General features: G+C 65.0%; 76 protein-coding genes and 1 tRNA gene (2 of these 77 cut by a window edge). 15 read left to right on the plus strand and 62 right to left on the minus strand.

From position 1 onward, the window contains the following. The 7 genes from EV641_RS16245 to EV641_RS16275 all read right to left on the minus strand — a co-directional run. Positions 1–3,582, minus strand: the 5' portion of a protein-coding gene (locus EV641_RS16245; protein ID WP_132473032.1) for a hypothetical protein. 2,121 nt of this gene lie to the left of the window's left edge; the window shows 3,582 of its 5,703 coding nt (coding positions 1–3,582); its start codon is at positions 3,580–3,582; the stop codon falls past the left edge of the window. A 30-nt stretch (positions 3,583–3,612) separates the two neighbouring features. Next, on the minus strand, positions 3,613–3,819 hold the full coding sequence (locus EV641_RS16250; protein ID WP_132473034.1) for a hypothetical protein: 207 nt from the start codon (positions 3,817–3,819) through the stop codon (positions 3,613–3,615). Then, the gene (locus EV641_RS16255; protein WP_132473036.1) at positions 3,816–4,283 is read right to left on the minus strand and encodes a hypothetical protein; all 468 of its coding nucleotides are present in this window, start codon (positions 4,281–4,283) and stop codon (positions 3,816–3,818) included. The genes EV641_RS16250 and EV641_RS16255 overlap by 4 nt, the downstream gene beginning before the upstream one ends. Positions 4,284–4,346: 63 nt before the next feature. After that, the gene (locus EV641_RS16260; RefSeq protein WP_241997273.1) at positions 4,347–4,760 is read right to left on the minus strand and encodes a hypothetical protein; all 414 of its coding nucleotides are present in this window, start codon (positions 4,758–4,760) and stop codon (positions 4,347–4,349) included. Then, entirely contained in the window at positions 4,753–5,079 is a 327-nt protein-coding gene (locus EV641_RS16265) for a hypothetical protein (protein WP_132473038.1), read from the minus strand. Before EV641_RS16265 ends, EV641_RS16260 begins: the two co-directional genes overlap by 8 nt. 1 nt (position 5,080) lies before the next feature. Next, the gene (locus tag EV641_RS16270) at positions 5,081–5,611 is read right to left on the minus strand and encodes a hypothetical protein (RefSeq protein ID WP_132473040.1); all 531 of its coding nucleotides are present in this window, start codon (positions 5,609–5,611) and stop codon (positions 5,081–5,083) included. Beyond that, positions 5,608–6,324, minus strand: a complete 717-nt coding sequence (locus tag EV641_RS16275) for a hypothetical protein (protein WP_132473166.1) — start codon at positions 6,322–6,324, stop codon at positions 5,608–5,610. Before EV641_RS16275 ends, EV641_RS16270 begins: the two co-directional genes overlap by 4 nt. Positions 6,325–6,417: 93 nt before the next feature. Between EV641_RS16275 and EV641_RS29855 the strand changes: the two genes are divergently transcribed. The 3 genes from EV641_RS29855 to EV641_RS16285 all read left to right on the plus strand — a co-directional run bounded on the left by EV641_RS29855 (position 6,418) and on the right by EV641_RS16285 (position 8,915). Beyond that, positions 6,418–7,059, plus strand: coding sequence for a DUF2510 domain-containing protein (locus EV641_RS29855; RefSeq protein WP_241997275.1), 642 nt, complete (start codon positions 6,418–6,420; stop codon positions 7,057–7,059). 372 nt (positions 7,060–7,431) lie between these two features. Beyond that, complete coding sequence (locus tag EV641_RS29260) at positions 7,432–7,572, plus strand: hypothetical protein (protein WP_158289182.1); 141 nt, start codon at positions 7,432–7,434, stop codon at positions 7,570–7,572. Positions 7,573–8,189: 617 nt separating this feature from the next. Beyond that, complete coding sequence (locus EV641_RS16285) at positions 8,190–8,915, plus strand: GTP pyrophosphokinase family protein (protein ID WP_132473042.1); 726 nt, start codon at positions 8,190–8,192, stop codon at positions 8,913–8,915. A 288-nt stretch (positions 8,916–9,203) separates the two neighbouring features. Here the strand turns inward: EV641_RS16285 and EV641_RS16295 are convergent, their stop codons facing one another. The 25 genes from EV641_RS16295 to EV641_RS16420 all read right to left on the minus strand — a co-directional run bounded on the left by EV641_RS16295 (position 9,204) and on the right by EV641_RS16420 (position 27,339). Continuing rightward, entirely contained in the window at positions 9,204–9,401 is a 198-nt protein-coding gene (locus tag EV641_RS16295; RefSeq protein ID WP_132473046.1) for a hypothetical protein, read from the minus strand. A 73-nt stretch (positions 9,402–9,474) separates the two neighbouring features. Next, positions 9,475–11,190 (minus strand): hypothetical protein, encoded by a 1,716-nt coding sequence (locus tag EV641_RS16300; RefSeq protein WP_132473048.1) that lies wholly within the window; start codon positions 11,188–11,190, stop codon positions 9,475–9,477. Next, positions 11,190–11,537 carry a hypothetical protein gene (locus EV641_RS16305; protein ID WP_132473050.1) on the minus strand — a complete coding sequence of 116 codons (348 nt, stop codon included), beginning with the start codon at positions 11,535–11,537 and terminating at the stop codon, positions 11,190–11,192. The genes EV641_RS16300 and EV641_RS16305 overlap by 1 nt, the downstream gene beginning before the upstream one ends. A 66-nt stretch (positions 11,538–11,603) precedes the next feature. Continuing rightward, a complete protein-coding gene (locus tag EV641_RS16310; RefSeq protein ID WP_132473052.1) occupies positions 11,604–12,137 on the minus strand; it encodes a hypothetical protein in 534 nt (177 codons plus the stop codon). 61 nt (positions 12,138–12,198) lie between these two features. After that, the gene (locus EV641_RS16315) at positions 12,199–13,014 is read right to left on the minus strand and encodes a hypothetical protein (RefSeq protein WP_132473054.1); all 816 of its coding nucleotides are present in this window, start codon (positions 13,012–13,014) and stop codon (positions 12,199–12,201) included. Between the two features lie 74 nt (positions 13,015–13,088). Continuing rightward, on the minus strand, positions 13,089–13,463 hold the full coding sequence (locus EV641_RS16320) for a hypothetical protein (RefSeq protein ID WP_132473056.1): 375 nt from the start codon (positions 13,461–13,463) through the stop codon (positions 13,089–13,091). Continuing rightward, positions 13,450–13,644, minus strand: a complete 195-nt coding sequence (locus tag EV641_RS16325) for a hypothetical protein (RefSeq protein ID WP_132473058.1) — start codon at positions 13,642–13,644, stop codon at positions 13,450–13,452. Before EV641_RS16325 ends, EV641_RS16320 begins: the two co-directional genes overlap by 14 nt. Continuing rightward, on the minus strand, positions 13,637–13,912 hold the full coding sequence (locus EV641_RS16330; RefSeq protein WP_132473060.1) for a hypothetical protein: 276 nt from the start codon (positions 13,910–13,912) through the stop codon (positions 13,637–13,639). Before EV641_RS16330 ends, EV641_RS16325 begins: the two co-directional genes overlap by 8 nt. A gap of 3 nt (positions 13,913–13,915) precedes the next feature. Beyond that, entirely contained in the window at positions 13,916–14,221 is a 306-nt protein-coding gene (locus EV641_RS16335) for a hypothetical protein (protein WP_132473062.1), read from the minus strand. Between the two features lie 5 nt (positions 14,222–14,226). Further along, a complete protein-coding gene (locus tag EV641_RS16340) occupies positions 14,227–15,075 on the minus strand; it encodes a hypothetical protein (protein WP_241997277.1) in 849 nt (282 codons plus the stop codon). Between the two features lie 118 nt (positions 15,076–15,193). After that, positions 15,194–16,912 carry a major capsid protein gene (locus EV641_RS16345; protein ID WP_132473064.1) on the minus strand — a complete coding sequence of 573 codons (1,719 nt, stop codon included), beginning with the start codon at positions 16,910–16,912 and terminating at the stop codon, positions 15,194–15,196. 376 nt (positions 16,913–17,288) lie between these two features. Then, the gene (locus EV641_RS16355) at positions 17,289–19,754 is read right to left on the minus strand and encodes a phage minor head protein (RefSeq protein ID WP_132473068.1); all 2,466 of its coding nucleotides are present in this window, start codon (positions 19,752–19,754) and stop codon (positions 17,289–17,291) included. A 3-nt stretch (positions 19,755–19,757) separates the two neighbouring features. Continuing rightward, a complete protein-coding gene (locus EV641_RS16360) occupies positions 19,758–21,635 on the minus strand; it encodes a hypothetical protein (RefSeq protein WP_241997278.1) in 1,878 nt (625 codons plus the stop codon). A 65-nt stretch (positions 21,636–21,700) separates the two neighbouring features. Then, entirely contained in the window at positions 21,701–21,940 is a 240-nt protein-coding gene (locus tag EV641_RS16365; protein ID WP_132473070.1) for a hypothetical protein, read from the minus strand. Further along, positions 21,937–22,494 carry a 3'-5' exoribonuclease gene (locus EV641_RS16370; RefSeq protein ID WP_132473072.1) on the minus strand — a complete coding sequence of 186 codons (558 nt, stop codon included), beginning with the start codon at positions 22,492–22,494 and terminating at the stop codon, positions 21,937–21,939. Before EV641_RS16370 ends, EV641_RS16365 begins: the two co-directional genes overlap by 4 nt. Continuing rightward, the gene (locus EV641_RS16375) at positions 22,494–22,820 is read right to left on the minus strand and encodes a hypothetical protein (protein WP_132473074.1); all 327 of its coding nucleotides are present in this window, start codon (positions 22,818–22,820) and stop codon (positions 22,494–22,496) included. The genes EV641_RS16370 and EV641_RS16375 overlap by 1 nt, the downstream gene beginning before the upstream one ends. A 38-nt stretch (positions 22,821–22,858) precedes the next feature. Then, entirely contained in the window at positions 22,859–24,499 is a 1,641-nt protein-coding gene (locus tag EV641_RS16380) for a terminase family protein (RefSeq protein WP_241997280.1), read from the minus strand. A gap of 2 nt (positions 24,500–24,501) precedes the next feature. Beyond that, positions 24,502–24,810, minus strand: a complete 309-nt coding sequence (locus tag EV641_RS16385) for a hypothetical protein (protein WP_132473076.1) — start codon at positions 24,808–24,810, stop codon at positions 24,502–24,504. Then, positions 24,797–25,060 carry a hypothetical protein gene (locus EV641_RS16390; RefSeq protein WP_132473078.1) on the minus strand — a complete coding sequence of 88 codons (264 nt, stop codon included), beginning with the start codon at positions 25,058–25,060 and terminating at the stop codon, positions 24,797–24,799. The genes EV641_RS16385 and EV641_RS16390 overlap by 14 nt, the downstream gene beginning before the upstream one ends. Then, positions 25,057–25,539: a hypothetical protein gene (locus EV641_RS16395; RefSeq protein ID WP_132473080.1), complete on the minus strand. Its 483-nt coding sequence runs from the start codon at positions 25,537–25,539 to the stop codon at positions 25,057–25,059. The genes EV641_RS16390 and EV641_RS16395 overlap by 4 nt, the downstream gene beginning before the upstream one ends. Before the next feature lie 32 nt (positions 25,540–25,571). After that, positions 25,572–25,943 (minus strand): hypothetical protein, encoded by a 372-nt coding sequence (locus tag EV641_RS16400; RefSeq protein WP_132473082.1) that lies wholly within the window; start codon positions 25,941–25,943, stop codon positions 25,572–25,574. Then, complete coding sequence (locus tag EV641_RS16405) at positions 25,940–26,125, minus strand: hypothetical protein (RefSeq protein ID WP_132473084.1); 186 nt, start codon at positions 26,123–26,125, stop codon at positions 25,940–25,942. Before EV641_RS16405 ends, EV641_RS16400 begins: the two co-directional genes overlap by 4 nt. Then, positions 26,118–26,309, minus strand: a complete 192-nt coding sequence (locus EV641_RS16410; RefSeq protein ID WP_132473086.1) for a hypothetical protein — start codon at positions 26,307–26,309, stop codon at positions 26,118–26,120. The genes EV641_RS16405 and EV641_RS16410 overlap by 8 nt, the downstream gene beginning before the upstream one ends. After that, entirely contained in the window at positions 26,306–26,803 is a 498-nt protein-coding gene (locus EV641_RS16415; RefSeq protein WP_241997282.1) for a hypothetical protein, read from the minus strand. The genes EV641_RS16410 and EV641_RS16415 overlap by 4 nt, the downstream gene beginning before the upstream one ends. Before the next feature lie 83 nt (positions 26,804–26,886). After that, a complete protein-coding gene (locus tag EV641_RS16420) occupies positions 26,887–27,339 on the minus strand; it encodes a hypothetical protein (RefSeq protein WP_132473088.1) in 453 nt (150 codons plus the stop codon). Positions 27,340–27,468: 129 nt separating this feature from the next. Here EV641_RS16420 and EV641_RS16425 point away from each other — a divergent pair, with 129 nt between their 5' ends. Continuing rightward, entirely contained in the window at positions 27,469–27,801 is a 333-nt protein-coding gene (locus EV641_RS16425) for a hypothetical protein (RefSeq protein ID WP_132473090.1), read from the plus strand. A gap of 62 nt (positions 27,802–27,863) precedes the next feature. Here EV641_RS16425 and EV641_RS16430 read toward each other — a convergent pair whose 3' ends face one another. The 23 genes from EV641_RS16430 to EV641_RS16525 all read right to left on the minus strand — a co-directional run bounded on the left by EV641_RS16430 (position 27,864) and on the right by EV641_RS16525 (position 36,682). Then, positions 27,864–28,058 carry a hypothetical protein gene (locus EV641_RS16430; RefSeq protein ID WP_132473092.1) on the minus strand — a complete coding sequence of 65 codons (195 nt, stop codon included), beginning with the start codon at positions 28,056–28,058 and terminating at the stop codon, positions 27,864–27,866. Further along, a complete protein-coding gene (locus tag EV641_RS16435) occupies positions 28,055–28,921 on the minus strand; it encodes a phage antirepressor KilAC domain-containing protein (RefSeq protein WP_132473094.1) in 867 nt (288 codons plus the stop codon). Before EV641_RS16435 ends, EV641_RS16430 begins: the two co-directional genes overlap by 4 nt. 99 nt (positions 28,922–29,020) lie before the next feature. Further along, positions 29,021–29,782, minus strand: a complete 762-nt coding sequence (locus tag EV641_RS16440; RefSeq protein ID WP_132473096.1) for a hypothetical protein — start codon at positions 29,780–29,782, stop codon at positions 29,021–29,023. 151 nt (positions 29,783–29,933) lie between these two features. Further along, a complete protein-coding gene (locus EV641_RS16445) occupies positions 29,934–30,167 on the minus strand; it encodes a hypothetical protein (RefSeq protein WP_132473098.1) in 234 nt (77 codons plus the stop codon). After that, positions 30,164–30,334, minus strand: coding sequence for a hypothetical protein (locus EV641_RS29265; RefSeq protein ID WP_158289183.1), 171 nt, complete (start codon positions 30,332–30,334; stop codon positions 30,164–30,166). Before EV641_RS29265 ends, EV641_RS16445 begins: the two co-directional genes overlap by 4 nt. Next, positions 30,331–30,507, minus strand: coding sequence for a hypothetical protein (locus EV641_RS29270; RefSeq protein WP_158289184.1), 177 nt, complete (start codon positions 30,505–30,507; stop codon positions 30,331–30,333). The genes EV641_RS29265 and EV641_RS29270 overlap by 4 nt, the downstream gene beginning before the upstream one ends. Positions 30,508–30,759: 252 nt before the next feature. Then, positions 30,760–30,972 carry a hypothetical protein gene (locus EV641_RS16455; protein WP_132473102.1) on the minus strand — a complete coding sequence of 71 codons (213 nt, stop codon included), beginning with the start codon at positions 30,970–30,972 and terminating at the stop codon, positions 30,760–30,762. After that, on the minus strand, positions 30,969–31,349 hold the full coding sequence (locus EV641_RS16460) for a hypothetical protein (RefSeq protein ID WP_132473104.1): 381 nt from the start codon (positions 31,347–31,349) through the stop codon (positions 30,969–30,971). The genes EV641_RS16455 and EV641_RS16460 overlap by 4 nt, the downstream gene beginning before the upstream one ends. After that, entirely contained in the window at positions 31,346–31,717 is a 372-nt protein-coding gene (locus EV641_RS16465) for a hypothetical protein (RefSeq protein WP_132473106.1), read from the minus strand. Before EV641_RS16465 ends, EV641_RS16460 begins: the two co-directional genes overlap by 4 nt. Next, positions 31,714–31,836, minus strand: a complete 123-nt coding sequence (locus EV641_RS30185; protein ID WP_277874508.1) for a hypothetical protein — start codon at positions 31,834–31,836, stop codon at positions 31,714–31,716. The genes EV641_RS16465 and EV641_RS30185 overlap by 4 nt, the downstream gene beginning before the upstream one ends. Beyond that, entirely contained in the window at positions 31,833–32,057 is a 225-nt protein-coding gene (locus EV641_RS16470; RefSeq protein ID WP_132473108.1) for a hypothetical protein, read from the minus strand. The genes EV641_RS30185 and EV641_RS16470 overlap by 4 nt, the downstream gene beginning before the upstream one ends. Further along, complete coding sequence (locus tag EV641_RS16475; RefSeq protein ID WP_132473110.1) at positions 32,054–32,446, minus strand: hypothetical protein; 393 nt, start codon at positions 32,444–32,446, stop codon at positions 32,054–32,056. The genes EV641_RS16470 and EV641_RS16475 overlap by 4 nt, the downstream gene beginning before the upstream one ends. Continuing rightward, positions 32,443–32,754: a hypothetical protein gene (locus tag EV641_RS16480; protein ID WP_132473112.1), complete on the minus strand. Its 312-nt coding sequence runs from the start codon at positions 32,752–32,754 to the stop codon at positions 32,443–32,445. The genes EV641_RS16475 and EV641_RS16480 overlap by 4 nt, the downstream gene beginning before the upstream one ends. Beyond that, entirely contained in the window at positions 32,751–32,984 is a 234-nt protein-coding gene (locus EV641_RS16485) for a hypothetical protein (RefSeq protein WP_132473114.1), read from the minus strand. Before EV641_RS16485 ends, EV641_RS16480 begins: the two co-directional genes overlap by 4 nt. A gap of 100 nt (positions 32,985–33,084) precedes the next feature. After that, positions 33,085–34,023, minus strand: a complete 939-nt coding sequence (locus tag EV641_RS16490; protein WP_132473116.1) for an ATP-binding protein — start codon at positions 34,021–34,023, stop codon at positions 33,085–33,087. Then, entirely contained in the window at positions 34,023–34,532 is a 510-nt protein-coding gene (locus EV641_RS16495; RefSeq protein ID WP_132473118.1) for a hypothetical protein, read from the minus strand. Before EV641_RS16495 ends, EV641_RS16490 begins: the two co-directional genes overlap by 1 nt. Further along, positions 34,529–34,660: a hypothetical protein gene (locus EV641_RS30190; RefSeq protein WP_277874509.1), complete on the minus strand. Its 132-nt coding sequence runs from the start codon at positions 34,658–34,660 to the stop codon at positions 34,529–34,531. Before EV641_RS30190 ends, EV641_RS16495 begins: the two co-directional genes overlap by 4 nt. A 106-nt stretch (positions 34,661–34,766) precedes the next feature. Next, positions 34,767–35,276 (minus strand): DUF732 domain-containing protein, encoded by a 510-nt coding sequence (locus EV641_RS16500; protein ID WP_132473120.1) that lies wholly within the window; start codon positions 35,274–35,276, stop codon positions 34,767–34,769. Further along, a complete protein-coding gene (locus EV641_RS16505; RefSeq protein WP_132473122.1) occupies positions 35,273–35,470 on the minus strand; it encodes a hypothetical protein in 198 nt (65 codons plus the stop codon). Before EV641_RS16505 ends, EV641_RS16500 begins: the two co-directional genes overlap by 4 nt. Beyond that, positions 35,467–35,718 carry a hypothetical protein gene (locus EV641_RS16510; protein WP_132473124.1) on the minus strand — a complete coding sequence of 84 codons (252 nt, stop codon included), beginning with the start codon at positions 35,716–35,718 and terminating at the stop codon, positions 35,467–35,469. Before EV641_RS16510 ends, EV641_RS16505 begins: the two co-directional genes overlap by 4 nt. 1 nt (position 35,719) lies before the next feature. Next, positions 35,720–36,007: a hypothetical protein gene (locus EV641_RS16515; protein ID WP_132473126.1), complete on the minus strand. Its 288-nt coding sequence runs from the start codon at positions 36,005–36,007 to the stop codon at positions 35,720–35,722. 83 nt (positions 36,008–36,090) lie between these two features. Continuing rightward, a complete protein-coding gene (locus tag EV641_RS16520; RefSeq protein WP_132473128.1) occupies positions 36,091–36,342 on the minus strand; it encodes a hypothetical protein in 252 nt (83 codons plus the stop codon). 28 nt (positions 36,343–36,370) lie between these two features. Next, on the minus strand, positions 36,371–36,682 hold the full coding sequence (locus EV641_RS16525; RefSeq protein WP_241997283.1) for a helix-turn-helix transcriptional regulator: 312 nt from the start codon (positions 36,680–36,682) through the stop codon (positions 36,371–36,373). 172 nt (positions 36,683–36,854) lie between these two features. Between EV641_RS16525 and EV641_RS16530 the strand changes: the two genes are divergently transcribed. From EV641_RS16530 to EV641_RS16540, 3 genes are all read left to right on the plus strand, one after another. Next, the gene (locus EV641_RS16530; RefSeq protein ID WP_132473130.1) at positions 36,855–37,415 is read left to right on the plus strand and encodes a hypothetical protein; all 561 of its coding nucleotides are present in this window, start codon (positions 36,855–36,857) and stop codon (positions 37,413–37,415) included. Positions 37,416–37,477: 62 nt separating this feature from the next. Then, positions 37,478–37,918, plus strand: a complete 441-nt coding sequence (locus EV641_RS16535; protein ID WP_132473132.1) for a hypothetical protein — start codon at positions 37,478–37,480, stop codon at positions 37,916–37,918. A 72-nt stretch (positions 37,919–37,990) separates the two neighbouring features. Next, the gene (locus EV641_RS16540) at positions 37,991–39,115 is read left to right on the plus strand and encodes a site-specific integrase (RefSeq protein ID WP_132473134.1); all 1,125 of its coding nucleotides are present in this window, start codon (positions 37,991–37,993) and stop codon (positions 39,113–39,115) included. A 91-nt stretch (positions 39,116–39,206) separates the two neighbouring features. Here EV641_RS16540 and EV641_RS16545 read toward each other — a convergent pair. From EV641_RS16545 to EV641_RS16555, 3 genes are all read right to left on the minus strand, one after another. Then, positions 39,207–39,278 (minus strand) — tRNA-Val (locus EV641_RS16545). A 34-nt stretch (positions 39,279–39,312) separates the two neighbouring features. After that, complete coding sequence (locus tag EV641_RS16550) at positions 39,313–39,777, minus strand: peroxiredoxin (protein WP_054715167.1); 465 nt, start codon at positions 39,775–39,777, stop codon at positions 39,313–39,315. A gap of 36 nt (positions 39,778–39,813) precedes the next feature. Next, entirely contained in the window at positions 39,814–40,236 is a 423-nt protein-coding gene (locus tag EV641_RS16555; protein WP_054715169.1) for a DUF3052 domain-containing protein, read from the minus strand. 356 nt (positions 40,237–40,592) lie between these two features. Here EV641_RS16555 and aceE point away from each other — a divergent pair, with 356 nt between their 5' ends. The 6 genes from aceE (at position 40,593) to EV641_RS16585 (ending at position 49,088) form a co-directional block, all read left to right on the plus strand. After that, positions 40,593–43,463 (plus strand): pyruvate dehydrogenase (acetyl-transferring), homodimeric type, encoded by a 2,871-nt coding sequence (gene aceE / locus EV641_RS16560; RefSeq protein WP_132473136.1) that lies wholly within the window; start codon positions 40,593–40,595, stop codon positions 43,461–43,463. 100 nt (positions 43,464–43,563) lie between these two features. Beyond that, a complete protein-coding gene (locus EV641_RS16565; protein WP_132473171.1) occupies positions 43,564–44,847 on the plus strand; it encodes a helix-turn-helix domain-containing protein in 1,284 nt (427 codons plus the stop codon). Positions 44,848–44,975: 128 nt separating this feature from the next. Continuing rightward, entirely contained in the window at positions 44,976–45,893 is a 918-nt protein-coding gene (locus EV641_RS16570; RefSeq protein ID WP_132473138.1) for an ACP S-malonyltransferase, read from the plus strand. Between the two features lie 142 nt (positions 45,894–46,035). Beyond that, entirely contained in the window at positions 46,036–46,314 is a 279-nt protein-coding gene (acpM, locus tag EV641_RS16575; protein ID WP_054718931.1) for a meromycolate extension acyl carrier protein AcpM, read from the plus strand. Then, a complete protein-coding gene (locus EV641_RS16580) occupies positions 46,311–47,564 on the plus strand; it encodes a KasA/KasB family beta-ketoacyl-ACP synthase (RefSeq protein ID WP_199233279.1) in 1,254 nt (417 codons plus the stop codon). The genes acpM and EV641_RS16580 overlap by 4 nt, the downstream gene beginning before the upstream one ends. A 90-nt stretch (positions 47,565–47,654) precedes the next feature. After that, entirely contained in the window at positions 47,655–49,088 is a 1,434-nt protein-coding gene (locus EV641_RS16585; protein ID WP_132473142.1) for a carboxyl transferase domain-containing protein, read from the plus strand. 76 nt (positions 49,089–49,164) lie between these two features. Here the strand turns inward: EV641_RS16585 and EV641_RS16590 are convergent, their stop codons facing one another. The 4 genes from EV641_RS16590 to EV641_RS16605 all read right to left on the minus strand — a co-directional run bounded on the left by EV641_RS16590 (position 49,165) and on the right by EV641_RS16605 (position 52,375). Beyond that, positions 49,165–49,671 (minus strand): DUF3145 domain-containing protein, encoded by a 507-nt coding sequence (locus tag EV641_RS16590; RefSeq protein ID WP_054717764.1) that lies wholly within the window; start codon positions 49,669–49,671, stop codon positions 49,165–49,167. A gap of 102 nt (positions 49,672–49,773) precedes the next feature. Beyond that, positions 49,774–50,604: a serine hydrolase domain-containing protein gene (locus EV641_RS16595; RefSeq protein ID WP_132473144.1), complete on the minus strand. Its 831-nt coding sequence runs from the start codon at positions 50,602–50,604 to the stop codon at positions 49,774–49,776. A 37-nt stretch (positions 50,605–50,641) separates the two neighbouring features. Beyond that, on the minus strand, positions 50,642–51,769 hold the full coding sequence (locus tag EV641_RS16600; RefSeq protein ID WP_054717761.1) for an NDMA-dependent alcohol dehydrogenase: 1,128 nt from the start codon (positions 51,767–51,769) through the stop codon (positions 50,642–50,644). A 90-nt stretch (positions 51,770–51,859) separates the two neighbouring features. After that, positions 51,860–52,375 carry a DinB family protein gene (locus EV641_RS16605; RefSeq protein WP_132473146.1) on the minus strand — a complete coding sequence of 172 codons (516 nt, stop codon included), beginning with the start codon at positions 52,373–52,375 and terminating at the stop codon, positions 51,860–51,862. A gap of 130 nt (positions 52,376–52,505) precedes the next feature. On the opposite strand from EV641_RS16605, the gene EV641_RS16610 reads away from it, so the two are divergent. After that, the gene (locus EV641_RS16610) at positions 52,506–52,925 is read left to right on the plus strand and encodes an OB-fold domain-containing protein (RefSeq protein WP_054717758.1); all 420 of its coding nucleotides are present in this window, start codon (positions 52,506–52,508) and stop codon (positions 52,923–52,925) included. Between the two features lie 34 nt (positions 52,926–52,959). Further along, positions 52,960–53,749: the 5' portion of a thiolase family protein gene (locus EV641_RS16615; protein ID WP_054717755.1), read on the plus strand. It continues 359 nt past the right edge of the window; the window shows 790 of its 1,149 coding nt (coding positions 1–790); it begins with the start codon at positions 52,960–52,962; its stop codon lies beyond the right edge, outside the window.

The following is a 53,749-nucleotide window of genomic DNA, read 5'->3' on the forward strand; positions in this document are numbered from 1 at the left end:
GATCGGGAGGTGGTACTGGCCGAGGAACGACATCACGTCCGGGCCGGCGCCGTACTGCACACCGCCACTGCCCGAGGATTCGACACGGGTCACGGGGAACATGCCGGGCACTGCGCCGAGCACACCGGCGGTGTGGCCACCACCCGGTCCGCCCGGGTCGTCGGTGACGCCGATGGAGAATCCCGCATCGACGCCGGGGACGAAGCCCTGCGGACCGCCCGGCCCCTGACCACGTCCGAACGATCCGGTGTACCAGTACCTCTGCCACACGTTGCCACCGAGGATTGCTGCGGCGATGGAGGCCATGTACCCGGAGCAGTCGAACGAGCTTCCGAGGCCGGACGGTCCCGCCCACTGGTAGGGCTTGCCGGATTGGGATTGCGCGAACTTGTGGCCTTCGGCGAGCTGCAGCATCCACGGCTCGAGGACGATCGCACCGCCATCCTTGTAGCCGGGCAGGAGTGCGTCGAACAGTCCTTCGGGGTTCACGTTGCCGAACCCCTGACGTTGCACCGCTGCGCCGTAGCGGGACATGTTGTTCTCGCCGACCTTGGAGACGACCCGACCGCCGTCCCACTCGAAGGGGATACCGCGGGCGATCATGTCGCGGATCGCGTACAGGACGTTGTGGCCGCCGGCGCGCATGACTTCCTTGGCGGTGACCATGTGCTCGCCGTTGGAGCCCCACATCAGCACGTCGTCGGACGTACCGGTGCCGGGACCGCGGATCGGGCCACCGGTCGCGTGCTCTGGGATCGGCGCGATGTCCGGGGCGGGTTCTAGGTTCGGGATGAAACCGGCGATCGCGTTCCATGCCTTCTGGATGCCGTCCCGGTACACGGTGTTGATCATGAAGTTGATCGGCTTCGCGAGGATGCTCCGAAGCCCATCCCAGACTGTCCTGATTCCACCGACTACGGTCCCGAAGAAGTCTCCGACCGACTGCAGCGCAGACTTCATCCCATCCCACGCCGGTTTGATGACGTTGTCGATCACCCACCGGATCGCGTCCCCGATCCCGGTCCAGACCGGGGTGATGACGTTGTGCCACAACCACGTCGCGGCATCACCGATCGCGAACATCCCAGCCTTGATGCCGTCGAACACCGGCATGATCAGGTTGGTCCAGACGAACGAGATCGTGGAGGCGATGCCGTTCCACACCGGCATGATGACGTTGTTCCACAGCCAGTTCGCCGCCACGCCGATGGCGTCCATCCCGGCACGGAACGCCGTGAAGATGACGTTGATGACCGTGTTCCACACGGTGGAGATGATCGACCCGATCCCGTTGAACGCGGGAGCGATCACCGAGTTCCACAGGAACATGATGATCGGGATCAAGACTCCGGTGATCATCGTGTGCCAGAAGTTGAAGATCGGCGATATGACGTTGTTCCACACCGCCGAGATGACCGCGCCGATGGTGTCGAACACCGTGGTCACGACCCCGACAAGCGCGTTGAACGCTCCGACCAGGAACGTGGAGACGAAGTCCCAGATGCTCTGCAGGATCGGGGAGATGAAGTCCCACGCCGCCTGGAACGCGCCCTTGATCGTCTCCCACGAGGAGGACAGGAAGTCGACGAAGCCCTGCCATATCTGCTGGCCCAGCTCCGTCTTGGTGAAGAACAGGACGAGGCCGGCCACCAGCGCGGCGATCGCGATGACGATCAGGGTGATCGGGTTGGCGGAGATCGCGGCATTGAACGCCCACTGCGCGGCTGTGGCGATCCCGGTCGCGGCGGCACCAGCGAGCTGCGCGCCACGCATCACACCGGACGCGATCGCAGCCGCACCCATGGCGAGACGGTTGGCTGCGATAGACGCTGTGCTCGCCCCGGTCGCCGCGGTCTGGATACCGAGGGCGATGGAGTTGAGCGCGGATGCTGTCCGGACGGCAGCGTAGGCACCGACAAGTCCGAGGAGGGCACCGCCGAGAATCTTGGCGACGTCCTGGTTCTCCTGGAAGTACCCGACCACCGCCAACAGGGCGTCCGTCAGTTCCCCCTTGATCTGACGGGTGAGCTTCTCCAGTGCCACACCGGGCCCGGACTGGAGGGTGTCCCCCATCTCCTGCGCACGCCCGGACACATCACCGAGAGCAGAGTCCGCGTTGGACAGGCCCGCGAGGAAGTTGGGAATCTTCGTCTTGTCGAGGTCCTCCAGCGGCGTACCGAACAACGCGGTCGCCGCTGCTGCCTGCGCCGCCGGGTCCTCGATCCCCTGCAGACCACCGACGATCTTCTGGAAGGCTTCCTGCGCGGTGTCTCCACCTGCCAGCAGAGCGTTAGCCATGTCGGAGGCGACGAAGCCCATACCCTCCAGCGCTTCCATGGCCCCGGTGTCCCCGAGGTCGGTAGCGCGGATGCCGAACTCCTTGAGCGCGTCCCCGGCCTTGTCCATGCCGATGGCGCCGTTCTGCGACGCATTGACGATCATGCCCATGGCCTCGGTGCCGTCGAACCCGAGGGACTGGAAGTACGTGGCGTACTCGTCCATGACCGGGAAGATCTCGTCCCGCGCCATCGCCGGAACGCCCTGCATCGCGGCAGTGATCAGATCGAAAGCCTCGGCCCCGTCCTTCGCCAGGCCGTTGCGAATCATCATGTTCGCCGTCTGCGCGGACTGCCCGACGTCGACCTCGAATGCCTTCGACAGACCGAGCGCGGACTCCGTGAGACCAGCGATCTCCTGCTCGGACATGTCCGTCATGTTTCCGAGGGAGGACACGACGCCACCGATGGCGTCGTTGACGCCTTCCATCGACTCGCCGTACCCGTCACGGAACAGACCACCCGCGATCCGGCCGGCCTTCGCGGCCTCCTCCGGGTCCATGTTGAGCTGGGCGGCGAGCTTGTTGTTCATCTCCTTGCCCTCGATGGCGCCCATCGCGATGTCCATCGCGCCACCGATCGCGACGAGCCCGCCCGCCACCCCGGCGAGTTTGCCGACGAGGCCGTCCCCGGCGGCACCGAACCGGTCGAACGCGGAGGCAGCCTGGTCCGTCTCGTCGTCGATCTCACCGACGCCCTGCTCGACGTCCCGGATCTGCCGGAGCAGACGCTCCAGCGAGGCAGCATCGAGCTGCCCCAGGGAGCGTTCTGCCTGGGAGGCGCCGGCGCCGATCTCGTTGCCGATGTTCTGCCCGGCCCGGTTCACTTCCTGGGTCAGGGCCTGGAGCTGCCAACGGTCCAGCTGCTGGAGGTGATCCATCGCGTCATCGGCCCCGGCGGCGATCCGCTGAATGGCGGTGGCGTCGATCCGGGACATCGCCGTGTTCGCCGATCGTGCTGCCCGGGTAGCGGTGTCGCCGACCTGCTGGGTGGCCTGGTTCATCGAGTTCGTCGACTGCTGCGCTGCTTGCTGGGCCTGTTGCGCGGCCTGTTGCGCTGCTTGTGCGACCTGGTTGAAGCCGGATGTGTCGATTCCGCTGATGGCGCCCTCGACCTGCGTCATGCTGGACCGGACGGTGCTGAGGACCCCGGACATGGCGGACTGCACAGCCTGGGTGATCTCGGTGGAGAGATCCCCGGCATCGATGGTGATGCCGATTCCGATGGAGCCGCTGGGTGCCGTCACACGGTCAGGCTAGAGAGCGGCGGTGCAGCGCTATTTCTTCTGAATACCTGCAGCCGCAACCGTCTTGACGACCTCCAGAGCAGCGCCGGAAGGCATACCGCCCTGAGTCAGGCCACGGTAGACACCGGCGAGCATGGTGCCGAGGGTGATGCCACCGGCCAGCACCGTCGCCCGGTCCGCTGTCTCATCGGAGACGATCGAGGAGATCATCTTGCCGAGGTCGTCCTCGGCGCTCATGACTCCACCGACTTGAGTTCATCACGGCCCAACAGGGCGATCTCGCGCATCATCTCACCGAGAGTAGCCGGGGTGAACGACGCATCGTCAGGGTCCATCAGCCGCTCGTACATGTGCTCGTGAGACTCTTCCGACATGTGGTTGCGAATGAACAACCCCACGAGGTCGTTCTGCAGCTTCTGCGGGACGTACTTGCCGGCGGCCAATGCGAATCCGGCGAGGGCTTGCTCGGTCGGCTTACGGACTTCCCAGTCCTCACCGTAGAAGTCGGTGAGGAGCTCGTGCGCCCACGGTTCCTTCTCCGCGACCGCCACAGCAGAGGCAGCGGGAGCAACCTCCCCGGACTCGTCGAGGTCGATCACCTCAGGAGCGTCGGACTTCTCCAGCCCGAGCTTGCGCTTACGTTCGGCGAGATCCGCCTCGTCGCGGGCGATCTTGGCGGGGTCGTCAGAAAATGCAGTCATGGAGGCCGTCCTTGGTAGTGCCAGCAGGTAACACCGGCAGGCTAGAGACGGACCGTGCACCGATCAGGCGAGTCCATCGGCGCGCAGCACCTGCTCGACCGCGTTACGCAAGAACGGACGCGGCCTAGTCCCCGGATGATTCACCGACCGGACGAACACAGGCTGACCGTTGCTGCCGGGGAACTTCAAGTACTGCCCGTTACGCGCCCGGATCACGTGCGGACGTGTCCCGTCATGCACCGCCGCCGCATAGTCCGCGGTCGCCGTAACACCAGTCGTCACGCGGAAGGGCCCGGAGAACACGATCGGGTCCTCCTGGATGGAGCGGCCCAGGAACCCGGTGCGGACCGGGACGTTCGTCTTGGCCTGCGCCGAGATCCGGCGCGTGAGGGACGCGGCCTTGCGAGCCAGGATCGGCTGGACCTGCTGACCCAGCCGCCCCTGGTCGAGGTGAAGCTCGTAGCGTGCGTCAGCCAACGGTCTGACCGTGGTCGGCGTACCACAATTCGATCAGCTCATCGCGGCTGTGCTCATCGGTGAAGGGCACTTCCTGGAAGGTCAGGAACTTCGCCCAGGTGTCTCGGCTTTCGTTGCGTCCAGGCACGTCGATCTCCTCCACCACGGCAGCTGCCTTCGGGGCTGGCTGCGACTCGACCGCGTCGTCGGCGACCACGCGGATGAACCCCTTGGAGATCAGTTTGTCGACGAACTCGGTCCGGGTGACCGTGCGCCGGGCGCCGGTCCCCAGGAACGTCGACGGGGTGATCGTGCCCTCGACAGTGATGCGCTGTGCCATATCAGACTCCTCCGTTCAATTGGACGTAGCCGGTGCCGATGTACGCCACCACGCCACCTTCTGGCCCGTAGGGCACGATCGAGTCGATCGCAGTGTTCAACCCGCATTCGGACTGCATGATCTTCGACATGGCCCGACACAAGGCGAGGTCGATCCGCCACGAGTCGTCGATGCCGATCTCCGCCTCGGTCGCGTAGTCATCCCACGACGGCTCCAACTCGACCACTGCGCAGCGTCCGACGCCGACCTCGATCGCGACCGCAGACGGCAGCCCGCACGGAGCCGGACCGACGAACGGGGCCGGGAATGCCTGTGTCCGGTATCGGCGGACGAGACGCACCCACAGGAACGGCTCACCGCAGTTGTCGCCACCTTCGGCGTGTGCGTTCCACGCTGAGAGTGGGATCGCGTCCCCGGCGAACACCCGGACGTGCTCGGTACCGCCGCCGAGCGGCGGATACTCCGAGCCCGGGGCGAATGCTTCCCGAAGCGCGGTGATCAGCGCGTTGATGACACAGTCGACGTCGTTCATCGCACCGTCGGCCTTTGCTGTAGCGCGGTCGGATTGACTGCGGCGAGCCACAGGTCGATCTCCGAGAGACCGGTCTTACCGGAGGCGTAAATATCTTGCGGGTCCACCATCTGGTAGCTGACGTTGTTTCGCGTCATCGACTGCACACGCCGCGGCAGCCGGCACTTACCACCGGAACACGCTGCGAGGAACTCCTTCGTCAGCAACCCGACGAGCACCCCCACCCCGGCGGGTACGGGCACGCCACGTGTGTAGGTGACCGACCACGTGCCATCACTCCCTGACGGGGCGCTCAAGTCTTGGTTGGGCCAGTCCGGGCCGTCGACGCGGTACAACCGATCACCCTCGAGCCGGTACGCAGCCTCGTCGAGGGTGACCCCAGCGACCGTGACCGAGAGGATCTCACCGACCGGTCCGGGCAGGTGCACGACCCGCGGTCCGGACGCGGTGCAGGAGCCGGGGCAGTTGCAGGTGATGTTGCGCCACTGCCCGTCGTCGAACACCGGGAACCAGCCAGGACCATAGGTGCCGCTGGTCGTTGAGCATGCCTGCGGGCACGGACGTGCGATCACCGGGCACTGCCCGAACTGTCGGCCGGACAGCGCCCAGAGCACCGACACGGCGAGGTCCTCAGCGAGTCGTTGCTTCACGCGCTCCTCGGGGGTCGCTGCCTCGGGGAGGCAGGACCGGTCGATGGGCCAGGTGCAGGACATGGTGGTCACGGTAGAGATCCGCAGTGCAGACCATCTGGGTGTTACGGCAGGTCACGGAGTAACGGAAGATGCGACGGATGGGATGTTCCGGGCATGACCAATCCTCAGCCTGAATCGGGCAAGAAGAAGCGCTGGCCGCTCGTCCTCGGCGGCGTTGTGGCGGTGTTCGTCGGCCTCATTGTGCTCGGGTTGATCGTCGGCCCTCAAGAGGAGGAAGAGCCGGCACCTGCTGCGGCGGCCACAACGGAGGCCACGACTACGCAGGTGGAGCGCACCACCACGGCGCCGACCAGCACCAGCACATCAACAGCAGCGCCCACAACGACCACCGCAACCACAACCACGACCACCGAGGCTCCCCCGCCCCCCGCTACAACCACCGCGGTGGCAGCACCGGTCGCGCGCTTCACCGATCCACGCTGCGCCCCCGCCGACCCCGGGATGATCGAGTGGATCAAGGCTGGCCTCACCGATTCGACCCTCATCCTCGACAACACGGCCGTGATCGACGACGGCGGACTTCTGTTCATCGGTGCATCCACGGTGCGGCCGGATGGGAAGTTCGAGAACCGGTCGGATGTGTGGATCGTGCAGGACTCGATGCCGTTCTCGTCCACAGGTGGCGCACGCTCCACGACGTCGTGGCCGAAGGCGAGCGACGTTCTGGGGATCTCTCCGGGAGATGAGCGGGTCCAGGCTGTGGATTCGTGTGTCGTAGAGCTCTCTCGCGGTTGATTTTCCAACGCCCAATAGCAAGAGCGCCCCACCTCACGAAGAGGTGGGGCGCTACGCTTGATGCGCCCCAAACCTATTTTAATTAGGTCACAGTTGCAGTATGGTCTGGGATAGTCGCGCGCGCCCCCCTGTTTCGCGCGACCCTGTTCCACCGTTCACCCCCCGAGCGGTGAAACCCAGCCCCGCCGCCCCGTGACTTCATACCGGGACGGCGGGGCTTTCGAAATATCCAGACAGTAGGGGCATTTCATGTGACCATGAGCGTTGTCGGTCTGTGCGCCCGCAGGGGGATGCACAGACCGTCGCCACGAAACGATGATCACCGAAGCAAACCGATCACATCGAAACAGACCAAAGGGTTTGATTGAGATTGTGACCCCAAAGCATTGGCGATGGACACGCGACGAGCCGCTGTTCGACGATTCCAAATCTCCACTCGGTGATGTGGTCATCCTGGTGGCAACAGGCATCACCATCGCATTGATGGTGCTTGCGTATTACCTGGCACGGTAGACCCATTGGCGCCGCAACAGCCATTGGACGGATCGGCCACTGCATCGATGCGGTAAGCGGCCGTCACTCAGACCACTGCACCCCGAACCACCGCGGACCGACGTGCGGCGGCCGTTCAATCACGGCGTCGCACAAGCGGCACTGGTACGTGCGATGCCCCGTCGCGTCCGGCGTGCAGGTGCACGGCACCCATCCAACGAGGACACGGTTCGGCCCGAGCGGGTGCCCGTTCGGACACTCAGTCGGTGCGCGCTCGATCGACAACATTCCGTTATCGTCGCACGCGTGTTCGATTCGAGGTAGCGTTCCATGCGCGGGCCGGTGGGACTCTCCGGAGTCCGGGAAGCACCGGCCCGCACTCTTCAACCCGGCGTGCTCGAGCATCCCCATGAACCGCAGCAATATCTGTACGTCCTCGGCATCCATGTCTGGTTGGACGCAGCGCGCGGACGATCGGTTCCCCCTCTATCCCACACCACCCATCGCCTGGGATATAGGCTGCGTCAGTGCTGCTAACGGACACTCCAGCCTGGTCGAAAAAGAAGCTCGGGAGGCTCGGGCGCGCCTTAGCTGACGGCTCGGTACCACCCGAGAATTGCCCCGCCTACGACGACGTCATGCTGTGGCATCACGAACTTGCCGCCACGATCGCCGACGAGGTCGCCTCCCGCCGTTGGGAATCGTCCGCGGGCATCGAGCTAGAGGTTTCGTCTCGCGGTAAGACAATCGACACCCTGATCCAGAAGCTACGTCGCCCCCCACTCATCCCACTCGACCAGGTTCAGGACCTTGCCGGCGTACGCGTAGACGCGGATATGACGCTCAGTCAGCAGACTGCGTTCGCGCACGAACTCGCAGCGCACTACGAGGTCGAAGAGCGATGTCACCGGGACCTTCGCGCAGACCCACACAGCGGCTACCGCGCCTACCACCTATGGCTACGGGTGCCTGCTGGTCGCGCCGAAATCCAGATCCGCACGGAAGGCCAGAGCGCCTGGGCCAACACCTACGAACGCATGGGAGACACATTCGGTCGGGGGATCCGATACGACGAAGCTCCCAGCAACAGGAATGTCCAGAAACTCGTCGAGATAATGCACTCCATGTCTGAGATGCTCATGCGCATCGAAACGCAGCGGGACGAACTGAGCTATGGCCAGCAGGAGGCAGAGGCGAGGGCCGTACTGGATGAAAGCCCTCACCCAGAACTTCACGTAGGTCTGGCCATCACACTGGAGTCGATCGAGCGGAGGCGTCGCGATTATGACCAGCTCCACGCCGACCACCTGGCTCAGATGGACAAGATCCGTCGTATGATCGAGGACCTGGAGGAGGTGTCCTGAGTGCCTAGTTTCGTCATCGAGTTCAATCGTCGCACTCGCGATCGTCGGGTCACTGAGTTCAACGGCCCCACTTCGAGTCGGGATGCGATGCGCCGTCGCCTCGAACTGGAGCATGCAGGACGCGAGAAGGATGTGGAGATCGTGGCTCTGACCAGTGGATCTCTTAAGATGCTGAAGAAGACACACGCCCGATATTTCACCGGACGTGAGTTGATCAGCCATTGATCCGCTCCCCTGACGACTGAAAGCGCCCCACCTCACGAAGAGGTGGGGCACTTTGTTTGCGTGCTACCAGCTCTCGCGAGCCGTGAACACGTTGCGGCCCGTCGCAGGGCACTGAGTGGTGATGTAGGTGTCGCCACGACGGTCCTGGAAGTTGTGCTCTACGAACACCCACGGGCTGGTTCGCTCGTCGGTGATCTGTTCGGTTCCGTCGTGGCGCATCGCAATGTGTTGCCTGCATCGGGGGCACGTCTGAGTTGTCATGCTCATCACATACTCAATACCTGCCGCGGCGTTACCGGGCCACCTATAGGGATGCGTTACGAGCGGGTGTGGCTCAGGCCCAGCCGCCAGCGACCAGAGCGTCCCGCCACGCCTTCGAGGCGAGCGCGTACGCGTAGTCGTTCATGTGCAGCTGGTCGCCCTTCAATCCGGGGATGCCCTCGTTCGGCTGCACCGGCAGTACACCCAGTGCGGTCCGCAGGTTCGCACCGGGAATCACATCGGGATTGCTCGTGAAGTGATCGAGCGCATCCTGCCAGCCCGGCATCAACTCGCTCTGATACCAGTCCTCGAGACCCGTGGTCGCGCCGTAGCAGGTGAAGCCCAACGCGACCTTAAACCCACGGTCCAGCCAGAACTGGGTGGCGTTGATGAGTGCCTGCGCATACTTGGCGCGGGGGGCGTTCATCGTCTTGTCGCCCTGGCCGATGGAGATGATCGCCCACTTCTCGTCGTAGTCGACCGAGCGTCCCGCGACCTGCGCGGTGGCCGCTGCGAAGTATCCGTTCGGGTCGAACCGACTATCCCCGTCCTTGTAGACGTACCCCTCGACCTCGTGCGCAGCCGGGACTCCGATGTACACCCATGGCACCGAATCCGCACCGGTCACATCTGATGTTCCAGTCGGGGCAACGGTCGAGTTCCCCGCCGTACCGGCCGGGTAGTTGCACTTCCACAGTCCACCACCCGACAGGACATAGGAGCCGCGGCCCACCGCGATACCCGACACCCATGCGCGGATGTGCCCGCACCACGACGATGTCGCCGAGGTGGAGCCGACCGCAGTGTTGACCACGTCCGTCCACACACCGAGCTGCCCGAGCAGATCGGACAGCAGGGGCCACCACGACCGCGATGCGGCCCCATTCGGGGCGACCGGGTCGATCAGCGGATAGCCGTACTCGGTATTGAACGAGCGCCACAGACCAGAGCCGACCTCGTTCGACTGGCCGGGTCCGACCGCGATCAGGACAGACTTGGAGGTGGACAGGAACTCGGCCTGCGAGATCGGCGAGGACGGATTCTCGTACAGCTTGCGGGCCACCTGCCCGATGTTCGAGGGCAATCCGGCATCCTCGAGCACCATCAGATGCAGACCCTTGAGCTTGGACGCCATCGTGGTCGCGGCGTTGATGACGTTTCCGGACGAGCCGAAGTTCCACGTCGATGACGGTGCGGTCGTGCCCGTGTAGTAGTTCGGGTACGACCCCGCCAGGAGCCCGTCGATGAACACGAACACCGAGCGGGTGGGGGCGTCGATCGCAAGGACGACGTGGTGATCGGTACCGTCGAACACGACCGGGGTCGGCATGATCAGGGCCGACACGAGCCCGCTGGAGGTCGTGATCAGGACCCGCACCTGTCCGGTGCTGCGCGCCGAAATGTAGACGCCCTGCCTGGTCGAGGCGTCGGCGTTCCCCATCAGGGGCGGATTGCCGGCGGGCTGCGCAGCGTTGACCGTGAACGCGAGAATCAACGAGTCCGTGGCGAGATCGAACGTGGTCTTGTCTGCGGAGATGCACACGCCCTTGCCGGTGCCGTCTCCGGTGCTGATGTACCCCTTGTTCGCCCACAGTGCGGTGGGGCTGTAGGTGGCGGCAGGAATGATTGCGTCTGCGCCGTTGCCGGATCGGTCGATCACAGACGTTTCGATGGCCTGCGTTCCGGTCAGGAGGAATCGGTACGGGGTCGCGGGAGTGGACATCGACAGCTTGTCGACGTACTTGCGGCGGGCGTCAGCCTTCGCCATGCCGAGGGTCACGGGATCCATCACTGCACCTCGATCTCGGTCAGGTTTCCGGCTGTGTCGTAGGTGTAGGTGCGGGTCACTCCAGCGCGGGTGTCCGTCGCCACCGATCCGTCCGGGTTGTACGTGTAGGTGGTGGTGATGCCGTCTTCAGTCACGGAGGACACGTTCTCGCCGTCGTAGACCACCGCAGTGGAGTCGGGGAATGCCCGCACATAAGTTGCGTTAAGGCTCGATTCCGAGAGCCGGCCGTCGAGCTCCTCATGAGCATCAACGATGCCCTGCTCAATATGCTCGAGATTCTCGGCCATGATCGGGGTCGACCGGTCCGGCAAGTTCTTCCAGTCTGCCCGCGAAGGTATATAAGCCATGATCGGAGTCCTCCTCCACAACGGCCCCGAACCAACAAGGTCCGGGGCCGTCGCAGTGCAATTGATCTACGGGGTTTCGAGTGCGACGACACGCGCAGCGAGCGCTGACAATGCGGCCTGTAGCGTGCCCACCTCGATGCCGTTGGTGGCATCAGCGGCGACATTGACCTGCGCTGCTGTGTGCGTGTGCGAGGCAGGGGCCGCCCCGACCTGTGCGGCGGTGTGCGTGTGGTCGCCCGCCGCCGCCGTGGTGCCCGTGGTGCCCAGCGCCAGATTCGAGTTGCCGGTGCCCGCGCCGATCGCGGTACGTGCAGCGGCGGCGTCCGCCCCAGCAGCGACCACAGCGGGCTTACCGCTGATGTTCGCCCACGTTGCCGCCGCTGGAATTGGGGTGTTGCCAGCGAGCGCTGTGGTGGCGGTGGTGCCGATCACGGGCGGGAACGTCGACGGCTTACCCGACACCGACCCCCACACCGCCGTCGACGCTGCCGCCGTCACAGCGGACTGCGCCGCCACAATCGCAGCGTCCCGCTCGTTCAAACGCTCAGCCGACAGTGGTGTCCCACCAGCCTGACCGTTCTGCCAATCATTGAGAGCCATACTCAGTTACCTCCTGGGTAGAGCGCCGCGCCGGGGAAGGTATCCGGTCCCGGCACGGCCGCTAAGGGGTGGAAACACACACGGCCGGGTCACCGGCAATGTCGGCAGCGGGTTCGGCAGCGGGGCCACCGAAGTAGTAGTCCGGTGCGGTGAACATGGTCGGGATGTCCAGCGGGCAGCATTCCTCGCCCGGGGTCGGCTCCGGAGGAGCGACCGGGGTGCGCTGGATGACCAGATGCTGATCATCCGTGACTGGGGTGAGCAGGCGACCCGGCGTGTTCGCGGCATCGGTGGGGACAACGTTCCACGGGCCACGGCCCCACTGCGGACCGGCGAAGGTGATGCCGGTGAGCGTGAAGTTCGCGACCGACGCCGCGATCTCAATGTCACCGAGCGTGAACTCAGTACCGAACGTCAGGAAGTAGCCGTACGACTTCCCCGTCGACGCCGACGCGAAGATCGAGTCATCCTCCGGGGTCGGGCAGTCGTCCCCGGCCTTACCGCCGGCCCACACCTCGAGCGCGACACCGTAGTCGGACTCGACACGACGCTGGTCACGGACACCAACGGCGTTACCTTCCCAGTCGAGTTCCTGCTCCCAGCCGTTGAACAGCGTGATCAGGCACGTGTTTACCTGGCAGAGGGTCAGGGTGAGGTTGTAGTACTTGCGTTCGGGCGGGGTGCGCTCGGCAACACAGACGCGGCCTTCCGCGTTGCGCTGCTCCAGCTCTTCCGCTTCCTGCATGACGGGGGAGATTGCGAGGGACACCCAGCCGTTCGTCACCGCGTAGTTCGCGGCGCCAGACACTGGGAGACCACACGAGTTGACCTTGGTGGCCCGCAGGCGTGTGCCCTTGACCACTGGGAAAACAGCCACAACGGGCTCCTTTACGGTATGCGTGTAGGAACGGTGAGGCCGTCAGTTCGACACAGTAGGGCGGCGGGGTGCAGTCACTTCCTCAGCAGGAACAGGAAGTTCAAAGCCCCGAGGATGCACACCAAATACAGCAGGCCGCGGATCGGATGGAACCACTCGATTCCGCCGGTCCAGTAATAGACGGCGAGGAAACTGCACAGCGACGCGAGCGCGACCATCGCCGCCATCAGAGCCTTGCCTTCGCTGAATTCGGTCCACTGGATGCGGGAGTACCCGAGGACGAACATCCACAGCGACACGGCGAGCGAGGTGATCAGGATGTTTGCGGCGGTCTCGGCGCCGGCCATCGGAAACAGGAGTAGCCCGATCGCGAATACGGCTGCCGCGGTGAGATAGCGGGGTGTAAGCCACCTATCCAACCCGCGGGTCAGCCACCTATATCGCTCCATCAGCATCTCCTCCGAACAGTTTGGCGAGACGCTCACCGATATGGTTCTTCTGCTTGATCCGCTGATGGCGCACCGTCACCTCGTCGACGAGCGACCAGGCCGACCGCACGTCGTCGAGGATTTCTCGGGCATCGGCCGCGCCGGCCTGCGCGGCGGCGACGGCGAGTTTCGATCTACGCATCGGGCGACCCTCCATCAGCAGGGACTCGAGGTAGTGCTTCCAGAACTCTCGCGCCGCCATCGGCATGCGTGAGAAGGTGCAAGACTTGCTTCTGCGACTCGGACAGCGCTTCACGCAGGTAGAGGTTCTCGTCCTCGCGATACTTGAGCGCCTTGTCCATTCGGGTTCCCGGGACGAGACGGTCGGTGACGACTGCGATGAACACGCCGACGAGGAGCACGGTCGCCCCGGTGTCGACCAGAGGGAAGCCGAGGACAGTGAGGTCCACGGGTTACTCCGTCGGGGGCTGTGTGAGTTCGGGCTGGTCTGCAGTCTTGGCGGGTGCAGCCTTCTTGGCTGGTGGCTTCTTGGTTTGGGCAGACTTCACTGGTACCGGCTTCTCGTCGAGAAGACCAGCCTCACGGGCGTCCTGCTCGAGCACAACGTACGACCGGCGGGTGCCGGATGTGTCGGTGCGGATCAGGCTCGGATGGTCGACAGCGGCGAGCAGCGCTCGGAGCACGTGGCCGCGTTGCGTGCTGTCGGGGGTGACGGTGGCGAAACCGTCCTCGATGACGATCTCCACTCCTGCGGGCATCGGGATCACGCTCCAGTCTCGTCAGGAAATACGTCACCGGCGGGGAACAAGTCGTCACCGGGGAACGGGGCACCGCCGTCATCTCCGCCAGCGGCCACGGTGACGGCTGTGACGAGGCATTCGTAGCCGATGACCAGACCGCGTTCGGCGATCGCAGCCTTGATGTTGTGCCGTTCGTCGAGCGTGGACCGGACCACCAGAGGGTCTCGCCACACGGTGACCGGACCCGTCGCCACCAGTGAGGCTCCGAGGGTGTCCTCGTATCCAGCGCCGAACGCCCACGTGTGACCGAGAGGCGTGCGCAGGATCGGGGATCCGGACGAGCGGATGATCAGGTTGGCTTGCGCGGCGAACGCGGCGAAGCGGGCCGAGGCGTGGATGGTGCCGTAGAAACCGGCTTCACCGAGAGCGACCTCAAGGGCGCCGACGGCGGCGACGATGCCGGCCACCGTGGTCGGGGTCGCATCGGCGGCGAGCCGTGCCCCGAAGTGCGCTTCGGCCAAACCTTGTTCGTGCAAGCGTGCGTTCTGGAGGGCTCGTTCTTCGTAGGCGGTGAAGTCTTCCAGCGGACCACACTCGTCGTAGCCCCAGATGACGAGGGGCTCGAACGGTTCACCGGGCTGGGGGCGGTCGCCGGATTTGAGGGCATCCATTGGAGGGGTGGCACACGGGTCTGCGAGCCAGGTGCCCCAGCCGGTGGCGCAGTTGCGGGGCCGGATCTCGACGCCGCCGGACAGGAACCGGGACGGCCCTGTCTCATCGATGAGGGTGGCCGCCGAGTACAGCCCGACCCCGATCGGATTGACCGGAGGCGCGTCGTAGTCGACGGGGAGGAGAGAGGTCGGTGCAGTCACAGCAGGCTCCTGGGGATGTCGGGAGGGTGGATCCCGGAACGGGTGCGGGACGGCCTCACGTGCCGCACCCGTTCCGAGTCACAGCCCCGGCGACCTTCCGGTCACCGGGGCGGTCCTATCAGGGAGTGACGACCGGCGTGTTGCAGGCAATCGTCTGGCGTTCCCCGATTGCGCCCGACGGGCAGATCGGCACAGTCACGTTCAGCGACTGGTTGCAGCGCTTACCGACGGCGATGGCGTCCTCGGTGAAGAACTGCGTGTAGCGGTTCACCTGGAGCTGTTCCTTCGGGTACATCACACCCAGCTCGATGACGTTGCTCAGCGACCGGAACCAAGTTCCTGCCGGGTAGAGCAGCACGTTCACGGTGCCGGGGTAGATGACCGTCTGAAGGTTGCCGGGCTGGCCCACACCGCGGGTCTGCCAGTCACCGACGAACTGGAGCGCGATGTTCCGCGCTGCCAGCCAGCCGTCGATCTGGGCGTCGGTGACGGCCTTGGTGTCGGTGCCCTGCTGGTTGGCGAGGTCGGCGCGGATGACCTCGTGCAGCCACGACGGTGCGACACCCTCGATGGTGGCTTTACGCCCCAGACCACGGTCCAACCGGAGGTTGGTTGCCATCAGCGCGAGGCTGTTGAGCACCGAACTGCCGGCGGCGATCTGCGCGTCGACCGGGATCGTGATGGCGGTGGAGCCGGTCACCATGTCGTTCACAGTGCGCCGCGACAGGGCACGGAAGTGCTCCTGGGTGAGCGAGCGCATGAACCACTCGATCAGCTCCGGCCACCCCTGGTTCTGCAGGATGCCCGCATTGACGCAGTAGCCCACGGCGTTGAGTCGCAGTTCCTCGAACTCGTCGGGGCACGGGATCTCGACGCATTCCTTGACCGCCGTCGGGTTGCCGTCGACGTCGACTGCTTCGAGCTCCGGTTCGGTGAAGAAGAACTGGAACGAGTTGAAGATCGCCGACAGGTCCGGTTCGACGGGCCAGCGCACACCGCCGCGGCGGATGGCGATCTCCGGCAACGACAGGAGGTCTGTTGCCTGCGGGACCTCGCAGAAGTCGTAGAGCTGTTCGGAGGGGGCGCACCAGCCGCCGGCCGCGATCAAGGATCCGTTGGGGAGGTTCCGTTCGTCGGTGGCCTTCTCGATCGCGGCGACGAGTTCGTGGCTGGTCTCGACCAAGGGCATGTCGCGGTCGAGGCGGCCGAGGGTCTGTCCGGAGAATCCGCCGCGGACCGGTCGGCTGGAACGCACCCGGCTGCCGGGGCGGACTGCCTCTACTGCTTCGGCGAGATCAGCGAACCCGACCTTGCCCGGCTTGAAGCCGAACACGTTGGAGTCCATCCGCCAGCCGAGTTCCTTCTTCGACTGCGTGGCCGGCACCTTGGTCTTGCGTCCGGTGGCGGCTGCCGAGAAGTTGGTCTTCTTGCCGGATGCGGCCACGGAGGCGGCGTCGTTGGCTGCGGCTTCTGCCTCGTCGACGACAGCGGCAGCGTCCTCAGCGGACACGCCCTCGTCTTCGTCGGCTGCGGCAGCCTCGGCACCCTCACCCTCGGCATCAGCCTCAGCGTCGGTGTCTCCGGCGACCTGAGAGATCAGGTCCTGGGCTTCGGTGCGGCGTGCAGCCTCGGCGGTCTCGACCTCGGTGATTGCCGTGTCGATGGACGTGATGCTCGTTGCGACGGAGCGGAGCTGTGCGAGCTGTTCCTCGGTGAGGTCCTCGCCGCCTTCGACGATGGCGCGCAGTTCGTCGAATGCTTCGTTTGCCTTGTCACGCAGTTCGCCCAGTGCGGCCAGGTCGGTCGGCATCTGTTCGGGCAGTTCGAACGGGTCCACGGGGACTCCTCAAGTCGTTTCGGTTAGGTCACGACGCTGGAAGTGCCCGAGGCCCACAGCCGTACCGGGTTCAACCTGCTGTCTGGTTCGAGAGAGTAGAACCGCGGGGTGCAGAGCCCGGGCGGACGAGAATCGTCCCGGCACCGGGGAAAGGGTGCCGGGACGATTCCGTTGTTGTGCTGGTTCAGGTGGGGGTGTCGGCCACCCGGACGATGGTGCCGCCCCCCGCCCGGCGGATCTCCCGCTTCGCTTCGAGTGGGGTGAGGTAGCTGGCCTCTTCACCTGACGGCAAGGTCACCTTGTAGGTGTACGACTTCGCTGTCGTTCCGCCACCGGCCAGTGTGGATCCTGCGCGTTTCCCGCAAGCGCATCCCATTTACTTCGCTCCGATCGTCTTGGTGATGAGGGACCGTGCCTCACGGCGGCGATCCTGTGCCGCGAGTACGGCCTTCGCCTGCTCGTTGCGGCGCTCCTGCGCCCGCATCTGCCGGACCACCGCCTGACCCAACGCCTCCACCTGAGACGGGGACAGCACCGCCTCCGGGCGGCGGTTCTTACGGGGGCCGAGGGAGGCCACCAGCGTGGTCGGGCGGTCCGCTTCGTCGGAGGCTCCGGCAACGAGGACCGGGAACCCGGGTGTATTGACGGCCAGTGCGGCGACGAGCTCCAGGTTTCCGGCGATGGTCCGCCAGTCCCCGGACAGTGGCGCCGACAACCCTGCCCGGACTTGTTCGTCCGACGCTGTGGGGTGTGGGATGCCGGAGAACCAGATGCCGTGCTCATCCTCCCCGACCCGCACGAGTGCGAAGCATGTGCCGGTGTGGTCGTAGTGCTCGGCGGCTGGGCGGGCACCGAGGCGTGGCCCGGCGTGCCCCGTACCTACGGTGAGCCGCCCGACCGGCAACCGACCATCGGTGGTAAGTACCGGCGGAGATGTGTGGAAGTGCGCGTAGTCCGTCTTCGACCGCGGCGCGACGACACACTGATCGGTGATCCCGACGTGGCACTGACCGAAACATGCGAGGTGCCCGTAGATGCGGCCTGTCTTCGCGTCGTACGTGACCGGCGTCGGGCCCTCCAGTTTCGGGTCGGCGAACAGGCTGGCGTCGTAGGTGTCGTCGACGGGCCGTGCCGCTGCCGCGACGAGGGACGCGACGACTGCGACGTCCTTCGATACCCGCTCCGAGTCCAGCTTCAGGGTGGTTTCGCCGAACGCTGGGGTGGAGACGAGGGTGACACCCATCAGCTTCGCGCTGGTGACCGTCTCGAACACCTTGAGTTCCTCACCGGATTCGTACGCTTCGTCCCACATCTCTTCGGTGATCGGTTCCCCGACCTCGTTGGTGTAGATCCAGTCCGCGTCGCCGAGGTCCACCGAGGGGCCGGTGACTCCGTGTGAGAGCTGCCCGGCTGCCTCGTCGGCTTCGTCGGTGTTCAGCAGGTAGCCGGAGGCCAACACTTGGGTGCCGTCGACGCGTGAGGTCTCGATGACTCCGACTGTGTAGGCGTCGAAGTGTCCGCCGGAGGATTGCTTGGTCCACATCAACGGGAGCGGGAATTCGCGGAATCGGAAGTCCATGTCGGCGGCGAGGATGCGCCGGTCGTCGGTGGGTGTGCCGAGTACCGCGACGATCGAGTCGGTGAAGGTGCGGAACGTTTCGCCCGTGTCCTCCACCTCTACCTCGGTGTCGGTGTCCTCGACGTCGACGATGTCGGTGGTTTCTTCGTCTGCCATGTCGTCCTCCGTGTTGATGGATGCCACCCGACCGAGTCCGGCAGGGTCCTCGCGCGCCCGGATGTTTCCTTCCTCGGCGCGACGTTCGATTTCGTCTTCCTGGGATCCGGCGCGGTTGCGGACGGTGGAGTCGCCGGGGCCGCGTTCGGTGTGCCGGTCCTGCTCGCCGGGTAGGGCTTCGTCGGTGGCGAGGACGGCAACCCTGCAACGACAGTTCGCCGACTCCTCCACCGGACCTCGAGGATCCCCAGGGAAACGCATCTGTGATCGGCCGACCGTGAATGTGGACCCGAGGGGCACCCGCTGCCCGTCCGCAGCAAAATGACTTTTGCGTGTTCGGGAATCCAGCGTGCAAATCCAGGTGGATTCGAGCTCCTCCCCCAGGACCTCATTGCGCAGCGTCGCGGCCTCGATCGTGGCGTGGGACATAGCGCCGGCTGATTCGGTGCGGGCCACGGTCATTGCCCGACCCGTCCAATCCCCAGTCGCCGGGGACAGGAACTGCTGAACCCGTGTCCGCTGCTGCGCGGACCCTTCACCGGCGGCGATCGCTTGGTCGAGCTGCACTGTGATGTCCCGGAACACCGCCTCCGGTGTGTTCACCATGCGGTTGCGGACCTGCCCGAGATACTCCGACTGGATCCGCCGCACCGACGGGAGGGAGGCGAGGCGCCGGTCCAGGTCGGTGATGTCGGAGGTGGGGACGCCGAGGGAGGATGCGACGATCTTGCGGGCCTGACGTGCGAGGCTCGTGTTCGGCAGTTCCTCGGTCGGTGCCTGTCGGGTGGGTCGTTCCCGATCCGGCTCTTCCTCGAGGATGTCTTCGAGCACGGCGCCGGATGCGGTGAGGACTGCGAGGAGTTCGTATCCGTAGATCAGGCCGAGGCCGTAGATCACGGCCTGGTCGAGGGCGAGTTCCCACCATCCGGCGGTCGCGGGTACTTGGTCGGGGTCGGGTGGGAGTTCAGCAGCTGCGGTCAGGGATGGGAGGACCGCGGCGCGGACGTGCGGCAGCCACGCTTCGAACGCTGCCATCGTCAACGCTGAGATCGCTGTCTCCGCGTCCAGTTGCGTGGAGAGGGCTCGGGCCAGGTTGTCCGGGTACATCCGTCACGCTCCTGACAGTTCGTCGACTGCGTCCTGCTCTACCCACATCGTGATGGTGCGGCGGTCGAACCCGAGGCGTTCGATCGCGGGCCACGGGACGGAGGTGTCCCAGCCTTCGATGAGTTTGGGGACGTCGGCGACGGGGACTTTGGGGAGGTTGCGGTGGGCGAGGTGCATTTCGATGTCTCGGAAGTGGTCGGCGTTGGCGCGGTTGCGGCGCCGTTTGTTGGCGAGTTCGAGGGCGCGGGCGGTGAAGGTGTCGACGAGGGCGATGACGGTGGCGGAGCTGGTCACTGTGTCGGGTTCGTCGGTGGAGTCCGGTTGTGTGGCTGGTTCGGATTCGGGGAGGGTGTCCGGCTCCTCGGGCGATGTGGGGGTTTCGATCGCTGGGGTCGGCTGTGCTGGGGCTTGGATGTCGTCGACCACGCCACCGAGCAGTGGCGCGAGTGTGGGGATCAGGGAGACGTCCGCGGCTGCCTTGTCCCTCGCCAACTGTTTCCACCCGTCCGGGGTGGTGAGGTCGTAGGCGTCCTCTTCACCGAATCCGGAGTACTCTCGCAACGCTTTGGAGGTGATGGCGCCGACGGAGTGCGCGGACTGCGCTTCGGCCTTCTTGTCCGGGTCCTGCGTCAAGGGTGTGGTGTCGTACCAGACCACGAACTGTGTCGGGTCGATCCCTTCCCGTTCGAGGACCGGTCGCAGGATGAACTGGGTCAGCGACGCGACGATGGTCTTGAGGACCGGCACGACGTGGACCTTGACGTCTTCTTCGGCCAGCAGCCATGCGCTCCAGTGATTCGAGCTGGTTCCCAATCCGAGGAGTTGTTCGGGGGCGACGTCAAGGGACATGGCGAGTCGGCGGATCGCTGCCTCGCGGGTCTTCAGTGAGGTTTCGGCGACCGTGGAGTCGAACTTGACGTGCTTGACCTTGTCGGTCCACTCCCCCGGCACTGAGGCGATGATCGGCATGAACGCGGCCATCGACTCCTGGTCCTTGTAGGCGGTGGTGCCGACTTGGTAGAGGAGGTCCTGGAGTTGTTGTGATGCGGACGGTGTCGCGTAGGGCACTCCGTAGTCCGGGCTGGGGGCGTCGCCTGCCATGGGGGTGGCGCCGGGTGCGTCCTGCCCTGGGAGGGACATTTCCTGTGGGACGAACACGATGCCGTTGCCGACGAGGCGGGATTTGCCGGCGTTGTCGATGGACTTGGTGGTGCGGACGATTTCGAGCAGTGCGTCTTCGGCTGCGCGGACTGGGGAGTCGGCTTCGGAGGCGCGGCGGGGGTGTGGATTCCATACCCGGAACAGCACATCGCGGGTTTCGTCGTACATGTGTTTGGTGTTGTCTTGGAGGGTGAACTCGAGGTCGTCGGATCCGGAGGCTTTGATTTCGTCGCGGGAAAGGACGACCCATTCCTGGAATTCCATCTCGTCGCGGTCAGCGGCGGAGAGCGGCGAGCCGTCCGAATAGGTTTCGACGGATGATCCGTCTCGGATGATCATCGCGACGAATCCTTCACCGGGGACAGTCAATGCTGCGGCGAGCCGTGTGAGCATCAGGGATTGTCCGGAGACACCGCCTGCGATGTCGCGGACGATTCTCTGGACGACGGGGTTGTCGGTGGCGCCGGTGGGGAGTCCAGTTACTGGGTCGATTTCGGAGCCGATGAGGTGGCAGCGGCCTACGGAGGCGGAGCGCCAGCCGACGTAGTAACGCAGTTCGCCGACCTTGTCGAGGAACTCCCAGGCTTGTTCTTGCCAGTTGGAGCCCGATGATCCGATGGAGGATTTGAAGGACTTGGAGGGGTCGGTGATTTTCTGACCGGCAGCGGTCAGCGACTCCCCGTATCGGGAGCGGCGTCGGATCTTCACTCTGCGGGCCACAGCCAGAAGGTAGTGGCCGACGGTGCAACGGTTCGTGCCATCTAGTTACATCCTGTGCCGCCCAGTCACGTCTCTTGATCCGCAGTAGCGCGTCGGCGCTTCGCGATGCCGTACAAGTTCGTGCCGCCGTACGCGAACGCCGACAGCAGGAACCACCACTGCCGGGTGGCGATGGCATAGGCGACCCACGCGACCTGTACGACGATGCCGATGAGCGGGCCGGTCAGTGACTGGGAGCGGTACACGAAGAACAGGCCGGTGACTCCGACTGCGGTGAGAGTGAAGGACCACCAGAGTGTGATCATGCGTCCTCGATTGTGAGCAGGAGGTCGAACGATGCCTTGAGGTGTCGGGCGTCGGCGAGCGCGTCGTGCTGCCCGTCCACCTGATCGGGTAGGTCGGGTGCGCCGCGGTCGCGCCAAGCCTGTTGGAATTCGCGGGTGAACATCGGCAGGCCTTTGGGGAGGCGGATCATGCGTCCCCAAAGTTGGGCGAGTGCGACGTGGTCGTAGGCGCCGTAGTCGGCCCACAACTCGATCTCGCTGTCGGTGTCGGTGTGCGCGAGGAGGAATTCGCGGACCTCGTTGGCGATGACCCACTTCGGCTTCACCAGAGTTGAGGTGGTGTCGAGCGACCAGGACCACCGATGCGACCCGAAGCTCTTGCTGGGTTTGCCGCCTCGGAGGGGCAGGTGCGGGATGACGTTCTGGCAGAGCCAGTCGTACTTCGAGATCCGGTCCACGGGCATGTCGGAGTTGACGGCGTAGTACTCGCGTCCGTCCTCGGCGACGATGCCGATGGAGATCAGCTCGATGGTCGAGCCGTCCTCGAGAAATTCGGTGTCATACCAGTAGCGCATCAGGCGTCCTCGATTTCGATTTCCATGTCGCTGTCGTCGAGCTGCGCGGCCAGTCCGGTCAGGTGCGACGCGGACAATGCGAGGAGCGGCCACACCCACAACGGCAGCCCGACAGCCCACAGCACGAACGGGGCGGTGATGCCGGCGATCCAGATGGACACGCACCAGGGGCAGGAGATGAAGTACGCGAGGGTCGACTCGGGGCCGAACCGGCGCAGCAGGTAGATGCGTGGGGTGTCGAGGATGGTGTCGGCGTTGATGAGTCGGGTAGCTCGCATGACTGCGAGCACGTAGAGGGTGAGGATGAGGAGTGTGAGACCGTCCATGGCGCGCAACGGTAAAGACGCACCGTGCACCCGCTGGGCTATGCGAGTTTGCGGGTCATCCAGTTCGGCGCCGGACTCGTAGGCATGGTGCGGGTCGGGTTGCCGAGGCTGGAGGTGCGGCCTCCGCGGGCGATGAGCCGGTCGTGGGCGATGATGGCGGCTGCGACCCTGTCGGGTTGGTGCTGCCCGGTCTGCCACGTCACAGCCTGCTCGACGAGTGTGGTCATCTCGTCGGTGACGACGCGGCATGTGCCGACCTCCACAGCCTGACGCAACAAGGCGGATCGGGCGACCGCGTCACCCTTCCCCCGCCACGCATGCACCTTCAAGTCCTCGGTACGGCGGAGTGCCTTCGCTGTCTCGACATCCTGGCCGTCGTAGTCCTTGCGGAGCGCGTCCCGGTACGCCTTGATCGCACGCTTCACCACATTCACATACGTGGTCCCGGCGGTATAGGTCTCGATGGCGATCTCGGAGGCGTGGGTTTCCATCGCCAGCTTCACCGCGGCCTGCCCCCACTGGTCGGACGTCATCTGCTCGGACCGGTCATGGGTGAGCGCGACTGTTCCGTCCGGGAGTAGGGCGGCGGCGATGATGCCGGCCTCGTCGCCTTCTCCGGTTTCGGCGGGGTCGACGGCGACGATCCGCATGGTCGAACGCTCGGGATGCTGCTCGAGGCGATGGGTGTCGAACCATGCCCGCGAGAAGAGGCCGCCCTCGGCTGGGGTGGGGTTGCCTTGGTACAAGGCGTACCAGACACGCTCCCCCACCTGACGGCGCCGGGTCGCGAACTGCTCTGCGGTGCGGCCCCGGGCGGAGTCCATGACGACGCCGGGTGCGCGGCCGAGTTCGTCGGTGATGCCTACCTCGGAGATGGCGGGGATGTTGATGTGCCGCCAGGTGCGTTGCTCGGGTGGGAGTTCCTGTTCTCCGGCGAGGATCTCCCCCGATAGGTCCTGTTCGTGCCAGCGTGTTTGGATGACGATCACGGACGCATCCGGGGACAGCCGGGTCAGGGCCACGGACTTGAACCATTCGGACACCTTGCGGCGGTGCGCGACCGAATCGGCTTCCTGCATGTTTTTGTAGGGGTCGTCCACAATGAGCAGGTCGGCGGCCTTGCCGGTCACCGACGAGCCCAATCCGACGGCCTTGTATCCGCCCTTGCCGCCAGCTACCTGCCACGCCGAGACGGACGTCGACGCCGGATTCAAGCGCAGCCCGAGGAGGTCCTCCACCGGCTGTCCGGTGATGGCGTCGACGGCTCCGGTGCCGGCGGTTTCGATCCAGCCTCTGGCTGCGCGTGAGTGGTCTTCGGCGAGGGAGTCTCCGTAGGCGGTGACGATGACGCGGGTATCAGGATTCAGCTGGAGGGCGCGTAATGGTGCCCACACGGCGCACAGGGTCGACTTCCCTTCCTGCGGGGGCATCGTCACCAGCAGGTTGCGTTGTGGCTCTCGGATGACACGCTCGACTGCCCGGGAGATCACGTCCACTGCGGGGGTGATGACGAAGTTGGGGTCGGCGGCGGCGGCCAGCTCAGCAGGGTGTGTGTATCGGCCCTGTATGACTTTCCGGGTGTGCTGCGCCTGGAGGGACAGCATCAGAGCTTCCTTGCGTTCTGGGGGCCAGCCGTGGGTGTGCTCGGTCAGTTTGGCGATGGCGGCCGTCTTGTTCACGGTTACGGGCCGATCGTGATGTGCACACCCAGGACGGCGGCCACGCCGTCGATCAGCTTTCGGAGTCGGGTGTTTTCGGCGCGGAGCTCGTCGATCTCCCGCACAGTCGCAGCGATCCCCGTCTCCAACCGCTCGACGTGACTGCGATCGTCGCCGATAGAGGTCCACGTGATTGGGGGCAGGTCGCCTGAGATGTGGATGCCGGGGTGGCCGGTGGGGCGTTGGCAGTAGACCAGTGTGCCTTCGACTGGGGCTATCCAGCCGCATGGTTCGGCCTGGGGTGTGGTGCGGGGTTCTTCACCGAGATACATCCTGACCGCCTCCCTCATTGAGCCGCTGACGCACAACATCAAGCTGGTTCACCGGGTACTCCTCAAGGGCGTCTCTCGACACATAACGGATAGGGACGGTGCACCCGGTCGGGTCTTCTCCCCCTGCGGAGTACTGGAACTCGGGGGTGGGGGTGACGAGCTCGTTCCGCTCGTATCCGTTCTTGTCCATCCACGCCTGGCCGAACCGTTCGACAGCTCGGTCGTACAGCCATGTCGGAAGGATGGTCATGCGTTCTGCCTCTCCGCTTTGCGGGCCTGCTTCGCCAACTGGTCGATCAGCTTGTCCCGCTGCTGCTTGTACCGTTCCGCGGTCATGCGCAGGTTCTCGAGTTCGTAGGCGTGCGCACGGTTCTTCGTCTTCTCCTTCGACACGGTGGTCTCCACCTCCACGGCGATGGTTTGCGCGTAGTGGGAGACTGCGGTCATCGGATGGGCCCGGATCTGTTTGATCAACCGGAGTGAGCATCGGAGCATGGTGGCGGTGTCTTCGGCTGTTACTCCGCGGGCGGTGAGTCCGGCGACGACCCAGGATCTGTCTTCGGCGGTGAGGTTGCGGATGTGGAGTTGGCCGGCTTGTGCGGCGGTGATGAGGTGATCATCGGGTTGCCAGTTGGTGGTGTGGGTGTCGCGGCGTGGAGATGGGATGCGTCGGGGGGTGCTGCGGTCGCGGTGGTCGTTGGTGTCGAACAGGGTGAGTTCCTGCGACATGGATGTCCTCCCCTTCCTGCGATACCAGGCACTCACAGGTCCTCCCCGTCCTGCGGGTGCCGGTGAAAGCCGTCCTCGAGGATCGCCTCCACAATGTCCGTGATCGTCGAACCCACCACGAACCCGTGCGAGATCAGCGACCGCAGGGTTTCCCGGTCGCGGTCGCGCATCTCCCGGAACATGTGGATGTCGACGAGGGAGTCCACGACCGACGGGAGCGCGAGGAGGTACTTGCGGTGTTCGGGGGTGGGGCGTAGCCAGCCGCGGTTGGTGTTCCATACGGACAGTTCGGTGCAGTTCAGGCAGACGGCGACGGCTCCGTCGGACGGCTTCTCGTCAGCGGTCGTCGCGCCGGGTGGTGCGAATTCGAAGTGGCAGGAGGGGCAGGCCATGTCGAGGGTCACGTGAAGTACGTCCTCTCCGGCTTGTAGTGGGATTTCATGTGGAGGCCGGCGGCGGTCTCCTGATCGGCTTGGGACACCTTCAGGACTTTGTCCGGTGACCCGTCGAACCATTCGGTGATGAGCTGCCAGTCGCAACCCTCCATCGGGCAGGTCTTGTATGCCTTGACGCGCTTCTCAGCCATCTGTGTCCTCCTCGGGGTCGAGTTCGCAGACTCGGAATCGGTCACGGCGGCCCATCTTGCGGGCTTCCTCGACCAGCAGGGCACGCATCTGGCGTGCTTCTTCCTGGTCCCAGTACGGGCCGTGGAGGGTGTCGGGTAGTCCACCTCCCTGTCCGGTCTCGGCGACGCACCACCAGCCATTCATCTCACCCATCCATCGGTGTCGTCGCCCTGGTCCCCCTCGGGCCTGGCTTCGGCTTCTGCTTCCGCGTCGAGGATCTCCGCCATCAGCTGAACGGCGGTCGCAGCGAAGTCCTCCGTACCGGTGACGTTCACGCGGGTGGGGGCATCCAGGCCGAGGAGCTTGGAGCGGCGATCGGAGATCTTCGCCAACGCCGAGACGGCCGGCGGCACGGCCTCGAACTTCCCCATCGACACCAACACCTCCAATGCCCCGAACTGGATGCGGTGGGCTTCGTCCAGGCGGTCTGCTTCGATCGCCCGGTACTCCTCCACCGACTCGAACTCCGTCCGATCCAACAACCGCTTCGCCGCGTTGTAGGCCGACGCCCGATCCGCATACCCGAGCTCTTCAGCGATCTGCGGCCACGTCTTCCCATCCCGACGCAACTCGAGTGCCTGGCGTCCACGCTCCGCCGCGTCCAGGTTGTCGGGGTCCATCGGTGACCGGGATCCCATGGGGGCCTCCTGTTGTTGTGTGGTGGGTTGTCTGTGGGTGTGGGTCCGGCCCCGTGCGCGGTGGATACGCACGGGGCCGGTGTTCATGGGGTGGGGTCGAGTTTTCGGAGGCGGTCGTAGCAGGGTCTGCATTGTCCGCGTCCGCCGTGGGGTACGCCGTTGGGGTTCTTGGCTCCTCGGGCGTGCATTCGGGTTTGGCAGACGACGCAGTGCGTTGGTGGTGCTTGTCGGGCAGACATGGTGCGTCCGGTGAGTTGGCGGCCTTCGCGTTGGGCTTTCCAGCAGGTCATGCAGAGGTTGCCGGTTGCTTTGCTGACGGTGTCGGGGTAGTCGGCTTTGCGGGTGTGTGCGGGCCGGAAGGGTCGGTGGCAGTTGTGGCAGCCGTTTTCGGCGCGGAGTGGTGCGAGGAGTTGGTAGAGGTGGGGGTCGCGTTGTAGTGGGCTGCGGGTGTGTGTGCGTGCCCAGGCGTCGAGTTCGGCGCTGTCGGCGTCGGTCCAGTCGGTGGTGTGTTGGTGGTTGTCGAAGGTGGCGGTCACTGGTCACCACCCACGATCTCGGTCCAGAGGGTTATCAGCGGAGGTCGCGGAGGCAGCCTGAGCGACCTCCGCGACCTGCCTGTCTCCTACGCTGTGTGCGCCAACACCATCAGCAGAAGGAGAAGTTTCATGGGACAGCTCGTTTACGGGGTCGGAGACAGCCGACAGACCTTTGTCATGGACAACGAGACGCTCCTCCACGTCCAGGCAGCGATGCAGCTGCGTTTCAGAAAGGACGGGGCTGGGTTCAGTATTGGAATTGCGCACGAGGAGGCTGGGCCGACGGCGTGGACTTTCATCTGGGTTCATCCGTCTATCCCGATCGCGTTCAAGTACGACAATGTCGATCCGCTTGAGTTGGACCTCGAGAAGGCCAAGGAGTTTGCTGAACACGCGGCTCAGCCGTTTGGTCTCGCTTTCCCTGCCGAGAACCGTCCGCGGCTCGTGAGGGGCGACGAGTAGTTTTTCGAGTTCCTCGCGCATGATGGCTCGGATGTCGTCGTGCGTGATGATCTCGGGGGCGCTCATGGCTGCACCTCCGCGAGCTTCTCCTCGATGGCCTGGGCGATCCCGAGTGCGCCGGCGTCGGCTGTGCGCTCGAACTCCTCGCGCATGATCTTCGCGATGTATGCGGCGGGCTCGTAGTCGGTGTAGATGCGAACGCCCGGATCGAAGTTCGGGTAGTCGACGGTGACGACGAGATCGTCGATGCGATTCATGCTGCACCACCGTCGATCGTGAGCTGGCTGGACAACCCGCACTTCGAGGCGAGGTGCAACGCGAACGCCTGACGCACGTACAACGTCTGCCGCACCTGACCGTTGTGGTGCCGCGGCGCGTTGTGCTGGGGGCGGAGGTCGAACCAGTCGAGGTGCTTGGCGTAGGCGCGGTACTCGTACTCGGTGACCTTGCGCTTCTGCCGATTCGACCAGCGTTCGCCGATCACCGTCTTGTAGCAGACCTTCCGGTCGACGAGCAGCGCGTACGCCGTGGGCTCACTGATGCCGAACTGTGCGCCCCACGCCTTGACGGTGGCGGCGTCGTCGTTGGCGACGTATCGGTCGTGGTAGGCGATGGCGGGGGCTGCGGATTCGAGTGCGGCTGCGATGACCGCCTTCTCCTCCTCGGCTTCAAGGACCATGCGGGCTAGATCGGCGCGGGTGAGGAGCTCGGCGCGGGAGCGACCAATGTCGGCCGGCCTCTCGGCGTCGAGGAGGTAGTCCCGGACTTCGCGTGCCCGCTGCGAGTCGCGGAGGAGCATCCCGACGCGGAGTACGGCCCGGCGCGGGAAGAGCGCGATCGACCGGGCACGGGGGTCGAGATTTGAGAGGTCACCGAATGACCTCTCAAAATCCGTCCGAGAGACGACGCGGTAACCGTCGTCGTCGATCTCCTCGCGATTGAGCTTGACCACGGACCGAACCGTGTCGATCGGGACTTCGTAGTACGTGGCGACCATGTCAGTCGTGACGTGCATGTCGTCCGGGAGTGTGGCGAGGGTGCCGACCTTGTCGAGCACATCCACTCGGGTGGTGAGGGAATCCCGTTGTGCGCGGGCCTCCGGTAAAGTCAGATCCAACATCGAGCTTCCTCTCGGTGTTCACGCCCCGGCTCGTTACAGCGAGCGCGGGGTTTCAATTTGGGCACTGTGACAATTGGAGCTAACGCAACTTTACACCTTCTAGGCGGATTTTTTCTCGGCGTTGGCCTGCTCGACGAGAGCCCGCAAGCTCGGGCGGCCGACCGGCAGCGGAACGTGCGTGCACGGCGCCCGATCCAAGTACCCGTCCTCGTCGCACAGCGAGCACTCCGCGATCGCCCGACGTCGATCCTCAGCCCGCCGGTGGGCCTCCTCCGAACGAGCCTGGGCCGCGGAGGCAGCCTGCCGGGAATCCCACGCCTTGCGGGCAATCCGGGCCTCCCCGCAAGCGCGGCAGTTCGGCGGGTCCGGGTCGTTGATGTGCTTCGAACATTTCGAGGAGGGCTCTTCGCTCGCGCCCACGTTGCTTACGTGAGCTACCTCCTCTACGTAACCTTCTTGTTGTTGTAACTGTCTATGTGGTGACGCGACATCGCGCGACACACTGCGCGACTGTCGCGCGACATCCTCCTCCTTCTCACGCTTCCTCCGGATGCGCTCACGGTCCGCTTTACGCTTCTTGACCTGGCGTTCCAGTGGCTCGTTCCACTTGAACCAGGCGGGGAAGTCATACCCCAAACCGTCGCACGATTCCGTCATAATTCCGTTCCGAATCAGCTCATCAACTCGTCGCGAAAGCGCCCGCAAACCGAGCTTCTTCAGAGCGCTTTTGGCGATGTATCCGGAGTCCTCGTTGTCGGCGATGTAGGCCAGTGCGCGGGTGAGAAGGGTCTGCGCCGACTCGCTGACGCCTTGGTCGTCGAGGTCGAGGTAGTACTTCGACGACAGCGCGAACCACTCCATCAGGCGATCCTCCTTTCGTTTCCGATCCATTCCAGCGGGACGTAACGCCCACTCATCGGGCACTGATTCGATGCCGTGTCCCGATGTTTGGGGACTCGCCCGGTGTCTTCGGAGACCAGTACTGATCGTCGACACACCGGACAGCCAGTGATCACGACATTTCCTTCATTGCAGATCTGCGCATGGCGCACTCGGTCTCGACCTCCCGCAGTCGCTCGATCTCAGCTCGCGCCTGCTCGAGCTCGTCGGCCACGGTCGGGAAGTGCTCGAGCACGAAGTGGTTGCGTGCCCACACGTCCTCGGTGCGGTATCCGTATTCGGTGGCATTGCGGTTGATCTGCGCTGTGAGTTGGCGGTATTCGGCGGCCAAGTCGCGGTCGGTCATGATTCACCTCCGGTCTTGAACAGGATGTCGACGAGCTCGAGGTAGTGCGGATCGTCCTGGCACGCGAGGCAGCCTCGTGGGGCGAATCCGTTGATCTGGTGCCCGTGGGTGAATACGTAGCTCAGCCGGTAGTGCTTCGCGAGGAGGCTGTGCAGATGGTTGCTCATTGTTCGCCTCCGATGATGCGTTCGAGTGCGGCAGCGGTGTTGTCGTACGGCAGGGCGTCGTACGGGCGTCCGATGCGGACCTGCTGCGACCCCAGGTCTCGGAGTTCCTGCGCGTAGTCGCGGATTTGGTCGAGACGCTGTTGTGCGTCGGCGAGATCACGCGGCGGAGTCATGAGGGGACCTCTTTCCAGTCGCGGCAGCTCAACGTCCAGCTACTCTCGCGTTGCTCGACAGGCTCACCTTTGTGCGAGATCCGCTTAGCGAGAACGAGACGGTCACCTAGTGCGGTGATCTCGATGACCGTCACCCCGTAGCCTTCGTCGCCAGCAAGTCGTGTTCCAGGGCGCCATCCGCGTGCTCGGCAGGCATCGGCGTCGTTATCCCAAGGCCGCGTGGTGGTTGTGCGATCTGCAGATGTGGTCGGATCAACGCTCATCGGAAGACTCCTTCGGGTACTTGAATGCGGCGTACGCGCGGTGGAACTTGACGGACGCTTCCTCGCGTCGCTTCTCAATCGGTCGTGTCTCCCATGCGGGGGCACCGAAGGAACGTGCGGATTCGAGCTGCGCATCCAGTTCCTTGCATGTCTCCATGGCGCGGCGGGCGGCCTGGAATGCGGCGTGGCGAGCGGCGCTCACTGCTCGACCTCCCGCCACGGGCCAGTGGTGACCTCACGGGACCTGACGGAGACGTTCGGGCGATGCTTCGCGAACTGTCGCGCCCGCTCCTCCGCCCCGGCGGGGTGACCGATCGGTGAGGTGACCCCATCGACGTGGTCGTGGATGGCCCATTCGGTGTGGGTGTCGGTGTCCGCGCCGACCTTCCGCCAACCCGCAGCGAGAACCGCGTCAGCACGACGTAACCACCACTGGCAGTCCTCGTAGTCGGAAGCCGGATACTCGTCGTCGCTGCGGTCCTCCGCAGGCGTGGTCTCCCACTCATCCACCCGTTCGAAGCATCCGTCGTAGTCGTCACAGATCGCGAGTGTGCGGGCGAGTTCGTCGCGGGCGTTCATCGGTCCACGTCCGGCGTCCACAGGACCAGCGCGGGCAGGAATCGCGCCGTGTCATGCAAGGCGAATCGGATCGGCTGCCCGTCGTCGTCGTACTGCAGGACGTACAGCCACGGATCACGTACCTCGCACACAGCTGCACGTCCCTCTTCGAGGACGACGATGGTGCCAGCGGGCAGCGTCCCGAGCTCGTCGACGGTGGTGATGGTGCGCGGCTTCCGCCAACCAGCAGCGAGGATCGCGGCGGCGAGATGTTCGTCCCGATCGTCACCCGAATATCCGCACGCGAGGCGGCAGCCCTGGTCGTAGTCTCGGTCCGACATGTGACTGTCGAGGAGGTTGGCGAGTTCGTTGCGGTCGGTGGTGCTCATGCGTCGCTCCCGAGGTGTGTGAGTGCTTGGCCGGCCATGTCGGTGAGCATCGCGGCGGCGGTGAGCCAACCAGCGGCACAGAACACGACCACACCGAGGACACGGAACGTGGGCTTCATGGCCGCGGCTCCGCTTGGTCGAGTGCGAACTGGGCCAGACGCTCACCGATCACCCGACGCAACGCCTCGTCGGTCGCCGTCCAGCGATCCATCTCCATCCGCAGATGGTCGATGTGGACGAGGTAGTCGGCCGGATCGGTGGGTCGTTTCTCCTGGTGCTCCTGCCAGCTTCGGATGAGGCTCGCGGTGTCTTCTCCGTACGTGACGGCGTACTCGGTCACTGGGGTTCTCCGATGGTGATGGTCAGCCAGAGCGAGCCTTCGAGGCCCTTCTCGGCCGGATGGATAGCTGGCACAAGCTCGGTCACGTACGGGGGGCAGTCGTCAGGCACCAGCCCGTAATCGACCAGGCCATCGAGAATCGCCTTCTGGGTAGGCATCAGATTCGATGGGTCCCGCCGGCGGTTCGTCTTCGGCCGATAGTGGAGTTGCACCGTGATGCGCAGGAAGATGCAGGGCGGAAGCTTCGCAGCTTTCGCGAGGGTGTGAGCGTCGGATCGCATCATCCTGGTGAGCTTCGACTTCGGCCCCCAGTGCATCCGGCTGTTAGCAGTCAGCGGCGGCTTCTCGTAGGGCAGGTCGAGCCTGTATGTGTCCACAGAGGCAGTCATCGCCGCACCGTCCGTGCCGCCCGGGCCGCGGCCAACAGGGCTGCTCCCCACTCTTCCGCCTGAGCCGGGCTCAACATGTCGTCGTGAACCCACACCCACCCACCCGACGCCAAGGCGAGAGGATGGGTATCGATCGAGTCCCACGAGATCCCCTGGTCGTCCTCGTACGACGACAGCGGCAGCTCCACCACGGCGTGCTTCTCGAGGAGCGCGTAGGCCACTCCCGTCGCCGTCGGGGATACAAACTCCGGAGAGCTCGGCATCAACGCTTCAGCGACCAACGCGGCCACCTGCTCGACCGTCTTCATGCCACATCCTCGAGGCCGTGACCGGTCGTCTCCACCAGGTACGCCTCGACGTCCTTGCGATGCCAGAACAACTGCGAGTGCGCCGCCGTGCCGAACTGGAACGTCTTCCGGAAGATCGGGTGCGCGTTCTCATCCCGCCGGTACTTCTTGATGGTTTCGCGGGTGCAGTTGATTGCCTTCGCGAACTGCTGGATGGTCATGTGGTTGGGGTTCAAGGCTTTCTCAGCCACGGTGTTCTCCAATCGTGTTGGTGGGGTGCCGGGGGTGGTGTGGTGCGCACATCTGGTGCGCCGGATCAGGACTCCGTCGACACACCACCACCCGGCAGGTTCAGCGGTTGATGTCCTCGTACTCACTCGGAATTCGGGGCTCGCTGGGGACCGCGGTGAGCTTCGCCGCGGCCTGAGAGCCCAAGTGCTTGATCAGGTCACCGAGCACGCCCGGTTTCCCGTCACCGTCGGTCGTCGGCGAACCGAGCATCCGGTGCTTCTTCACCTCGTCGTACAGCTCGAGGAGTCCCGGCTTATCTCCCGTGAGATCCAGGGCCCGCTTGCGGTACTCCGCCGCCGTCGGCACCTGCACACCGTCAGACAGCCACTCGTCGATCTGGTGCGCGAGATCCTCACCAGGGAGCGGGATCACCGCGTTGTTCAGCGTGTGGATACGGGACTTCGTGACGCGCATCGTGTTCTGCACATCCAAGTCGCCTATCAAGTCGAACTCGTACTCGATTCCGTCACGCTGGATCGGCTTCAAGCCGACCTTCTGCGGCGCCTTCTTCCCCTTGTCGTTCTCGACGATGACGTACTCCGTCTTCGTGCGGAGCGTGACGATCACGTGCCCGGGGTAGGAGATGATCGCGTCGATCATCTTGCGTTCCTCGGGCCGCATGTCCTTCCAGCCCGTCGCGAACTTGTTGGCACTGGACTTCCTGTCGACCTGCTCGAGCATCCCGTCCGCGCCCTCCCAGTAATGCGAGAGAGAGTCGATGACGACGACGCCGTACCCACCGCCGGCAGCCATGCCGAGGAGCTCCACGAGCGACCGTGGGCTGTACGAGTCAGGCTGCACTGTGTCGAACTGCCAGCCGTTGAGTCCCACGTACTTCGATGCGGATCCTCGCTCGGTATCGATCACAGCGACGCGGTCCGACAGTGCGGTTGCCATGGCGAGAGCCGTGTAGGTCTTGCCGGAGCCGGACGGGCCGACGAGCGCGATCCGGGCCTTGGATGCTTCCTTCGTTGCGGGGGCGAAGCTGAGCGCTGCCATTACTTCTCACCACCCTCGAGCGCGAGGACCTGCGAGAGATCCAGCTCGCCACGAGCAGCCATGCCACGCACCAACTCGACGACGTTCTTCGCCGGCGTGAACCGCGGCGCCGGATCACGCACCGGCGGAACCGTCACCGAGACACCCGGCAGATCGAAGTAGTCCTCCGACCCGGCGGCCTTGTGCGCCTCGAGGACGTACGCCTCGAACGACTTGCGGCCCTGATCGGTCAGGACGACGCGCTCCTCGATGACCTCGGGCCCGAACGTCTCGACCAGCCACGGGAACATCTGCGCCGCGTCGGTGATGACGATCGCGGGAGTCGGCTTCGACGGCTTCGGCACGGTCGCGTAACCGAGCTCCTCCCCCGCCGCCGTGTACGCGTAGTTGGTGCCGCGGGTGACCTGCGATGCCAGCGCAGCCTTCTCGCGGGCCTCAGCCTCGGCCAGCAGTTTCTTCGCCGCGGCGATCGTGGCGAGGTTGCGGACTGTGGTTTCGATGTCGGTCACAGTGAGTCCTCTCGGTCGGAGTCGAGCAGAAGCTCGAGGTGGGATTCGGCGTCGTCGTCGGGCCAGAAGATGTCGCAGTGCGGCTCATGCCAGTACGAGATGCGGGCACAGGTGCAATCGCGGCTCACGACGTCACCGCCAGCAACAGCGCGACCGCCCCGACCAACGCGGCCCACAGCAGGAGCGAGATCGGCAGGCCGAACACCAAACCACGGACCGCACTACCGGGGGCACTCACTTCGAGCCGCCGAACTCGTCGAGGAAGTCCTCGACCGTGCTCACATGCTCGGAGCACAGTGCGTACACCGTCGCACCGAGGAACGTGCCCGCGTCATACCCCGAGTAGCCCTCACCGGTGATCACCGAGATCACCTGCCCGACACCCGCACCACGGTCCAACGCGTCGCACGTCGCGTGACCGGTGTCGATCACCAGCTCCTCGTCGCCGCCGTAGTTGAAGTCCTGCATGTCGAGGAGGGTGATGAACCGATCCTCGTCGGCTGCGGTCGCGGTCGGCGGCGTGTAGGTCGGGGTGCGGTAGTCCGCGGCGACGGCCGGAACGGTGGTGGTGTTGGCCGCGGGGATAGCGCGTCCCTCCACCTCGGTGTCGGTGTTGCAGGCCGCGACGACCGAACCGCCGACGATCACAGGCAGTGCGAGGGCCAGGAAACGCTTCTTGGAGATAGCCATGAGGAGGTAGTCCTTTGCGTAGTAACGAGCGATGGAAAGTCGGGTGGGGGTCATGCGGCCTTGGCTCGGTTGGGGCAGCCGGTGCAGACGCCGTCGGCCCAGCCGCAGCAGAAGACACCGCGCTCCTCGACCTCGCGTGCGCCGCAGAACGACTCGTGCTGAGGCCACGGCGAGACGGAACCGCTGCAGGTGCACGGCTGGCCCTCGTGGTTCTTCGGCGGGGTGAGGATGTCGATGGAGATGGTCACGACGTCACCACCGCGAGATATCCGACGGTCCCGAACGCGGCGCCCATCGTGAGCCCCCACACCCACACTGCGAGTCCGATACGCATCGGCTTCGGCGGGATGTCGTCTTCCTCGGTGTCGTCGACGATCTCCAGCTCTCCGCGGTCCACCGTGAACATCTGCGTGAACGTCTCGTGCACGACCGGCGCAGGTTCGATGCCGGCGGCTTCGAGCTCGTGCTCGGTCAGGGGGCGGGTGAGGATCGACATGTCAGACCGCCTTCGCTGTGGTCTCGAACGACGGGGCTGCGGCGACGAATGCGTCATGCAGGCGCTCGAGGCACTCACGCAACGTCGCGCCACGGGCGTACATCAGGTGGCTCGACGGGCTGTGGAAGACGTGCGGGCCGCAGAACTCCACGGTCACGGCGAGGTGTGCCAGCCAGCCGCCGAACTCGTGCGACGGCGTGAGCGATGGGGTGGTTTCCGGGCAGGTGTAGAACTCGCAGAGTCCCTCGAGTGCGACGAGGAGCTCGTCGCTGTTAAGCTGTTGACGCATCTTCGTTCCTTCCAGGTTGTTGATGTCCGGCCGTCCCGCCACACACGGGGCGGCCATTTTCTTTGCCTGCATCCCCACGCCCGTCACCGCGACGACTTCCGGGCAGGTCGCTTGCCGCTGCGCCACGCGATGGCGTCGGAGGGCAGGATCATCCAGCGGCACTTGCGTTTCCCGTTCGGTCCGTCCGCCTGGTACGCGGGCAGATCGCCGCGCTGGCATGCCTTGAGGACGGTGTTGTACGACGGGGATGTGTGGGTGCCGGGGCCTTGCCAGCCGAGCATCCGGGCGATCTCGTCGACGGACTGCGGGATCTCACGGGTGAGAGTCGAGGTCACGTCCAGCTCCTTCCAGGTTCTCGGTGGATCACGCAGAGACCAGCTGCGGTGTGGCGTTAACTGTATTTGTCACTGAAGGCATGACAACAGCCTCATGGGCGGTGAAGAGCTCCTCCCAGTCGCGACCCAGTCGGCCCGCAAGCGCAACGGCCAGGTCTTCGGTGATGTTGATCAGCTTGGCGTTCTCGATCTGCCAGATGGTCGCCTGCGAACGGCGCACCAGGATTGCGAGCTCTCGTTGTGTGTAGTGATTCTGCTTGCGCAGACGTCGCATCTGGGCCGGGTCTTTGACCTTCATCCAGACTTCCCTTCGGATCTTCGGCGGTCGTACGCGTCCCATTGTGCCCTCCACTTTTCGCTTTGACAACTGCAGTTAACGCCACACAGCGTCTAGTTGTCAAGCTGAAAAGCGGGATCTGTCCTCGGTGCCTGCAATGATGTGTTTTGCACTTGTCGCGAATGTTTCGCGCAACGCTGGTACCAGTAGATGACCGAAGGGGATCGTTGCGGCCGTGAATGAAACAAGATCGATAGCTGAGCTGCTCGACCTCGCAGTCGAGCGACACGGCACAGACAGCGGCCGAGAACTCGAGCGCATAGCCCAGGCTGGTGGACACAAGATCGTGCACACCACGATCAACGCGATCCGGGCCGGCACCTACAAGTCCACCCCGTCCGAGCGCACCCTCAAAGCGATCGCGTATCTGGCGGATGTGAAGAACCAAGTCGCATTCGAAGCGGCTGGCAGGAAGCCACTGGACCGACCTTTCGTCAACGACCTTCCGCCCGGGGTGGACGATCTCTCCCCCAAAGAGCGCAGGGTGGCTGTCGAGATGCTCCGACTGCTCGTCTCTCAACGGCATGAGCTGGACGGGATCGGCAAGGCCCCAGACTCGACGGATGAGAAACCAGGCCTGAGCCTTGTCCCCGACCCTGCCGACACCCTTGCTGCACGCAAAGGCCGGACACAGGCGGACATCGAAGACGAAGAGCTCGACCGCTGGGACGGAATCGACACACCCGCATGGGACGACGACGATGTCGATCCGCCGGGGCCGGACGAGGGTGTGTAGCAAACTGCTACATCGGGTCATTTCGGGTGCAGGCGGGTCGAACTAGTGTTCTAATTCTCGCCATGACCCCGAACCGGAAATGGCACCCCTGGAGGCATCTGCGCGAACACTTCCCGCACATCGATGTCCACTACGTCAACCTCAAACCACTCGGCATCAAAGGCCGCACCACCCACCGAGGAATCGAACTCCACCACAAATCCCACCAACGAGACCGACGCTCCACCCTCACCCACGAAGTCAGCCACCTCGAACGCGGCCCCGTCCCCGACCACCCCTTCTACGCCCAACGCGAGGAGCAGGTCGTCGAAGAACTCACCGCCCGCCGCATGATCCGGCTACCCGAGCTCGTCGACGCGGTCCTCTGGTGCCAGGGCCGCACCGACGACGAAGCCGCCGAAGAACTCTGGGTCGACCACGATGTCCTGCTGACCCGCATCGCGACCCTCACCCCCGGCGAACGCAAGTGGGTGGAACGACAGATCGCACGCCGCTGCAACTGAACACACCACCTGGAAGGAACACGCAAAAACTATGCGCGACTATGCGTACCGACACCCACCCCTGGCGGCCTGATGGCCACCGTCAAGTCGTACTCCACGAAAAAAGGCATCCGCTACAAGGTCCGGTACATGAAGCCGGACGGCAGCCAAGGCGCGAAATCCGGGTTCACCACCTCCGAAGCCGCCCGCGACTGGGCCTCCCGAATCGAAGTCCGCAAAGCCGACGGCGAATACGTCGACCCCCGCGACGGACGCACCCTCGTCTCCGAACTCGCACCCGCATGGCTCGCCGCCAAGAAGTCCCGACTCAAACCATCCGCCTACGTCGGCCTGGACTCCGCATGGCGCACCCACGTCGAACCGCGATGGGGAGACATGCCGATCGCCACCATCGAGATCAGCGACATCGAAGAGTGGATCGCCGACATGCTCACCGAGGTCCGCGACACCGACGACCCCGAGGTGATCGTCAAGAAGCCCTCCTCGGCCACCACCGTGATCCGAGCCCACTCGGTCATCGCCGGCATCCTCGACCGCGCTGTCCGTGACCGCAAACTCGTGGTGAACAAGGCCCGGAAGGTGGAGAACCTGCCACGCAAACGACCGAAGCGGAAGATCTACCTCACCCACGAGCAGGTCGCCGCGATGGCCGACGCCGCGGGTGACAAGTCCACACTCGTGCTCACGCTCGCATACTGCGGACTGCGCTGGGGTGAAGCGATCGGACTGCGCGTAGCCGACCTCGAGCTGCTCCGCCGCCGCATCACCGTCTCCCGCAATGCTGTGGAGGTCGGCGCCCAAGTGCTGGTAGGTACCACGAAGTCATCCAAGGGCCGATCCATCCCCATCCCCCGGTTCCTCGTCGAAGACCTCGCGCAACTCTGCGAGGGCAAGGACCGGCACGATCTGGTGTTCCCCGGCACGGACGGCGAGTTCATGCGCCGGCCCCGGCAACGCTCGTGGTTCCGCACCGCCGCCAAGGCCACGGGGATACCCGAACTGACCCCGCATGATCTGCGCCACACGGCGGCGTCGTTGGCGGTGTCGTCGGGGGCGCACGTGAAGGCGGTCCAGAGGATGCTGGGGCACGCCTCGGCCGCGATGACTCTCGATGTCTACGCCGATCTTTTCGATGGCGATCTCGACCTCGTGGCGGATGCTTTGGACCGCGCGCGCAGGAGTGCGTTGTCGGCGTGACTGTCTGAAAACTGTCCGACCCAGTTTTTCGGTGTCGGCTGCTAGGTATGAAAATGGCCCCTCACCTGCACTGGCAGGAAAGGGGCCTCGGTGGGCGCGGAGGGTTTCGAACCCCCGACCGCTGGTGTGTAAAACCAGAGCTCTACCACTGAGCTACACGCCCGAAAAATCGGCAACCGGAGGCTGCCGATTTCACCTCAGGACTTTAGCGCGGCGAGCGCCCGGACCCAAGCCTGCTGGTCACGGGGCTCTCCGGGCCCGTTCTCCTCCGCGAACTGCACGACGCCGGCCTTGTCGATCACAAACGTTCCGCGGTTCGCGAAGCCGAGCTTGTCGTTGAACACGCCGTAGGCCTGAGCCACCTCACCGTGCGGCCAGAAATCCGACAACAGCGGGAAGGTGTAACCCTGCTCTGCAGACCAGATCTTGTGGGTCGGGGACGCGCCCACCGAGACGGCGAGGATCGCGGTGTCGTCGTTCTCGAAGGTCGGCAGGTCGTCGCGCACGGCACACAACTCGCCCTGGCACACGCCCGTGAACGCGAGCGGGTAGAACACCAGCAGGACGTTCTTGGCGCCGCGGAAGCTCGACAGTGTGACTTCCTGGTTGTTCTGGTCCTTCAGGGTGAAATCAGGCGCTTCGGCGCCCACGTCGATCGCCATCGGTAATGGTGTCCTTCATTCGGAGGAAGTGGCGGCTCAGCGTCGGGGACGGCCGGCCTTCGGCTGCACCAGTCGGCTGCCGATCCAGTCGCCGAGGTTGGTCGCCGACGTCTGGGTCAGGCCTGCGGTGGTCGCCGATTCGGCGATCTCACTGGGCTCGACGTGGTCGGGGCGACCGGTCTTGGGGGTCAGCACCCACACGACACCGTCCTCGGCGAGGGGGCTCACGACATCCATCAAGGTGTCCACGAGATCACCGTCGCTCTCCCGCCACCACAACAGCACGGTGTCGACGACCTCGTCGGAGTCCTCGTCGAGCAACTCTGTGCCGGTGACCTCCTCGATCGCAGCACGCAACTCGTCGTCGGTGTCCTCGTCCCAGCCGAGTTCTTGCACCACGTGGTCGTGCTTGATACCGAGCTTCGAAACGTAGTTCTTGGCATCCGCCGCGGCGACCACGGTGGTTCCTCCTCAAGTTTGTGGCCGCGGAGGGTTCCGCGCACCGGTGTGACGTGCGATTGATCAAAGCGAACATGGTCGGGCGCCTGAGCGCAACCCGAAACGCTGGGATTCCCAGGAGAATCTTCCGGATTTCCCAGAGAATCCTCGTGATCGACGCTACGCGCACCCCCCGAAGGGGGTCCACTCGGCCGCGGTCCGGGCCCGAACTGCCGGACCGCGTCGTGCTCGATCCTGCCCGATGGGGGAAGATGAGGGGTGCATCATGTTCAGATGTCGATGAGTTGGCCCCCACAAGGGCCGGCCTACGGAGTGGGCGCTACACCTGCGCGCCCCACCACGATGAGGAGCTGACGTTGACAGACCTGATCCACGGACCCGACTCCCGAGCGAACGCCGCCACACCCGGCGTTTCGGGTACGGGCCCCTCGACCGACACCCCAGCCCCCGCGACGGGCAACCGGGTTCGGGTCATCCGCGAGGGCGTGGCTTCATACCTGCCGGACATCGATCCGGCGGAAACCTCCGAATGGCTCGAGTCCTTCGACGGAATGCTCGAAGCTGCCGGACCTTCCCGAGCCCGCTACCTGATGTTGCGCATGCTCGAGCGCGCCGGCGAGCGCCACGTGTCGATTCCGGCATTGACCTCGACCGACTACGTCAACACCATTCCCACCGAGAGCGAACCATGGTTCCCCGGTGACGAAGAGGTCGAGCGCCGCTTCCGCGCCTATATCCGCTGGAACGCCGCGATCATGGTGACCCGCGCACAGCGCCCCGGCATCGGCGTCGGTGGCCACATCTCCACCTACGCCTCGTCCGCCGCCCTGTACGAAGTCGGTTTCAACCACTTCTTCCGCGGCAAGGACCACCCCGGTGGTGGCGACCAGGTCTTCATCCAGGGACACGCCTCGCCCGGTATCTACGCGCGCGCCTTCCTCGAAGGCCGAATCCCCGCCGAGCAGCTCGACGGTTTCCGTCAGGAGCACAGCCACCTGGCCAAGGGCGGAGCCCTGCCTTCGTACCCCCACCCCCGACTACTCCCCGACTTCTGGGAGTTTCCGACGGTGTCGATGGGCCTCGGCCCGATGAACGCCATCTACCAGGCACGTTTCAACCATTATCTGGAAGATCGCGGCATCAAGGACACCTCGCAGCAACATGTGTGGGCCTTCCTCGGCGACGGCGAGATGGACGAACCCGAATCGCGCGGCCTCGCACATGTCGCCGCGACCGAGGGCCTCGACAACCTCACGTTCGTCGTCAACTGCAACCTGCAGCGTCTCGACGGCCCGGTTCGCGGTAACGGCAAGATCATCCAGGAACTGGAGTCGTTCTTCCGCGGCGCCGGCTGGAACGTCATCAAGGTCGTGTGGGGACGCGAGTGGGATTCGCTGCTGCACGCCGACAAGGACGGCGCGCTCGTCAACCTGATGAACGTCACCCCGGACGGCGACTACCAGACCTACAAGGCCAACGACGGCGCATTCGTCCGCGAGCACTTCTTCGGGCGCGACCCGCGCACCAAGGAACTGGTCAAGCACCTCAGTGACCAGCAGATCTGGAATCTCAAGCGCGGTGGGCACGATTACCGCAAGATCCACGCCGCGTACAAGGCCGCGATGGAGCACAAGGGCCAGCCGACGGTCATCCTCGCCCACACCATCAAGGGCTACACGCTCGGTAAGCACTTCGAGGGCCGCAACGCGACCCACCAGATGAAGAAGCTCACCCTCGAAGATCTCAAGTACTTCCGCGACGTCCAGCGCATTCCGATCTCCGACGCGGAGCTCGAGAAGGACCCGAAGGCGCCGCCGTACTACCACCCCGGCTTCGACGCACCCGAGATCCAGTACATGCTCGAGCGTCGCCGGAATCTCGGCGGGTTCCTCCCCGAGCGCCGCACGAAGGCGGCGCCGCTGAAGCTGCCCGAGGAGAAGACGTACGACGCGGTCCGCAAGGGCTCGGGCAAGCAGGAGGTCGCCACCACGATGGCGGTCGTGCGCGTGCTCAAGGAGCTGCTCCGCGACAAGGAGATCGGCAAGCGCATCGTGCCGATCATCCCGGACGAGGCCCGCACGTTCGGTATGGACTCGTGGTTCCCGTCGCTGAAGATCTACAACCGCAACGGCCAGCTGTACACCTCGGTGGACGCAGAACTCATGCTCGCCTACAAGGAGAGCGAGATCGGTCAGATCCTGCACGAGGGAATCAACGAGGCCGGTTCGACGGCGTCGTTCACCGCTGTCGGTACTTCGTACGCGACCCACGGCGAACCGATGATCCCGGTGTACATCTTCTACTCGATGTTCGGCTTCCAGCGCACCGGCGACGGCCTGTGGGCCGCGGCCGATCAGATGGCGCGCGGTTTCGTGCTCGGCGCCACCGCCGGACGCACCACCCTGACCGGTGAAGGCCTGCAGCACGCCGACGGACACTCGCTGCTTCTCGCCTCCACCAACCCTGCGGCCGTGACCTACGACCCGGCGTTCTCGTACGAGATCGCCCACATCGTGCGCGACGGTCTGCGTCGCATGTACGGCGGCACGAAGGCCGCGGACGGGACGCTCGAGCCGGGCTTCGGCGGGGAGAACATCTTCTACTACATCACCATCTACAACGAGCCGTACACACAGCCGGCAGAGCCCGAGAACCTCGATATCGACGGCCTGCTCAAGGGCATCTACCTCTACCAGCGCGGTGCAGCGTCGGGCCCGAAGGCGCAGATCCTCACCTCGGGCGTGATCATGCCCGAGGCGCTGCGCGCCCAGCAGATGCTCGCCGACGAGTGGGGTGTCTCGGCAGACGTGTGGTCGGTGACCTCGTGGGGTGAGCTCCGCCGTGAAGGTGTCGAGTGCGACCGTCAGGCCCTGCTCAACCCCGGCCAGGATCCCGCAGTCCCGTACGTGCAGCGAGTGCTCAACGACGCGGCGGGCCCGTTCGTGGCAGTGTCCGACTGGATGCGTGCGGTGCCCGACCAGATCCGCCAGTGGGTGCCGGGCGACTACACCGTGCTCGGGGCCGACGGGTTCGGGTTCTCCGATACCCGACCTGCAGCGCGTCGTGTGTTCAACATCGACGCAGAGTCGACGGTCGTCGCTGTATTGGCAGCGCTCGGCCGTGAGGGTGCGATCGACCCGGCTCGCGCGGTCGAGGCGGCCGCGAAGTACCGGATCGACGATGTCACGGCCGCTGCCGCGCCGACCTCGGATCCGGGCGTCGCCTGACCTTCACGTGTGTGCGCTCATCTCGAGCATCGGTGAACCTACCCGGGCCCCGTCCGGGTAGGTTCTTCGCATGGTCGACGAGCCGGAACCGCGCCGGGTGATGCGCGCACCGCGTGCTCCCGCGGGACGCCCGATACCCCCGCAACGCCCGGAACACGCACCATTGCCCGATGCTCTGTTGCGGCGCGTCAAGCAGTTCTCGGGGCGCATGTCCACCGAGGCCGTCCACGTCATGCAGGAGCAGTTGCCGTTCTTCGCGGACCTCGATGCGTCGCAGCGTTCGAACGTTCAGCTGATCATCCAGACCTCGGTGGTCGATTTCCTCGAATGGGTACGCAATCCCGACAGCGACATCACCTTCAGCCTCGAGGCCTTCCAGGCGATTCCGCAGGATCTGGCACGCAGGCTCACCTTCCGTCAGACCGTCGACATGGTCCGCGCGGCGATGGAGTTCTTCGAACAGTGGCTGCCTGCCTTGGCCCGCAACGAGGAACAGCTGATCGCGCTGACCGAGGCGATCCTCCGGTACGGCCGTGAACTGGGTTTCGCGGCCGCGTCGGTGTACGCGAGCGCTGCGGAGTCGCGGGGCGCCTGGGACACCCGACTCGAGGCGCTGGTGGTCGACGCCGTCGTCCGGGGCGACACGGGGTCCGACATGCAGTCCCGTGCCGCGACCCTCAACTGGGATGCGACCGCCCCGGCCACCGTGCTCATCGGCTCTCCCCCGCCCGAGGAGGGCGTGTCCGCAGTGACGACAGTGCACACGATCGCCCGCGCACACGGTCGCGCAGCACTGGCGGTCGTACAGGGCGAACATCTCGTGATGGTGGTCAGCGGGGAGCTCCACGGCAGCCCCGACGCCGTCGCATTCCGGGACGAGCTCATGTACAGCTTCTCGAACGATCCCGTCGTCATCGGCCCGACCACTCCGACGCTCGCGTCGGCACACGCGTCGGCGGTCGAGGCGATGGCGGGAATGGAGGCCGTCGTCGGCTGGCCGGGCGCACCCCGTCCAGTGCACGCGACCGAACTGCTACCCGAACGTGCGCTGCTGGGCGACCCGGGAGCGATCACCGCGCTCGAAGACGACGTCGTGGCCCCGCTCGCCGCCGCCGGTTCGGCCCTCTCCGACACATTGGACGCATACCTCGACAGTGGCGGTGCTGTCGAGTCCTGCTCCCGAAAGCTGTTTGTTCATCCAAATACCGTCCGGTACAGGTTGAGGCGAATCACCGAAGTAACGGGTCGGGACCCGACAAATCCGCGTGATGCGTACGTGCTCCGAATCGCAGCAACCGTGGGTCGTCTGGCACAAAGTCATAACGAACTGAGATCCCCCACACCACCAGTCACTCGATTCACAATTCGCGAACAGGACACGTAACGGTTACGGGCGAGCGTCCGATGGAGAACGCCGACGTGGGAATTTGTAGGAACCCTACAAATCCTGCTCCCACCTTTCATTCCCACCGACATCTCGGAGGAGTGCCTTCAGGGTGTTCTCTGATCATCGTGATTTCGCTGCTTTCCCCCGGTCAGGGGTCTCAGACACCAGGAATGCTGGCTCCGTGGTTGGAGCAGGCCGGTGCTCGCGATCGAATCGAGCTCTGGTCGAAGGCGTCGGGGCTCGACCTCGAACGTCTCGGCACCACCGCTACCGCCGAGGAGATCACCGATACCGCCGTAACCCAACCGCTCGTCGTCGCGACCGCGCTCCTGGCGTTCGAGACACTCGAAGCACGTGGCCTGATCGCCGCGGACACGATCTCTGCCGGCCATTCGGTCGGTGAACTCGCCGCCGCCGCCGCCGCAGGCGTCATCACCACCGACGAGGCCGTTTCTCTCGCTGCGATCCGCGGCGCGGAGATGGCCAAGGCATGCGCTCTCGAACCCACTGGGATGTCCGCCGTCCTCGGCGGCGCCGAAGACGAGGTGCTCGCCCGTCTCGAAGAACTCGACCTGACACCCGCCAACATGAACGCGGCGGGCCAGATCGTCGCTGCAGGACGCCTCGACGCCCTCGAGGAACTCGCAGCGAACCCGCCCGCGAAGGCACGTGTCCGGTCGCTCCCTGTGGCCGGTGCCTTCCACACCCGTTTCATGGCTCCCGCGCAGGACGCCGTCACCGCCGCAGCGGCGAAGATCACACCTAGTGATCCGAAGCGTCCACTGCTGTCCAACTTCGACGGTGCACTCGCCACTTCCGGAACAGATGCACTCGACCGGATCGCAGCCCAGGTCACCCGACCTGTTCGCTGGGATCTGTGCACCGCGTACCTGAAGTCCGCTCAGGTTTCGGCCGTGGTGGAATTGCCGCCTGCGGGAACACTGGTGGGTATCGCCAAGCGCGAGATGCGCGGCACCCCCAACACCGCGCTGAAGACCCCTGCGGACATCGACACATTGGCCGAAACACTGGTTCTCGGTTAGGTTGCTGCGCGCGCCGTGCGCACAGCACGGGCACCTCAAGAACTCCGGGACATCCCGGGCACCGGCACGGACATCCGTACGGACCGGTTTCACACGACACCGTCGACAACACGGTCGACAAACCCAAGAAGGGAGCCACGAAGTGGCCGCCACCCAGGAAGAAATCATCACCGGTCTCGCGGAGATCATCGAAGAGGTCACCGGTATTGAGCCCTCCGAGGTGACCATCGAGAAGTCCTTCGTGGACGATCTCGACATCGACTCGCTCTCCATGGTCGAGATCGCCGTTCAGACCGAGGACAAGTACGGCGTGAAGATCCCCGACGAGGATCTCGCCGGCCTGCGCACCGTCGGTGACGCTGTCTCGTACATCCAGAAGCTCGAGGCCGAGGGCGTTCAGGCCACCAACGACGGCGAATGAGCACTGCCGTGACCTCCCCTTCTCCTCGGACACTACGAAACGTCGTCGTCACGGCTCTCGCGACCACGACGTCGATCGCGGGTGATGTGGATGCCACATGGAAGGGGCTCCTCGCCGGCGAGAGCGGGATCGGCACGCTCAGTGGGTTCGTCGACGACTACGACCTTCCCGTCCGCATCGGCGGCACGCTGAAGGTCGACCCCGACGAGTCACTGTCGCGGGTCGAGATCCGGCGGATGAGTTTCGTCGAACGGCTCGCGCTGACCCTGTCCCGCACGGCGTGGTCGAATGCCGGTAGCCCGGAGGTCGACCAGGACCGCCTCGGTGTCGTGATCGGCACCGGCCTCGGTGGCGGCGATGCCCTCATCGACGCCGTCGACAAGCTACGCGACGGCGGATACCGCAAGGTATCGCCGTTCGTGGTGCAGATGGTCATGCCCAACGGACCTTCTGCCACGGTGGGTCTCGAACTCGGTGCTCGTGCGGGAGTCCTGACTCCCGTCTCGGCGTGTTCGTCGGGATCCGAGGCCATCGCGAACGCCCACCGGATGATCGCCATGGGCGACGCAGACATCGTCGTCACCGGCGGTGTCGAGGGACGACTCGATGCGGTTGCCACCGCCAGCTTCGCGATGATGCGCGCGCTGAGCACCCGCAACGACGACCCCCAGGGCGCCTCCCGCCCCTTCGACAAGGACCGCGACGGATTCGTCTTCGGCGAAGCCGGCGCACTGATGGTCCTCGAGTCGGAGGAGCACGCCAAGGCACGTGGCGCGACGATTCACGCTCGCGTCCTCGGCTCCGGCATCACGTCGGACGGGTTCCACATCGTGGCGCCCGATCCGGAAGGTACGGGCGCAGCCCGTGCGATGACCCGGGCAATCGAGTCCGCCGGGTTGTCCAAGTCCGACATCGGGCACGTCAATGCTCACGCGACGTCCACCCCGATCGGAGACATCGCCGAGGCCAAGGCCATCGGCGCAGCGGTGGGAAATCACGCCGCGATCTACGCACCGAAGTCCGCACTCGGTCATTCGATCGGCGCTGTCGGTGCACTCGAGGCAGTACTCACGGTCCTGGCACTGCGTGACGGAGTCATTCCTCCCACGCTGAACCTCGAGAACCAGGATCCAGATATCGACCTGGATGTGGTGCACGGGGAACCGCGCTACGGACAGATCGATTTCGCGTTGAACAACTCGTTCGGTTTCGGTGGGCACAACGTCGCCATCGCGTTCGGCCGGGCCTGACCCGACCGGCATACGCCGCGCAGGCGGTGGGGGTTCCGCTCTGGAACCTCCACCGCACCCACTCACCGCGTTTCGCCCGAGGAGCACCCGATGACAATTCTGGATCCAGCCACCCAGCGTGACAGCGCAGTGGACCCCCGCGATCCGCTGGCCCGCCTCGAGAAGCTGTTCGATCCGGGATCGGTGGAACTGCTCCACCCGCGCGACAACTCCGGCGTCCTCGCCGCAATCGGTCGCATCGACGGTGTGCGCACCGTCGCCTACTGTTCGGACGCGACTGTCATGGGCGGTGCCATGGGTGTCGAGGGGTGCCGGCACATCGTCCACGCGATCGACACCGCGATCGACCACGAACATCCCATCGTCGGGCTGTTCCATTCCGGCGGAGCACGCCTCGCCGAAGGCGTCGAGGCGCTCCACGCAGTCGGCCTCGTCTTCGAAGCGATGGTCCGCGCATCGGGACACATCCCCCAGATTTCCGTCGTCCTCGGCTTCGCCGCGGGCGGCGCCGCGTACGGGCCTGCTCTCACCGACATCGTCATCATGGCTCCGGAAGGCCGCGTGTTCGTCACGGGCCCCGACGTGGTGCGGAGCGTCACCGGCGAACAGGTCGACATGGAGTCGCTCGGCGGACCGGACACCCACACCAAGAAGTCCGGTGTCGCGCACATTGCCGCACACGACCAGGAGGATGCGCTCCATCGCGCACGCCGCCTCGTGTCGATGCTCGCGGAGCAAGGCGAGTTCGATGTTGCTGCCGCCGAGCTCGGCGACACCGACCTCCGTGCGCTGATGCCCGAGTCCGCGCGTCGCGCATACGACGTGCGGCCGATCGTCCACGAGCTACTCGACAATGTCGAAGGCGAATCGAGTTTCGAAGAACTCCAGGGCGGCTGGGCACGCAGCATCGTCACCGGCTTCGGACGCCTCGGCGGTCGAACCATCGGTGTCATCGCCAACAACCCGCTGCGCCTCGGCGGCTGCCTCAATTCCGAGAGCGCCGAGAAGTCGGCCCGGTTCGTACGCATGTGCAATGCATTCGGCGTGCCACTCGTCGTCGTTGTCGATGTTCCCGGATATCTGCCCGGCGTGAGCCAGGAGTGGGAGGGGGTCGTGCGGCGTGGAGCCAAACTTCTTCATGCCTTCGCAGAAGCCACGGTGCCGCGCGTGACGCTCGTGACCCGCAAGATCTACGGCGGCGCCTACATCGCCATGAACTCGCGTGCGCTGGGTGCGACCGCCGTGTTCGCGTGGCCTGAGTCGGAGGTCGCCGTCATGGGCGCGAAGGCCGCGGTGGGGATCCTGCACAAGAAGGCGCTCGCCGCCGCACCCGACGATGAGCGCGAGGCATTGCACGATCGTCTCGCGGCCGAGCACGAGGCGCTGGCCGGCGGAGTCGGCCGGGCGATGACCATCGGCGTGGTCGACGAGATGATCGAACCGTCGAAGACCCGCAGCACACTTGCGGCGGCCCTCGCGGCAGTACCGTCGCGCCGCGGCCGGCACAAGAACATCCCGCTCTAGTCCCACGCGTGAAGTCGGGCCTGCCATCCGTAGATGGCAGGCCCGACTTCATACGTGCATCGCTGACAAAGCTCGATCAACCGACGTCGCGGCGAAGCCAGGTCACCTGCGCGCCGTCGTCTCCGCTCCGGTAGGGCTCGAGTTCGTCGTCCCATGCGGTGCCCAGACAGCGGTGGATCTCGCCTTCGACGTCGGCGGAGGCCAGTATCGTCCGCAGGCGCATCTCGCCGATCACGACATCGCCGTTCGCACTCGTATTGCCACGCCACAGCCCGAGCTGCGGCACGTGGCTGAACCGCTCACCGTCGACCCCTTCGCTCGGGTTCTCGGTCACCTCGAACCTGAGCATCGGCCATACCCTCAGCGCTTCGACCAACCTCGCCGCGGTTCCGACGGGGCCGTTCCAATCCACCGAAGTGCGAAGGAGTCCTTCACCGGCGGGCTGCCCCGTCCACGTCAAATCGGGGCGGCTGTCCAGTGTGGACGCCAGCGCCCACTCGATGTGCGGACACACCGCAGCCGGCGACGAATGGACATAGACCACCCCGGTCGTCGCATCCGCGAACTGGTTCGATGCGCGCATACATTCACCTCCGATCAGACGAGGACGTCTTCCCCAACGACCTCTTCACAAAGGCGATGCAATGCAGCTATCCGATAGTGTGCCGGTGTTGCGCCTGTTTCGCTAGCGAACGGCAGAGGTTCTTGTGATTTCCCCCAGTACGGCGTCATTGAACTCGGTCCACAATGGCTTCGCCCATTCCCCGAATGCCCGATTTGTGAGTATTACGCAGGCGGTGTCGATTTCGGGGTCTACCCAGAGAAACGTGCCTGATTGACCGAAATGACCGAAAGTCCGCGGGGAATTCCCTGTTCCGGTCCAATGCGGGTTCTTCTCCCCCCGCAGTTCGAAACCGAGACCCCAATCGTTCGGTTTGAACATTCCGTATCCCGGCACGATTCCGTTCAGTCGCGGAAACTGCACCCGAGTCGCCTCGTCGAAGATCTGCGGCGACACGAGGACAGGATTCAACAGCTCCGCTGCAAAGCGCATCAGGTCCTCCGTCGACGAATTCGCGCCGTGGCCCGCCGACCCCGACAGCGCCGACGCCCTCATCCCGAGCGGTTCGAACACCGCCTGGTGGAGATAGTCGGCGAAAACGATTCCGGTCTCGGTCTCGACGAGATCCGCGAGGACCTCGAATCCGGCGCTCGAGTAGATGCGCTTGCGCTCCGGCTCGGCCTGGACGGTCCGGTCGCCGAACGCGAGCCCCGACGCATGCGAGAGCAGATGTCGCACCGTGGACCCTGGTGGGCCGGCAGGCTGGTCGAGCTCGACCGCGCCCTCTTCGACGGCCACGAGAAGCGCGTACGCGACCAGAGGCTTGGTCACGGACGCGAGGGGGTAGACCTCGGCGAGATCACCCACGGACCCGACAACGCCGCCGTCGCGAGTGAGAACCGCGCCGGCGGCGTGATCGACGGGCCAGTCGGAGATCAGAGAGAGGCTACACACCCGATCAGCCTACGAGATCGCCCGCACGGACGCCTGGTCACCAGTCGGCTTCGGTGTATCGGATGACGCCGCGGATGTTCTTGCCGTCGAGCATGTCCTTGTAGCCGTCGTTGATCTGATCGAGGTTGTACGTCCGCGTGACCATGTCGGCCAGGTTGAGCTGGCCGGATCGGTACAGATCGAGCAGGTTGGGGATGTCGACACGTGCGTTGCAACCGCCGAAGATGTTGCCCTTGAGGTCCTTCTGCAGCATCGAGAACAGGAACGAGTTCAGCTTGACGTCCATGTCGGCCATGTAGCCCATCGCGGTGACGACACACTTGCCGCCCTTCGCCGTGAGGGTGAGCGACGGATCGACCAGATCGCCGGTCATCTCACCGACGGTGATGATGGTCTTCTGGCACATCCGTCCCCACGTGATCTCCATGATCGGCACGATCGCTTCCTCGATCGAGGCGTATGCGTGGGTAGCACCGAACTTCAAGGCCTGCTCGCGCTTCCACGGCACCGGGTCGATCGCGAAGACGTGGCGCGCGCCGGAGGCGACCGCGCCCTGCAGTGCACTCATACCGACGCCACCGATGCCGATGACAGCGACCGAGTCTCCCGCCTTGACGTCGGCGATATGCGTCGCCGAACCCCAGCCGGTGGGAACGCCGCACCCGACGAGCGCAGCGAGTTCGAACGGGATGTCCTTCTCGATCTTCACGACCTGGGTCTGATTGACCGTCATGTAGGGAGAAAAGGTGCCGAGCAGGCACATCGGGATGACGTTCTCCCCGCGTGCCTGGATGCGGTAGCTTCCGTCGGAGATCGACTGACCGCTGAGCAGTCCCGCGCCGAGGTCACACAGGTTCGACTGCCCCGACGCGCACGACGGACACCGGCCACACGCCGGGATGAACGACAGGACGACGTGGTCGCCCACTTCCAGCCCGACGACACCGTCGCCGACCTTGGTGATGACGCCCGATCCTTCGTGGCCACCCATCACCGGATAGGACGGCATCGGGGTCGCGCCGGTGACGATGTGATGATCCGAGTGGCACATGCCGGCGGCTTCCATGCGGATCTGCACTTCACCGGCGATCGGATCACCGAGTTCGATCTCCTCGACCGACCACGGTTCGTTGAGTCCCCACAGCAGTGCACCCTTGGTCTTCATCTGGCTATGCCCTCCATCACATTGCAGGTTGTGCACGTGACACTAGCCACAAACCGGCAAAATTGGAACAGGTTCTACCGGAATTTTCCGTCACCCCACGTCCCATAGATGATGGACATGCTCGTGAGCGAAATACAGAGCCAGGGTGCCGACGGTGAACCTCACCCCGTCGCCTCGCCGCCCGCTCCGCGAACGCAGTTCCACCGGCACCCCGGCGAAGGCCCCGGCCGTTCTGCCGCCGCCTTCCACCAACTCGCGGGCGACGGTCGCAGGGTCCTGATCCCCGTACGTACCGTCGATGGCGGCCGCATTCTGGTCCCAATCCTCGAACGACGGGTCATCCCGGGTGAGCATCGATTCGAGGCGCTCGCGGAACACCTCGCACACATCACGCAGATGCGCTGCATACTCGAGCGCCGACCACGAGGTCTCGTTCGGCCGTTGCGCGGCATCGTCGCGCGACAGGACCGCAGGCCATCGCCCCGCCCCCCTGCGCACAAGGTGGGGAATTTCGTCGTAGTCCACCGACTCCGGATCGAATCCACAGTCGGGGCACGCACGCTCGACCACCCAGGTCCAGTCTTTTCCGTCCGCGCGGATCGCCATGTACCGATCGTAGGCACCGACCCGAACAGTTCACTCTCATTGTAGAGAATGGCATTTCCGTCTAACGTGAACACCATGCCGGTATGCGGCAAGAAGCGACGCGACGGCATCGGACAACGGAGGACTACATATGACGACGAAGGCGCTCGCGCCCGACGTATCCACATGGCCGGCGGAGGACCCGCAGCTGATCGGCAGTCGTTGCGACGACTGCTCGGCAACCACGTGGCCGGCACAGCCCCGGTGTCCCCGCTGCAGCGGGGCCGCCATCTCCGAGCAGCTCCTGCCCCGACGCGGAACTCTCGTGGCATGGACGACTCAGGGGTTCGTCCCCAAGCAGCCCTACGCGGGCAGTGAGACCTCCGAGAATTTCGAACCGTTCGCCTTCGGCCTCGTCCAGCTGGGCGATGTGGTCCGCGTCGAGGCCCGCCTGACCGAGAACGATCCGGCAAAGCTGAAGCCCGGCATGGAACTCGAACTCACCTTCGTGCCCTTCTACACCGACGCCGAGGGAACCGACATCGTCACCTGGGCGTTCGCGCCGATCTGAGCCACCTACACCCGATCGAGGAGTCCAAAGAACTATGAACGACGTTGCCATCATCGGTGTGGGCCTACACCCGTTCGGCAGATTCGGCGCAAAGTCGGCCATCGAGATGGCCGCCGACGCGATCCAGCTCGCGCTCGAAGACTCGGGCGTGGCATGGAAAGACATCCAGTTCGGCATCGGCGGCAGCTACGAGGTGGACAACACCGACGCCGTCACCCGCCTGGTGGGTCTGACCGGCATTCCCTTCACCAACGTGTTCAATGCGTGCGCCACATCGGCCAGCGCGATCGAGCAGACCGCCGACGGCATCCGCTCCGGCAAGTACGACATCGGTATCGCCGTCGGCACCGACAAGCACCCCCGCGGCGCCTTCACCGCCGATCCCGCGATGCTGGGCCTTCCGGCCTGGTACGCCGAGAACGGCCAGTTCGTCACCACCAAGTTCTTCGGTATGAAAGCCAACCGGTACGTCATCGACCATGACATCTCGCACGAGACCTTGGCCCGAGTCGCCGCGAAGAACTTCCGCAATGGCGGCAAGAACCCGAAGGCCTTCCGTCGCACCGAGTTCAGCCTCGACGAGATCCTCTCGTCGCCGATGCTGAACTATCCCCTGACCGCAAAGATGTTCTGTGCCCCCGACGAGGGCGCCGCTGCGGTCATCATGTGCCGTGGCGACCTCGCGGCGAAGTTCTCGTCGAACAAGCCCGTATACCTGCGGTCGACGGCGATCCGCACCCGCACGTACGGCGCCTACGAGGTACACGCGACGTGGGCCGCGACCGAAGAGGACGTCTCCCCCACCGTGTACGCAGCGAAGGCCG

It is taken from the genome of Rhodococcus sp. SMB37 (assembly GCF_004345605.1).
Taxonomy (GTDB): domain Bacteria; phylum Actinomycetota; class Actinomycetes; order Mycobacteriales; family Mycobacteriaceae; genus Rhodococcus.

Bases quoted from the DNA above. Each gene is read 5' to 3' on its own strand.
- EV641_RS16585 (WP_132473142.1), top strand. From the start codon at position 47,655: ATGACAATTCTGGATCCAGCCACCCAGCGTGACAGCGCAGTGGACCCC.
- EV641_RS16385 (WP_132473076.1), bottom strand. From the start codon at position 24,810: ATGTATCTCGGTGAAGAACCCCGCACCACACCCCAGGCCGAACCATGC.
- EV641_RS16435 (WP_132473094.1), bottom strand. From the start codon at position 28,921: ATGTTGGATCTGACTTTACCGGAGGCCCGCGCACAACGGGATTCCCTC.
- EV641_RS16535 (WP_132473132.1), top strand. From the start codon at position 37,478: ATGACCCCGAACCGGAAATGGCACCCCTGGAGGCATCTGCGCGAACAC.
- EV641_RS16605 (WP_132473146.1), bottom strand. From the start codon at position 52,375: ATGGCGATCCGCGCGGACGGAAAAGACTGGACCTGGGTGGTCGAGCGT.
- EV641_RS16580 (WP_199233279.1), top strand. From the start codon at position 46,311: ATGAGCACTGCCGTGACCTCCCCTTCTCCTCGGACACTACGAAACGTC.
- EV641_RS29270 (WP_158289184.1), bottom strand. From the start codon at position 30,507: ATGACTCCGCCGCGTGATCTCGCCGACGCACAACAGCGTCTCGACCAA.
- EV641_RS16300 (WP_132473048.1), bottom strand. From the start codon at position 11,190: ATGGATCCCGTGACCCTCGGCATGGCGAAGGCTGACGCCCGCCGCAAG.
- EV641_RS16475 (WP_132473110.1), bottom strand. From the start codon at position 32,446: ATGACTGCCTCTGTGGACACATACAGGCTCGACCTGCCCTACGAGAAG.
- EV641_RS16370 (WP_132473072.1), bottom strand. From the start codon at position 22,494: ATGCGCTACTGGTATGACACCGAATTTCTCGAGGACGGCTCGACCATC.
- EV641_RS16335 (WP_132473062.1), bottom strand. From the start codon at position 14,221: ATGCCCGCAGGAGTGGAGATCGTCATCGAGGACGGTTTCGCCACCGTC.
- EV641_RS16610 (WP_054717758.1), top strand. From the start codon at position 52,506: ATGACGACGAAGGCGCTCGCGCCCGACGTATCCACATGGCCGGCGGAG.
- EV641_RS16440 (WP_132473096.1), bottom strand. From the start codon at position 29,782: ATGGAGTGGTTCGCGCTGTCGTCGAAGTACTACCTCGACCTCGACGAC.
- EV641_RS16285 (WP_132473042.1), top strand. From the start codon at position 8,190: ATGCTGTGGCATCACGAACTTGCCGCCACGATCGCCGACGAGGTCGCC.
- EV641_RS16590 (WP_054717764.1), bottom strand. From the start codon at position 49,671: ATGCGCGCATCGAACCAGTTCGCGGATGCGACGACCGGGGTGGTCTAT.
- EV641_RS16515 (WP_132473126.1), bottom strand. From the start codon at position 36,007: ATGCGTCAACAGCTTAACAGCGACGAGCTCCTCGTCGCACTCGAGGGA.
- EV641_RS16410 (WP_132473086.1), bottom strand. From the start codon at position 26,309: ATGAATGGCTGGTGGTGCGTCGCCGAGACCGGACAGGGAGGTGGACTA.
- EV641_RS16320 (WP_132473056.1), bottom strand. From the start codon at position 13,463: ATGGAGCGATATAGGTGGCTGACCCGCGGGTTGGATAGGTGGCTTACA.
- EV641_RS16325 (WP_132473058.1), bottom strand. From the start codon at position 13,644: ATGCGTAGATCGAAACTCGCCGTCGCCGCCGCGCAGGCCGGCGCGGCC.
- EV641_RS16500 (WP_132473120.1), bottom strand. From the start codon at position 35,276: ATGACCCCCACCCGACTTTCCATCGCTCGTTACTACGCAAAGGACTAC.
- EV641_RS16415 (WP_241997282.1), bottom strand. From the start codon at position 26,803: ATGGGATCCCGGTCACCGATGGACCCCGACAACCTGGACGCGGCGGAG.
- EV641_RS16275 (WP_132473166.1), bottom strand. From the start codon at position 6,324: ATGTCCTGCACCTGGCCCATCGACCGGTCCTGCCTCCCCGAGGCAGCG.
- EV641_RS16270 (WP_132473040.1), bottom strand. From the start codon at position 5,611: ATGAACGACGTCGACTGTGTCATCAACGCGCTGATCACCGCGCTTCGG.
- EV641_RS16510 (WP_132473124.1), bottom strand. From the start codon at position 35,718: ATGTCGATCCTCACCCGCCCCCTGACCGAGCACGAGCTCGAAGCCGCC.
- EV641_RS16565 (WP_132473171.1), top strand. From the start codon at position 43,564: ATGCGCGCACCGCGTGCTCCCGCGGGACGCCCGATACCCCCGCAACGC.
- EV641_RS16375 (WP_132473074.1), bottom strand. From the start codon at position 22,820: ATGGACGGTCTCACACTCCTCATCCTCACCCTCTACGTGCTCGCAGTC.
- EV641_RS16430 (WP_132473092.1), bottom strand. From the start codon at position 28,058: ATGAATCGCATCGACGATCTCGTCGTCACCGTCGACTACCCGAACTTC.
- EV641_RS16425 (WP_132473090.1), top strand. From the start codon at position 27,469: ATGGGACAGCTCGTTTACGGGGTCGGAGACAGCCGACAGACCTTTGTC.
- EV641_RS16445 (WP_132473098.1), bottom strand. From the start codon at position 30,167: ATGACCGACCGCGACTTGGCCGCCGAATACCGCCAACTCACAGCGCAG.
- EV641_RS16305 (WP_132473050.1), bottom strand. From the start codon at position 11,537: ATGGCTTATATACCTTCGCGGGCAGACTGGAAGAACTTGCCGGACCGG.
- EV641_RS16405 (WP_132473084.1), bottom strand. From the start codon at position 26,125: ATGGCTGAGAAGCGCGTCAAGGCATACAAGACCTGCCCGATGGAGGGT.
- EV641_RS16550 (WP_054715167.1), bottom strand. From the start codon at position 39,777: ATGGCGATCGACGTGGGCGCCGAAGCGCCTGATTTCACCCTGAAGGAC.
- EV641_RS16295 (WP_132473046.1), bottom strand. From the start codon at position 9,401: ATGACAACTCAGACGTGCCCCCGATGCAGGCAACACATTGCGATGCGC.
- EV641_RS16395 (WP_132473080.1), bottom strand. From the start codon at position 25,539: ATGTCGCAGGAACTCACCCTGTTCGACACCAACGACCACCGCGACCGC.
- EV641_RS16460 (WP_132473104.1), bottom strand. From the start codon at position 31,349: ATGAACGCCCGCGACGAACTCGCCCGCACACTCGCGATCTGTGACGAC.
- EV641_RS16540 (WP_132473134.1), top strand. From the start codon at position 37,991: ATGGCCACCGTCAAGTCGTACTCCACGAAAAAAGGCATCCGCTACAAG.
- EV641_RS16525 (WP_241997283.1), bottom strand. From the start codon at position 36,682: ATGGGACGCGTACGACCGCCGAAGATCCGAAGGGAAGTCTGGATGAAG.
- EV641_RS16600 (WP_054717761.1), bottom strand. From the start codon at position 51,769: ATGAAGACCAAGGGTGCACTGCTGTGGGGACTCAACGAACCGTGGTCG.
- EV641_RS29855 (WP_241997275.1), top strand. From the start codon at position 6,418: ATGACCAATCCTCAGCCTGAATCGGGCAAGAAGAAGCGCTGGCCGCTC.
- EV641_RS16355 (WP_132473068.1), bottom strand. From the start codon at position 19,754: ATGTACCCGGACAACCTGGCCCGAGCCCTCTCCACGCAACTGGACGCG.
- EV641_RS16250 (WP_132473034.1), bottom strand. From the start codon at position 3,819: ATGAGCGCCGAGGACGACCTCGGCAAGATGATCTCCTCGATCGTCTCC.
- EV641_RS16255 (WP_132473036.1), bottom strand. From the start codon at position 4,283: ATGACTGCATTTTCTGACGACCCCGCCAAGATCGCCCGCGACGAGGCG.
- EV641_RS16265 (WP_132473038.1), bottom strand. From the start codon at position 5,079: ATGGCACAGCGCATCACTGTCGAGGGCACGATCACCCCGTCGACGTTC.
- EV641_RS30185 (WP_277874508.1), bottom strand. From the start codon at position 31,836: ATGAAGCCCACGTTCCGTGTCCTCGGTGTGGTCGTGTTCTGTGCCGCT.
- EV641_RS29265 (WP_158289183.1), bottom strand. From the start codon at position 30,334: ATGAGCAACCATCTGCACAGCCTCCTCGCGAAGCACTACCGGCTGAGC.
- EV641_RS16465 (WP_132473106.1), bottom strand. From the start codon at position 31,717: ATGAGCACCACCGACCGCAACGAACTCGCCAACCTCCTCGACAGTCAC.
- EV641_RS16365 (WP_132473070.1), bottom strand. From the start codon at position 21,940: ATGATCACACTCTGGTGGTCCTTCACTCTCACCGCAGTCGGAGTCACC.
- EV641_RS16390 (WP_132473078.1), bottom strand. From the start codon at position 25,060: ATGACCATCCTTCCGACATGGCTGTACGACCGAGCTGTCGAACGGTTC.
- EV641_RS16480 (WP_132473112.1), bottom strand. From the start codon at position 32,754: ATGAAGACGGTCGAGCAGGTGGCCGCGTTGGTCGCTGAAGCGTTGATG.
- EV641_RS16310 (WP_132473052.1), bottom strand. From the start codon at position 12,137: ATGGCTCTCAATGATTGGCAGAACGGTCAGGCTGGTGGGACACCACTG.
- EV641_RS16490 (WP_132473116.1), bottom strand. From the start codon at position 34,023: ATGGCAGCGCTCAGCTTCGCCCCCGCAACGAAGGAAGCATCCAAGGCC.